The organism is Vibrio pelagius (assembly GCF_024347575.1).
Taxonomy (GTDB): Bacteria; Pseudomonadota; Gammaproteobacteria; order Enterobacterales; family Vibrionaceae; genus Vibrio; species Vibrio pelagius.
Window position 1 is genome coordinate 1211101 of the sequence record NZ_AP025504.1, and the last position, 57671, is coordinate 1268771.

Here is a 57671-nt window from a genome sequence, read left to right on the forward strand (position 1 = left end):
GGGTTAAGTTACGTTATTTTTGTGCATTGAGGTTCTTATGAAGGTCATTGATTTATTTAAACACCGTAGTGAAAGTGTTTCGCCACAACACTCAGAGTTTATGCAATGGATGTCTCCAACTCTAAGAGAGTACTGGGGCGATTTTCTGAACCGCACGCAAAATAGCCACTTTTTTGCATGGGTACGCGACCACCATAAACCAGCCGTCAATGAAGACGCGCCAATCCAGCCAGCTGCACCGGTTGAGAAACCGATCGAGCTAAAACCTGAAGCACAAGCGGTTTACGATGAGCTGTCTGCTCAGATCGGTGAAGTGATCCATACAGGTGATTGGATTCATGTAGGCCAAGATCGTATTAACCAGTTTGGTGAAGTAACGGAAGATATGCAATGGATTCACACAAATCCTGAAAAAGCAGAATCTGACTCGCCATTCAAAACAACTATCGCCCACGGCTTTCTCACGCTGTCTCTATTACCACGTCTGACAGACAGTGTTGATCCAGATAAGTCGCAATTTCCGACGGCGAAAATGGTGGTGAACATTGGTTTGAACCAAGTACGTTTCCCTTATCCTGTAAAATCAGGTAATAACGTACGTGCTAAGAGTACTCTGACGAAAGTGACGCCAATTCGTAAAGGTCTTGAGATTGAACGTGAAATTCGCGTTGAGATTGAAGGCGTACGCCGACCAGGTGCGGTTGTCGTGTCAGTAATTCAGCTTCACTTCTAATCGTATATAAGATTCAAAAAAAAGAGAGAGCCTTAGCTCTCTCTTTCTCGTTGTGCGCCGAGCATGGCGTTGATCTAGGAGGTGAAAGTCCTCTACGGGCTCAGTCGAGCGAGAACCGTTAGTCTATGCAAGGGTGTTCACCGTGAGGTGAAATCTGAAGGAAGCAAATGACAAAACTTGGTGGTGACGAACAGAAATCTGATAGTAGGCCTATATAACTTGGGTAACCTAGCGATAGATAGAATGGCCCAATGCCTCGACGGGAAGTGTATATAGGTAAATCAGGCACGACCAAGGGAAAGAGCAACGTCTTACCTCGGGAGATCTTATGATCTGTCTCAGTCGAGACTAATACAGCAGCGATGTTGTGTGATGGATTATAAGAAGTCAGCAGAAGGCATAGTACTTTGAGGAAGTACAACTCAAAGGAAGGCCTGAACTGAATATATCAAGAAGCAGTCACTATTTACTCAATCATGTGGGGTCATAGCAAGATGAATAACATCTCTACGTTCCAATGGGCGATACCGCAAGTAAAGCTCATGGTCACGAAGAATGACAAGCATGGTCGGCGTAGAAAGGAGGACGAGTCTTGGTGAGCCCAACTGCGCTGATGGAGCAAATCTGCTCTTCAGCGAACTTGAACCATGCTCTAAGAAGAGTGAAGAAGAATAAGGGATGTGCAGGTGTCGATAAGCTCGAAATCACAGCAACCATCTCAAAACTTCGTCAAGCTTCAAATGGGCAAGAGCTCCGCCAGAGTCTTCTGGTTGGGAGCTATCAACCTCACCCCGTTCTCGGTGTAGAAATCCCCAAACCTAATGGCGGCGTAAGGCAATTAGGTATCCCAACGGTGCTTGATAGGATAGTCCAACAGGCGATCACATCGGTGCTGTCAGATATCTATGAGCCCAAGTTCTCCAATAGTAGTTATGGGTTCAGACCCAACCGTAGCGCACATCATGCACTAGCGGCAGCAAGTCACTACATCAGAGAGGGTCGAGGCTATGTAGTGGATATTGATCTAGCAAAATACTTCGACACGGTGAACCACGATAGACTGATGCACAGACTATCGCAGGACGTCAGTGACAAACGAGTCCTAAAGCTAATCAGGTTATATCTACAGGCAGGCATAATGCGAAATGGGTTAGTTGAACAGAGACAAAGAGGCACGCCACAGGGCGGGCCATTATCTCCGTTGCTCTCCAATATCGTATTAGATGAACTGGATAAAGAGTTAGAACGTAGAGGGCATAAGTTCTGCCGATATGCAGACGATTGCCAAATCTATGTTGGTAGTAAGGAAGCCGCAAATCGAGTCAAAGAGTCGATAACGGAGTTCTTGGAGCAGAAGTTAAAGCTGACGGTAAACCGTGAGAAAAGCGCAGCAACAAGAGTGACGGAGCGAACTTACCTAGGGCATAGCTTCAAGATAGATGGAGCAATCCTGATATCGAAATCGGCACAAGTTCAAATGAAGAAGCGAGTGCGGAAAATAACGAAGCGAAATCGAGGTCGAGAGTTACAAGTGACAATCACGGAATTAACTCAGTACCTACGAGGCTGGCAACACTACTTCAAACTTGCCATACGAAAAAGTGCAATGCAGCACTTAGATAAATGGATAAGGCGACGGTTAAGGTGTTACCGCCTAAGGCAACGCAAACGCAGATATAGCATAGCGAGTTGGTTACAACGACAAGGGGTAACAGAACGCAATGCGTGGAAGCTAGCGATGTCAGACAAGGGTTGGTGGCACTTAGCTAGAACGCCTCAGGTGAATCACGCCATGCCAATAAAATGGTTCGATGAGTTGGGGTTATACTCGTTGCGAGATGGGTATGAGTCACTGAAAGTATATTCGGAACCGCCGTATGCGACCCACGCTTGTACGGTGGTGTGAGAGGACGGAGGCCGTGAGGCCTCCTCCTACTCGATTGGGCTCGAATTATTTCACTCGAGTGTATCCGTACTCTTCAATAAGATCTTGGCCCTGCTCTGAAGTTATAAACTTAACAAAGTCTTTGCTCTCATCTGAAACCGACTCTTTCTTGTAAAGAATCAAAAATGGACGAGCCAATTCATAACTGTGATTAGCGATATTTTTGGAGCTCGCTTCTACACCGTTAAAGGATATCGCCTTAATTGAGCGGTCGATTGAGCCTACCGATATAAACCCAATTGCGTGTGGGTTGTGATTTACAATGGTTTTAACCATGCTGTTGCTGTTTACAACCAAGTTGTTTGGGTTGATGTCTGAAACCAGACGATCGTTGATGATTTTGGTAAGCCCCATTAGGTTTTCGAAACTATAACGAGAGCCAGAAGATGCCTCACGAGTCACTACCGCGATAGGCTGATCTGCGCCACCAACCTCTTTCCAGTTCGTTATCTTACCCTTGTAGATATTAAACAGCTGCTTACGAGTAATATTCGCGATAGCGTTTGAGCGGTTAACCACAACAGCTAAGCCGTCGTAGGCAATAGGTTTAACCGTTAAATCATCTGTTTGCTCTTGAACGGTTAAGTTACGTGAGCTCATACCAATGTCCGAAACGCCTTTGTTCACCATAGTGATACCAGCGGTTGAACCTATACCTTGAACCGCGATGTAGTTGTCGGTGTGTGTTTTATTGTACTCCTCGGCTAAGACGTCCATAACACGAGCGACAGAGGTCGAGCCTGAAATTGTGGTTTCTTGCGCCAGAACGGTCTGAGAAGACAAAGCTAGGGATAAAAGAGAGGCAAGAGCGACTCGTAACATATACAACTCCTATTGGATTACAGTTGCCGCCTATCATAGGTAGCTAATATGACATTTTTGTGAAATTCGATGCTGTTAAGTCATGGTAGCTTGGTTCACACATTCATAAATGTGCGCTCACATTTGATAAACTCTTGTTCGCTAAACCAAGAGTTCAGTTCTAAGCTTTATTTAGGACGGTTCGCCAAATGAAGGGTGTCAAGGAGGGAGTGGATGTCGGTAGTACAAATAGAGCTTAGTCGACTTCTACATGGTGCTGAAAAATTATGCACATCACGCAACCAAAGTTTGCCCGTTGAGCTTGGAAAGTCTCACTTTGAAGAGTGCGAAGGCGGTGTCGTTTTTTCGAAAGCTCACTACCTACTAGATTCATCCCATAGCGACTACACAGATGATGTCGCGCGTGTCGTATTCGACACCACTGACTCGATTTGGCTGGTGGAAGTGCCGTTAGATGAGGGAGTGCAGGGTGATTCGGTTCTCTGGGGGCCTTATCCGTATCTATCGCGTTCCAAGGATTTGGAATTGATTCTCCATGAAATAGAAAAAGACCCAAAAACTTACTTTTGGGTCTAATCATTAACATTGATGCTTAAGACCTTTCTAAATTGACTTATGTCCCTTAAGTCTCAACGCATGTGCTCTTTAAGCGACTTTGTGCAATGAGTGCACGGAAATCCTTGGGTGTTTTCCCATGATACGTTTTAAATGCGGTACTGAAGTGTGCGGCACTCTTAAATCCCGACTCATAGGCAATCTGTGTGATCGATTTGGTCGATGTTCTCAGTTGCGTCGCGGCGTGCGTAATTCGTTTAATTTTCAGCAGGTTTGAAAATGAGAGATTTTCTGCAGACAAACGTCGCTTCAAGGTTGCAGGTGACATTCCCATGTTGCTTGCCACGGTATCGAGAGAGATATTGTTTTCGATATTCTGCTCAATATAAGTGATGACCTTTTGCGTCACTGTTAGCTTCGAAGCTCTGCTAATCACTGCGAGTAGGGGCGGATGTAACTCAACCATTAACGAGAGTAAAGTCAAGCCTAGTTGAGTGACTGCGTAATCATTTTTACTCGGCGCACTCGCTAGCGTTAAGAGTGTCTCTTTGAGCTGGTCTAATTCGCGCTCTTCGCTGTTGAACTTGATGTATTTCTCAGGTGCTTTTACTGATTCAAGATCATCAAATTGATTGATGAATTTTTGGAAGATAGAAAGGTCGAAATCTAAACAGGTAGCGTTGAACTCGCCATGTTCGGTATGGACTGAAACGTTTTGTATTTCACCCGAACTGTAGAGTGCGAATTCACCAGTTTGGAGAGAAGCTTGATTGCCATTGGGGGAGGTAAACGAGATACTGCCTTGGCGAACGATAAAAATACCATTTCTTGAAGCGGGGTACCTTTCCCTTTTCCTAGGCGTAAAGTTTCTAAATTGAGTGACATTGATCGATGGCATATACACTTCTTTGGCGTTCCAATAGCTTAAATGCTCTTTATGCAACAGCATGCAAAAAGTGGCTTATTATTATGTGCAAAACTAGCTTGCTCTTTTCGTTATTTTTGAGAAACGGCGATAAAAAAGGCGCTAATCATTAGCGCCTTTAGAAGAGTTGTTCAATGAGGATTAGCTTTCTTGTTCGCTCAATTCTTCTTTATTTGGTAGATCTGCGAAGATTTGAGTTGGTTTAGCGACTAAGCTGCGGTTTTCTTGGTTAACCTCAGAGAGAACGACTTCTAATACGTCTCCCAGTCTGTATACCATTTCTTTATCGATAGATACAGTGCCCATATCACCGTTGCACTCAATTCTTTCTTTGTTATCGAGAATGAGCGAGCCAGGGATAAACGCAGCAGCGCCATTCTCAAGCAGACGTACACGCATACCGGCACGGTTGATATCGAAGATCTCCGCTTGGAAACGGGTCTCTTCTGCTGGGGCATTAGCAAGTGTGCGCGCATATAGCCAATCGCCAACGTTACGTTCTGCCATACCGTGATGACGGCGATGCAGTGCTAGTTCCTCACCGACCGTTTCATCAGGTGTTTGAATAGGCGCTTTACCTAGAATGTGTGCTTTCAGCATACGGTGGTTAATCATGTCGCCGTACTTACGGATTGGAGAAGTCCAGGTTGCGTAAATATCTAGGCCCATCGCATAGTGTGGCGCTGGCTCATTGCTGATTTCACTGTACGCTTGGAATTTACGAATACGGTTGTCGTAGTAGTTACTCTCAAGTGAACCTAACCAGCGGCGCAGAGCTGCAAAACCTTCCAGAGAAGCGATTTGTTCTTCTGTGTACGGTGTTTCCGCTTGTGGGTTTACTAGCTCAAGCACGTCTGCCAGTTTGTCTGTTTTAAATCCTGCGTGGCAGTTAAACACACCTTGATTGAAGCTCTCTTTTAGCACTCGGCCAGCACAGATATTCGCGCTGATCATTGCTTCTTCAACCAACTTGTTCGCACTACGACGCATGTCTGCGTGAATGGCTACTACGTCATTGTCTTCGCTTAGTTCAAAGCGGTAGTCAGGGCGGTCTGGGAATACGACAGCATTCGCTTCACGCCATGCTGAGCGAGCTTTAGCAAACTCATGTAAGTCAGCAACAATGGTTGCGATCTCTTCGCTTGGTTGCCACTTCTCTGACGAGCCGGTTTCTAGCCAATCGGACACGTTGTCGTAAGCTAGGCGAGCATGAGACTTGATGTTGGCAGCGAAGAATTTAATGTCGTCACCAATCACACCGTCTTTAGAGACAGTCACTGTACAGCAAAGTGCAGGACGCTCTTCGTTCTCGATCAGTGAACATAGGTTGTCTGCTAAATCGCGTGGCAACATCGGGATGTTGCGTCCCGGTAGGTAAATCGTGAAGCCGCGATCGCGTGCCACCTTATCCATCTCATCATCTGGTGAGATGTAAGCCGTTGGGTCAGCAATAGCAATCGTTAGTTCGAAATCGCCGTTCTCTTTTTTCTTCGCGTACAGAGCATCATCCATATCTTTGGTGCTTTCACCATCGATAGTCACGAAAGGTACGTGCGTCATGTCGATACGCTCTAAATCCGCATCGTCATTGATCTGCCAGTTATCGATGCCTTCAGGTTCGCTGTTTGGTAGATCGTTTTGAGCAAGCGTTACCCACCAAGGTGCGATTTTGTCGTCGGCATCGGTGATCTTTTCAGAGATCTGTGCAAGGAAGCCGTTATCACCTTTTAATGGATGCTGAACGATGTGAGCAACAACCCAGTCGCCTTCTTTTAGCGTTTCAGGGTTTAGACCTTTCTTCGCCTTGGCTTTTAGTTGCAACTTTTTAAGCTGAGGGTGATCAGGCACAACGTTTAGACGGCCTTTGAAAAGCTTAACGCGGGCGATAAATCGAGTAAGACCTTGTTCTACTAGCTCTTCTGGTTCTGCGACTTCACGTTCTTTCTCTGTACGGATGATCGCGACCACTTTGTCACCATGAACACACTTCTTCATATACGGTGGCGGGATAAAGTAGCTAGTCTTGCTATCTACTTCTAGAAAACCAAAGCCTTTTTCTGTTGCTTTGATTGTGCCTTCCTTTTTAGGAAGTGTTTCTTGGATTTGTTGTTTAAGCTGAGCGAGTAGAGGGTTATCTTGAAACATCTTACTTTTATCTTACGAGAACAATTGAGCACACTATAATCATTGCGAGGCCTGATTACTACTTAAAGCACGTGACAGCGCAAATTAAATGGTGACAACGAATGTGGGTGACTTTGCACGATAGCCCCACATTTGAATGGGTTAACGTCAAATTTTGATGACAAGATAGCCAAAAATTCAGTAAATCAGAAAAATATGTGATGTATTTCAATTTTTTCTGGCTTTTTTTATGCATTTAAGGAATAATCCGCCTCCCTTAGACGTCCCTAATGGCTTGATGCGTTTTATTACTGCTTCGCAACTGAACGGAATCAGTATCTGATAGGATCAGTATTGGAATTGGTAGAGCTCCCGGGACCTTTTGTTTACTTAATATAGTGGGATCCCAATGTCCGAATCTGTAATTCAATTTAATGAATTAGCACTTAACGAAAACATCCTTTCAGCTCTTGATAGCATGGGTTTCGTATCTCCAACTCCAATCCAAGCGGCAGCAATTCCTCTTCTTCTTGAAGGTAAAGACGCACTAGGTAAAGCACAGACAGGTACTGGTAAAACAGCAGCATTCTCTCTGCCTCTACTGAACAAAATCAACCTAAACCAACACAAACCACAAGCAATCATCATGGCTCCTACTCGTGAGCTAGCGATTCAAGTTGCTGCGGAAATCAAAAACCTTGGTCGTGACATTAAAGGCCTTAAGGTTATTGAAATCTACGGTGGTGCTTCAATCGTTGATCAAATGCGTGCTCTAAGCCGCGGTGCTCACATTGTTGTTGGTACTCCGGGTCGTGTTAAAGACTTACTAACTCGTGACCGTCTACACCTAGATGAAGCACACACATTTGTTCTTGATGAAGCAGATGAAATGCTAAAAATGGGCTTCGTAGATGACGTTACTTGGATCCTTGAGCAAGCTCCAGAATCTGCACAACGTGTACTATTCTCTGCAACTATGCCTCCAATGGTTAAGACTATCGTTGATCGTTACCTACGTAACCCAGCGAAAGTTGACGTTGCTGGTACTAACCACACAGTTGACAAAGTAGCGCAGAACTTCTGGGTTGTGAAAGGTGTAGAGAAAGACGAAGCGATGTCTCGTCTTCTTGAAACTGAAGAGACCGACGCGTCAATCGTGTTCGTACGTACTCGTCAAGACACTGAGCGTCTAGCTGATTGGCTATCTGCACGTGGCTTCAAAGCTGCTGCACTGCACGGTGACATTCCTCAGTCGCTACGTGAGCGTACTGTTGATCACATCAAAGAAGGTGTTATCGATATCCTAGTAGCAACTGACGTTGTTGCACGTGGTCTAGACGTTCCACGTATTACTCACGTATTCAACTACGACATCCCATTCGATGTTGAATCTTACATCCACCGTATTGGTCGTACTGGCCGTGCTGGACGTAAAGGTAAAGCGATCCTTCTAGTTCGCACTAACCAAATCCGTATGCTTCGCACTATTGAGCGCGTAACTAAGTCATCAATGGAAGAAATCCAACTTCCTCTACGTGACAAAGTCGCTGAAGCTCGTCTAGCTAAGCTAGGTGCAGAACTTGAAGCTGAGAAAGAGCATAAGTCTCTAGAAAACTTCGCTGAGCTAGTTGCTAAGCTACAAGAAAACCTAGAGATCGACCCAACGACTCTTGCTGCAATGCTTCTTAAGCGTCAACAAGGTAAGCGTCCACTGTTCTACATTGGCGAAGACCCAATGATCGCTGCAATCGAGCGCGATAAGAACCGTCGTAAAGAGCGTCGTGAAAACCGTGATCGTGACGGTGGCCGTGACTTCAACAGCCAAGATTGGGATACATACCAACTGCAAGTTGGTCGCGAGCAAGGCGTTCAAGTTAAAGACATCGTTGGTGCACTAGCAAACGAACTAGGCCTAACTAAAGGCTCTATCGGTGCGATCAAACTAGACCAAGCAGCAACTTACGTTCAGCTTCCAAAAGCGATGAACTCTGAAACTGCTGGTAAGCTAAACAAACTACGCATCCGTCAAAAAGAAGCGGGCGCAGTGGTTGTAGACTTCAACGATTTCCGTGAGCCACGTCGTGGTAACGGCGGCCGTGGTGGTCGTGATGGCGGTCGCGGTGGTTACCGTGGCAATCGCGATGGTAACCGCGAAGGCGGACGTGGCGGCTACCGTGGTAACCGTGACGGCAACCGCGAAGGCGGCCGTGATGGCGAGCGTCGTTTCGACCGTAACCGTGGTGGCGATCACCGTGGTAACTACCGTGGCGAACGTGGCCATGGTAACGGCAATGGCGGCCGTGGTCGTCGCAATGACCGTGGCGAAGGTTAATCTTAGAGATTAACCCGTATAAATAAGAGGAAGCCGAGCATCTAGCTCGGCTTTTTTGTACCTGTTACTTTGTCGGTTTGAGTTTTATCCCTTTCAAAGACTGAAAAACAATCGGACATATATAGAAAAAATCTCGAATGGAGCGGCGATCTACGTTGATCTAGCCTACCATTTACTCACGCTACATTGTCTAATCTATTGTTGGTATGTGACCGATTTAGCTTGGGAATATTAATAATAGGCAGAATGTTTTTGAGCGCAAGGCGTATAATTTATAAATATATACACTTGGTTGTATTCAACTATATTTTAATTTTTAGGCCTAAAAAAAAACAGTTAATGACTCGGATCAACTAATTTGTGTTAATTTAGTTAAATATCCAAAACAAAAGTTGATAAATTCAAAAATTATTGAATAATGGACTTAAATAAAATTGAAGTAAAATCTTCATCAAACTCGTACTGAAACAGGATCCATATCCAATGTCTAATTCGTTTGTTCTGGTTATTAACTCAGGTAGTTCTTCTCTTAAATTCGCTGTTATCAACTCCGTAACAGGTGATGCAGTTGTTAGTGGCTTAGGCGAGTGTTTTGGCCTTCCAGAAGCGGTAATTAGTTGGAAACACAATGGTGAGAAAGTTGAAGAAGCGATTACTGCTCCTGACAACCACCATCAACATGCAATTACTCGTATCGTTGCACTGATGGAAACACTTGGTTTCTCTAGCGATCTTGTTGCTGTTGGTCACCGCATCGTTCACGGTGGTGAGAAATTTACTTCTACAGTTCGTATTAACGATGAAGTATTGGCAGAAATCGAAAGCCTGTCTGACCTAGCACCTCTGCACAACCCAGCAGGTGCAAAAGGTATTGAAGCTTCTATGCAAGCGTTCCCTCATCTTCCTCAATTTGCTGTATTTGACACAGCGTTCCACCAAACGATGCCTCAAAAAGCATTTACAGGTGCGATTTCTGGTGAGCTTTACAAAGAGTACGGTATCCGTCGTTACGGTTTCCACGGTACGAGCCACTACTTTGTAAGCCGTGAAGCAGCAAAAATGCTGAACAAGCCAGTTGAAGAGGCGAGCTTTATCTCTGTTCATCTAGGTAATGGTGCATCAGTGTGTGCAATTGAAAATGGCAAATCAGTCGATACATCTATGGGCTTTACGCCACTAGCGGGCCTAATGATGGGTACACGTTCTGGTGACCTAGACCCAGGTGTTATCGAGTTCCTAATCAAGAAAGGTTGGACGACTGAAAAAGTATTCGAAACGCTAAACAAGAAGTCTGGTTTCCTTGGCGTATCTGGCCTAACTTCTGATGCACGTGGCATCCTAGAGGCGATGGAGAACGGTCACGAAGGTGCGAAGCTAGCATTTGAAGTATTTACTTACCGTGTTGCAAAATACATCGGTTCTTACATGATTCCACTAAGCAGCTTAGACGCTGTTATCTTCACAGGTGGTATTGGTGAGAACTCCCTACCGATTCGTCGCGAAATCCTAGCTAACCTAAAACTTCTAGGTTTTGTTGAAGATGAGAAAGGCAACGAAGATGCGCGCTTTGGCGCTGCAGGTATCATCGCTAAGTCAGAGATGTTGAACGCAGTAGCGATGGTTATCCCAACCAACGAAGAATTTGTGATTGCTAAGCAGTCGGTTGAATTGCTGTAATAAACAATAAAATCATAGATTTAAAAGCGAGCCTAGTGCTCGCTTTTTGTTTTTGTGAGTACAAGAAGACGTCAACCCTGACTAAAGTTCTATTGTTTACCATGAGTAAATTATTTAGTTACTGATATGCAGTTTATTCGTCAGTACTGGTTCATTAGTATTGCGTGTCGCCCTCACACTGCGGGGGTGATCTTAAATATCTCACAGGATCTGACTCATGAAAAAGATACTCGCGCTCTCAAGCAGTAATCACGGCCAGTTTATCGCTACGGGTTTGACGCACTTATGAAAGCGCTAAAAGCCTATTTTGTCTATCTCATTATGAAAGGGTCGACAGGGCTGTTCTTCTCACTCATTGTCACCGTGAACTTGGTTTACCATGCGACAGTGGTGGGTCTAACTCCGTTACAACTGGTCTTGGTTGGTACAGTGCTTGAAGCCAGTGTGTTGTTGTTTGAAATTCCAACCGGCGTTATTGCAGATGTTTATAGTCGACGCTTATCCGTCATTATTGGGACTGTATTACTTGGTGTCGGATTTATTATTGAAGGGGCTTTTCCTCAATTTGAAATGATATTGTTGGCACAGGTGATTTGGGGGATCGGTTCGACTTTCCTCAGCGGAGCGACGGAAGCTTGGATTGCAGACGAGACAAAACTACTGCCAGATGGGAAGAGACCTAGTTTAAGCCACGTGTTTTTGCGTGGAAATCAAATGGCTCAAGTAGGGGGATTGGTTGGGATTGGTCTAAGTATACTTTTAGCGAGTTTCAATATTACTTGGCCGATTATCCTTGGTGGGACTCTGTACCTACTGCTTGCTGTCTTTCTTTGTTTCTTTATGCCAGAAAACGGATTTTGTCCTGCGCCAAAAGCAGAACGCGACTCCTGGCAAGCGACAATACGAACCACAAGAGAGGGAGCAAAACTTGTTCGCGGAAAACCTACATTACTTGCGATTTTAGCGATTGCTTTGATTATGGGGTTAGCTGGTGAAGGTTGGGATAGGCTTTGGACACCGCACTTGCTTGAAAATATCACACTACCGCCGATTGGACCTTTGGATCCTATCGTTTGGTTTGGTTTAATCAGTGCTGTCTCTATGCTGCTAGCGATAGGTGTCACGGAGGTCATTCGGCGTTATATCAACACTGATAGCCAATCATCGCTTGTTAAAACCTTTATGGGTCTCTACGGCATTCTTATTGTAGGAATCGTCCTTTACGGGATGACGACGAGTTTAGCCACAGGGCTGGTTGCATTTTGGATTGTAGGCATGGTTTATGGGCTTCTTACCCCGTTGCTACAGACTTGGATCAACCAACAAGCGGAGTCTAACGTCAGAGCGACTGTTTTGTCGATACAAGGGCAAACTAATGCTTTAGGGCAAATGGTTGGCGGGCCAGCCGTTGGTGCGATAGGAACGTATTTCACGCTACGAGCTGCGATCGTGACGACAGGCTTTATCTTGCTACCTGTGCTGGTTGTGCTACACCAGACATTGCGACAATCCAAGTCTGCTTGTGAAGCATAAAAAGTAGAGCCACGAATGGTTTAATCGTGGCTCTACTCAACGAATATATTCGATGTTACTGCTTACTATCTGGGTAATGGATAATGTTGTGGAACACAGCGTTGTCTTGACCGGTATTTTTATAGCCATGTATTTGATTGGCATTGAAGCGAACGGCTTGACCCGCTTGCAATGAATGCCACTCTCCATCAAAAAAGACAGCCATCTCTCCAGAAATACATAGAATATGTTCGGTAACACCCAAGTTATGTGGGTCAGACTTATGTTGGTACTCAGGTGCCAAAGTGAGTTCGAAGACCTCAAAGCCTAAGGCTGGCTCGAACGGGAACAATAGACTGACGAAAAAGCCGATATTGTACTCTTCACGTCTCAGTTCGTTGGCATCTCTAAAGAGACTCGTCAGTTCATTGTTCGAGCTAGTGGTAATAAAGCTGGAAAATGAAACTTCGAAACCCGACGCGATTTGCCACAGTTTTGCCACGGTTGGGCTCGATTCTCCACGCTCGATCTGTCCGAGCATGGCCTTGCTCACCCCAGTCGCTTGCGCGGTTTTATCTAGGCTCCAACCTTTCTCTTTGCGAAGGCGCCTTAGGTTGTCACCCACCTTTATTTCTGATTGCATACTTTCTCAACAAATTTTTTCGATAAATAAGTTGTGCGTTATAGCGCACAAGTGCTAGATTGATCCTATGGACGTTATAACGCACGTAGGGAATAAATAACATGACTAAGCTAAAACTTTCGCATGTCACGACCGGTTTTATTGCGGTTTTCATTGGCTATGCGAGCGCCGCGGCAATCATTTATCAGGCCGCGATGAGCGCAGGCGCAACGGATGAGCAAGTCGCATCATGGTTCTGGGCATTAGGGATCGGAATGGGAGCCACGACGATTTTACTCTCATTTTACTATAAGAAGCCGGTCGTCACGGCTTGGTCGACACCCGGTGCCGCGTTACTTATCACGTCCCTTGAAGGGCTGAGTATGAATCAAGCCGTCGCAGTGTTTCTTTTTAGCTCACTGTTAATCACCTTAGTGGGAATGGCGGGTTTATTCGAGAAGATCCTTAAGCAGATACCAACATCGATCGCTTCGGCGATGCTCGCGGGTATTCTTCTGCAATTTGGTTTGGGCTTGTTTACCTCTCTCATGAAAGAAGTTGAGATTGTTTTGGTGATGCTCACCATGTTTATTTTGGCAAGATCTTGGTTAGGAAATTTGCTGATCCCAACAATTTTTGCCGTGGCTTTGGGCATGTGTGTTGTGATGGGGAATCTTGATTTGAGTGATGTTTCCATTGGTTTGACAGTCCCTGTGGTAATTGTTCCTGATTTCGAATTCTTTTCGTTGCTCAGTGTTGGTATCCCGTTGTTTATTGTCACTATGGCGTCGCAAAATTTGCCAGGCTTCGCGGTATTAAAAGCCAATGGCTATCAAGTGGATTCCTCAAAGGTCATTACCACGACGGGGGTGACCGGCCTTCTACTCGCGCCTTTGGGGGGATTTGCGTTTAATCTAGCGGCAATTACCGGGGCTATTTGTATGGGCCCTAATGCGGATGACAATCCTAAAACGCGCTATATGGCAGGCATTTCAATGGGCGTGTTTTATCTTCTGGCAGCAGTCCTAGGTATGTCCTTGGTGTCTTTGTTCAGTGCAGTACCTACAGCGATAGTGATTGCGATAGCTGGCTTGGCCGTGATGCCGACCTTACTAAATTGTTTGTCAGTATCAATGGCGGATGAAAACTATCGAGAACCCGCACTGTTTACCTTTTTGTTTACTGCCTCTGGTATCAACCTAATGGGAATCGGTAGCGCCTTTTGGGGGCTCTGTATTGGTCTACTTTGTTGCTGGTTGCATGACTATAAAACGCGCTCGTGTCGAACGAATAGTGCTTCATCAACACATACATAAAATGTTGAGGTTTAGATAAGTATGCGAGAGTGATAAAGCGGCTTAAGTTGGTTATTTAACAATAAAAAGGCTGATGTTCATTAGAATATCAGCCTTTAATCTATGTGATTCAACCTTAATGATTAAATTGATTCACTAGGCGTTTGAGACTTTGTAGGTGTGTCGCGAGAGATTCTGCGCGTCTTACTGAAGTTGAGGATAATTCACGAGTTTCGATGATCGCTTGCTTGACTCGCACTACGTGGTCATTGATACCGTGAGTGACTTGCACTTGCTCCTCAATCGCTTGAGAGGTTTGAGTGCTTTGCTCGTTGATCGATATAAGATCTTTCACAATTGCTTCAAAAGAGGTTTTGCTTTGCTGGGACTTTTCAACACAAACCTCAGACGAGTGGATACCTTCTTCGATAAAGCGACCTGTTTGATTGACCGTGTTTTGCAGAATTTCGATACGCGAGCGAATCTCTTCAACGGAAGAACTTGTCTTACCAGAAAGCGCTCGAACCTCGTCAGCCACCACGGCGAACCCGCGCCCTTGTTCACCCGCGCGTGCGGCTTCAATTGCAGCATTGAGTGCGAGAAGGTTCGTCTGTTCGGCAATACCTTGAATCATTGACAGAATCGCTTCAATGCCATCCACGTCATTGTAAAGTTGCTCAAGTGCGGATTTAGAGCCTGTTAAGTGCTCGCTAAGTTCATGCACGGTTTGTGCGGCTTCTTCTACAGTAGAAGCACCTTGTTGCGCTTGATCTTGTGCGTTGATCGCGAAATCAGCGCTCTGCTTGGCTTGATGAGCAACTTCATCGATCGATGCTAACATCTCTTCAGCTGAAACTGCCATCGCATCCGTTGCTAGATCTTGTTCACCCAACTCATTATCAATACTCCGGCGGTTCGCCAGCTCTTGTTTGGCTGAATCAATCAGATCGGTAGAGGTTTCCGAAGCGCGTGATGTCACGGCGCGTAGCTCTGCGCTTTTCATCTGCATTGCGAGTTCAATAGGAGAGAGATCATCACAGTAACCGGTATAGGGCTTTTCCATGATTGGGTTATCGTAATGCTCTTTGGCGAGCTTATGGATGGTTGATAGACGTTGTTTAAACATCGCTGCGCAACCTGCTTGAGCCAGGACTGCGCTTAGTAGTGCGATAGCAGCCACCGTTGTTGGGAGCACGTCAGCAATAAGTGCTACCCCCAGTAGTGCTTGTAGTCCCAAAAGAGCATATGAGCTTAGAAGCCAGCGCACTCTTCGAATTTTAACTTTTCCAGCGTGCATTTGAGCATAAAGCGCTTTGGCTCGCTCAATTTGGCTGTCAGTGGGTTGTGTTCTGACTGATTGGTATTCGTGAACCGATCCGTCTGAGTTACGAATGGGCGTAACAAACGCAGAGACCCAATAGTGGCCCTTGTCTTTGCATTTGTTCTTCACCAACCCCATCCAACTGTTCCCCGACTGGATGTACTCCCACAGTTGGGCAAAAGCCGCTTTGGGCATGTCTTGGTGGCGAATAAGGTTGTGAGGTTGCCCTAACAATTCTTGTTCGTTGTAGCCCGCAACGTGGTAGAAGTCTTCATTACAATAAGTAATATTACTTTCTGGCGTGGTGGTTGAAATAAGACTATCCGTATCTGAAAAGCGAACTCTTTCATCATGATTGTTCATTACGTACTGCCTAGTATTTGTTATAAGAATTTATTGTTTTATAAGGCGCGTATTATCTTACAAGTGTCAAAATGATGCCTTATCAATAAATTGACGGTAGTCATTTTTTAACCAATTGAAATTTAACATGGTTTGATATGGATCAATACGAATAGCATCTAAATAAGCTAGCTGTGAAGTTTATCGATTAAATATCATTTATTCGTCATAAAAATGGAATTAGCGTTCCAAATTTTGAGTTGTTTTTTTCTATAAATTTAGGGCGAACTTTTCCATCGATGCACCAGTTTGGTGATCGCGTTGCACTAAAATAGGGAGTTTAATTGCTTGATCTGTATGTAAATTAATCATACAAGTTAATCAAAGCCATCTTTTGCATATGGTCTATAAATTGCTTTGTTACATATAGATGTAAAACAAAACAAGGAATGTAGATGAACCTTACGGATCAGGAACGTCATTGGCTTAAATGGTTTGGCTCAACGGGTAAGATTGCGATGAGAAAGGCCTGTTTTTTAAATCGAACGCGCACTAGGGAGTTAGAGCAGACGTTCGAAAGTATTGCGGAGACACGGGTACAGTTACTAAACAATTGGGTAAAGAACCAATGGGACTTTCTCGAAGATGCTGCGTTGTATGTAGCCAGTAGAACGGAACAGCAAACGGCGGAAACTTTACAGCGACTCCTCAATCGTAGTCCAGACATATCAGAACTTGCGGTCGTGGACGAGAGAGGCATTGCCCAAGCATCGAGCTACAGTAATCATGTTGGTTACACGCTCACCGACCCCAAAGCGCTTAACCAAGGTTTAAAGCAGCGCTACCTTCATGGTCCCTATGTCGATGAACGAACGTTATCAGTTGGTGCTTCAAGTTCGTCGTTTCATGACCAGGTAACACTGATGTTTTATGTACCGTTCTCACGTGAAGATGGCAAGCGATTATGTTTGTGCGGGCGAGTACCAAACGATGTGATTGGCGATATTATCCAGCGTGAAGCGGGGCACATCTATAGTGAGTCTGGGGACAACTATATCTTTATGGTGGAATCGAATCACGATCCACGTATTGAGGCTGGTGTCGCACTATCCCGTTCTCGATTTGAAGACAACACTTTCTCACATGGTGAAAACCTCAAGCAGGGTATCAATACCGATTGGGGGGTGGTGAAAGTTCAGCATCATACCGAGTTTGAAATTCGTTTTACCGACCCTGCGACCAAGCAGTTGCACCCAGGAGTTAGAGAGACGATTAAGAAAGGTAATAATGTCTTTGTTGAGTACCCCGGTTATTCCGATTACCGACACATTCCTGTGATCGGTAAGGGCGTTACTTTTCAGCTAGATGGCTCACCAGATAAGTTCGGCATGATGTGTGAGTCAGATTTGGAAGAGGTGTACCGCGATAGAAGCCTTAGCTACACGTTATCGAAACACTTTATTGGCAGTATGCTTTTCACCCTTTTCCTACCTCTGTTGCTGACTCACCTTTTTGATTTATCTCCTTTTATACAGGCAAGCTTAATGGTTGTCTGTATGTTGTTGAGCCTTGGTCTGTTTCGAGCGTTTAGTGCTAAACCGCTGGTCAATAAAATGAGCAAGATGACGATGGTAATGCAGACACTGGCAGAAGGGGACGGCAATCTCAGTCGTCGACTTGATCCAAGTACTTTTAGCAGCGATGAATTAGGCAGTTTAGGACGTTGGACTAACAGTTTTATCGATAATCTTGATGGGATCATCAGCGAGCTGATCCATGCCAGCAGTGAGGTTCGCCAAGTATCAGAATCGATGTTTAGGCGCAGTGTGGTGATGAATCAGGCCAGTGATGATGCCTCACACTCGCTGAAAAATATGTTGGAGTTGAGCCATCACCAACAGAGTGAAATCACCAATGCGACAGTTTCAGCTACTCAAATGGATACGGTGATGAAACATGCTGTGGAAAGCGCTGAAGAGGAGTACAAGCAGGCGGCGCAAGGAATGGAGTCTGTGCGTCATATTGTCGAAAGCTCAGCGACCAGTGTTAACGAAGTGAATAACGAGATGAGTAAGGTCTCTGACATTATCAGCATCATTACTGATATCACCGCGCAAACTAACTTACTAGCTCTCAATGCGGCGATTGAATCTGCGCGAGCGGGTGAGCATGGCCGAGGCTTCTCCGTGGTGGCATCAGAGGTTAGAACTTTGGCCGATCGTACTTCACAGGCGGCCAACCACATAGGCGATCTGATGAAAGAGCTGCATGCTAAATCACGCAGTGCTGTAGCGTCTATGGAGCAAGGAGTAGAAAACGTCAGTCGAGGGAACTTGATGGTCGATTCCAGTGCTCGAAGTGAGCAGATGCGGGTCGCTGTTGCTGAGCTGTTTGCGACCATGTCAAAACTCGACGAAAACAGTCAACAGAACGGCCATACCGCAGACAAAGCTCAACGTTCAATCTCCGACCTGCAAACCTCGACTCAGCAATTGGCGCGTCGTGTGACTCTGATGGGTAATGCCTTAGGCCGTCTGGAGCAACTCATCGGTCGCTTTGAGGTGAGTAAGAAAGTGGCTTAACACTCTAAAATTGAGCGATTTATTCAAATAACTCTCGCCCACAAGTTACATCAACATTGATGACCGCTTGTGGGTGTTTTTGTTGCTACCTCACTATATCTCTACCTCTCTATCACACCATACCAATTATTCTTCTGAGCGAGATTTTCTAACTTGGTCAGCTCGTTTTCATTCTCTTCAATAAGCCACTCAATCAGATCATCAATGACCGCACTCTTGGTATTTTGATGCAGGTAATACGTCCACGCACTGTGCTGAACTTTCGCGTTTGGCGGGCAATATAAGAAACCACGTTCTAACTCAGGGATGATCAACAACAAGTCAGTGACGGTAACACCTTGTCCAGAAAGACAGGCGTTTAATGCCAAATCAAGGGAGAGGAAGCTGGTATTTCTGGCAGGCGTTGTCGGTGGATACGCCACGTCCGACAACCATGCTTTCCAGTCTGTATGATCAAGAGTCGGGTGTAACCTAGGCAAGGTTAGGATTGAGTCCAAATCAAGATCATCCGTCACTAAGCTTTGCGAGCAGACTGGTGCCATAAACTCTTCGCGCAATACACGGATGCCGGGTTTGTTGTCGTAGTGGTTCTTCAATTGAGTGTGGAAAATCAACAAATCGTAATCGGTGTAATTAAGCGCTTCATCCTCCTCGATAACAGGAATAATCACGATCTCGTAATCAGGGTATCTCTCATTAAGCTGTCTAACTTTAGAGATCAACACGCGCGTGGCATAGCTGAGCGCCGCTTTGATGACGATTCGTTTCTGCTTAGGCTCTTTCCAACTGGCAAGTACAGATTCAATATTGCTATAACCTTCACGTAGCGCAAGGTATAGCTCATTGCCTTGTGGTGTCAGCTCAATCGCGCGATGCTTGCGACGCACCAGCGATACTTCTAGCTCGTCTTCTAACTGTTTCACTTGTCGGCTTACTGCACTCTGGGTGACATTGAGCTCGTCTGCAGCCAGCGTAAAGCTCATAAGCCTAGCGACAGACTCAAAGGCGCGTAGTCCATTGTGAGAATAGGGCAGATTCGGATATGGGGTCATAAAATACTCGCATGAGTTTTTGGAATGTAAGAGTGGCAGATATATCAATTGAAGGCTAGTGATAAAAGCCTTAGGGTTTGTGGAAATCTTAAGAGGCTCTCATGAAAAAAATACTCGCACTTGCATTCCCGCTCATCATTTCACAATTGATATCAATGGCATTGGTTTTGACCGATGTATGGATGATGTCTCGAATTAGCGTATCTGCGCTGGCTGCAGGTGGTTTGGGCGCCTCGATCTACTTCTTTATTTTTCTTATTGCCAGCAGCACAGTCGGCTGCGTCGCAAACTTAATTGCTATCGCCTACGGACAGAGAGTCGCGCGTCCAGACTTTGGTAACCAACAAATCCGCCTGGCGGTAAAAGGCGCAGTCATGCTTTCGTTTGTCATGAGTGCTGCTTTGATGTCAGGCTTCTGGTTTGCGCCTCAAATCCTTGAAATGGCTAAGCAACCGCCAGAGGTGATTACTCTTGCGATGGAGTACGTTCATGCACTTAAGTGGGTGATGTTGCCATCATTGTTATTACTGGTTCTGCGCGGATTAACCAGCGCCTTTGGTAACGTACGCTCTATTTTGATCATGTCGATAGCCACTGTCATTCTTAATGTGCCTGTGAGCTACTTTATGACATTCGAGTTGGGTATGGGATTGACGGGGCTCGGTTTAGGTACCGCGATTGCAGCACTGGTTGTGATGATAGGCTATACGTTTTGGGTATTTCAGCGTGACGAATTCAAACCGTTTGCCCCTTGGCTGCACTTGGAGGAATACTCGGTCAAGTTGATGGCTCCGCTGCTATTGATGGGCTTGCCTATCGCGGTCGCGGCGATCTTGGAGCATGGTCTTATCTACGGCGGCACGCTCATGGCAGGGACCATCAGTATCGCCTCATTAGCATTACACCAAATTCTACTTCAGTGCCTGAGCTTTACTTGGAACTTCAACTTTGGTTTCTCTCAGGCAGCAGCAATATTAGTCGGTCGTGATTTTGGTGCAGGCAATATCGAAGGCATAAAGAAAACCTCGATTCAGAGCTTTATTCTTGTTTCTTTATTGAGCTTAGTGTTGTGCGGTGCCTTTATCGCGTGGCCGGAAACCATCGCGGCATTATTCCAACTTGATGACGGCACCGACACCATGTCGACGCTGCTAACTTCGGTGATTTGGGTGGTGGCTCTCTGCTTTATTGTTGATGCATGGCAGTTGCTGGCGATTAACCTGCTAAGAGGTATGAAAATCGTCTCTATGCCAACGGTGATGACAGCGATTGGCTACTGGGTGTTTGGTCTACCAGCGGCGTGGTATCTGATGCCGGACTATCAGCTTGCGGGTATCTGGGGCGGTATTGGTATCGGCCTTGGCGTGACAGGGATTTTATTACTTATCCTGCTGGTGGTTGAACTCAGAAAGCAGCGCATTTTAGATTGCTCGGCACAGTTGGCGCATTAATCCCGTTTGTACAACTTAGACCAACGTCGTACAGAAACCCTCGCATAAGCTGATTACACTGTGTGGAGGACTTAAGGAAAGAGGTTGTACAAATGGAAGTAGGGTTGTTTTGGGCCGAGAAAGGGATGTTGGTACTTGGGGCTCTTTTTGTACTGACGAGTGTAATGCAATATGGGAAGCGCAGTTCTGATTGGAAAGGTGTGATTACCATGTTCTATAAACGTATTCCTATGAGTGTCTCGGAATATAAGTGGTATCGCTTAGGTATTGCGCTTCTGGTTTTTGCTGTCATTTTACGTTTTGCCTTACTGATTCTATGGCCAACGTATCAACTTTAGTTGACCGATTTATCATCTACCTTGATAGCGGTTTGACTCTATTTATCAAATGCTATTGCTTAACTTTCCTGTTTAATTGACGCCGTTCGATTTGATAAGAAACCCTTTTATATTAAGGGTTTCTGACTGCATATCTTGATCTCACAAACATAGCAAAAACTTCTGGTTATCTGACTTGCAATCACCATATTAATAGGTTCAACCCGTACCTTATACTATAAGGATCTGTTACACTCGCTGTTATTCGCTTCAATCATTGGTGGTACATTAATGTCGTTTCCAGTTCTTATATGTGATGATTCTGCCTTAGCCCGCAAACAGATGGCTCGCTCTTTACCGCCATCTTTAAATGCTGACATAACCTTCGCAGTGCATGGGTTAAATGCACTCGAAGAATTAGCGAGTAATGAGTTTAAATTAATGTTCCTCGACCTGACCATGCCTGAGTTGGATGGTTATGGGACATTAGAAGAGATGCAGCGTTTGGGTAATACGACACCTGTCGTCGTTGTGTCTGGTGATATTCAGCCCAAAGCCAAACAGAAAGTTATGGATCTTGGGGCGAAAGCTTTCCTGCAAAAACCAATCGACCAAGAAGCGCTAAAAGCCATTCTTCGTGAGTTGGTTGAGCCAACTAAGCAACCACAATTGGTGACACCAGCTCCGCTAGAGCTTCCTATTCTGCGCAGACGCGATATCTACATGGAAGTGGCAAACGTTGCGATTGGTCGCGCGGCAGACGCGCTAGCCCGTCACTTCGATGTATTTGTTCATCTACCGCTGCCTAACGTAAATATCTTTGAAGTGAGTGAACTTCACATGGCACTGCGTGATCTTGCCGACAATGATCAGGTATCGGGTGTTTGCCAAGGTTTCAGCGGTGAGGGTATCGCCGGAGAAGCATTGGTTCTTTTGAGTGATTCGAGTGTAAATGATCTCAAGAAGCTGATGAAAGTGCCAACGGACAGTGAAGAGCTTGAAGAGTTAGAGCTGCTTATGGATGTATCCAACATTCTTGTCGGCTCTTTCTTAAATGGCCTAGGTGAACAGTCTGAAGTTCGCTTCTTCCAGAGCTCTCCAGTACTGCTAGGGCAACATATTCCTATTGACTCTGTGATTGCCAATACCAGTGGCTCGTTCAAAAAGACCATGACCTTTGAGGTGAGCTACAACATTGAAGGCACCTCAATTCGCTGCGACCTACTGTTTATGTTTGTAGATGAATCGTTACCGCTACTAGACAACAAGCTGTCTTACCTAATGGAGGAGTTCTAATATGCTTCAGTTACCTGCAGAATTCGAGCAGTTCCATTGGATGGTTGATATGGTTCAAAATGTCGACATGGGGCTTGTTGTGATCGACCGAGACTTCAACGTGCAAGTGTGGAATGGCTTTATGACGCACCACAGCGGTAAACAATCTCATGATGCGATTGGCAAATCGATCTTTGAGCTATTTCCTGAGATCCCAGAAGAGTGGTTCCGTCTCAAAACGAAACCCGTTTATGATCTTGGCTGTCGTAGTTTCATTACATGGCAACAACGCCCATATCTATTTAAGTGTCGCAACGTACGACCTGTTACGCAGCAAGCAGATTTCATGTACCAGAACGTGACACTGAACCCGATGCGTTCTCCGACTGGACAAGTCACGTCTCTGTTTCTTTCTATTCAAGATGCGACGGCAGAGGCTTTGGTTGCTCGTCAGTAACGACCTTCGGTTTATAGGGCTGTTCAGTTTAAAAGAGCATTTAGTTTCAATTTAAAAGAGCCATATACAAGACCTGTAAAGAAAGGCACGCGATCATGCGTGCCTTTGTCGTTGTTAGCTACGTTTATCATTTAACACCATTTACTACCTATTATGTATAGGTCGGTCGTGTCATTGGACTTATTCATACACTGAAATTTCACCATCTTCATTTAACAACGACTGATACAAACGATCGTGTAGCGAAAAGAACGACTGTACAGTGATGGTTTTTTCGACATTTAAACAAGAAAGTTAAGAAAAGTACTGCGTTTTGACATCTATTTTCTGGCTGGAAAATGACCTTGTTGACGTGTCTAGCTCACAGAAATGTAAATAAGATGACAATCTTGCAATGGGTGCTTAGGAAACGTTTGCGCAAAGAAGCATAAATTTGCGTCATGTTGTGCGCTTAAGTGGTTAATATCTAAGTAAATAACTGAAATATTGAGAAAGAGAGGGAGTTTCGGATATGGAATCTTTGAGAGGATAGCATAAAAAAAAATGAAATATCAGACTTGCTGTAAATAAATCACGACCTATAATGCTGAAAACCGGAGCGTCTGCCAACGCTCCGGTTTTTTTGTGTCCGAAGAAAAGTAAACTCGTCTGCCAACGACTTTACAACGCACCGTGCGAGTGACACATACATTTATGAATCAAGGAAAAACACCATGCGTATCGAACAAGAACTTAAGTTAGGCTTTAAAGATGTACTGTTTCGCCCGAAGCGTTCAACACTAAAAAGTCGTTCTCAAGTAAATTTAACCCGCGAGTTTACATTCAAGCACAGCGGTCGTCAATGGGCTGGTACTCCTGTTATTGCAGCAAATATGGATTCTGTTGCAAGTTTTGAAATGGCAGCGGCTCTTGCAGAGCACGAAGTAATGACAGCGGTACACAAGCACTACACAGTAGAGCAGTGGGCTGACTTCGTAAAATCAGCAGACAAGAAGACGCTAAACAATGTTTTCGTATCAACAGGGACTTCTGACGCTGATTTCGAGAAAACAAAAGAGATCATGGCGCTATCTGAAGAGTTGATCTTTATCTGTGTTGATATCGCAAACGGCTACTCAGAGCACCTAGTAGAGTACGTGCAAAAGGTACGTGCTGAATTCCCGAACAAAGTTATCTCTGCAGGTAACGTTGTAACAGGTGACATGTGTGAAGAGCTAATCCTAGCGGGTGCTGACATCGTTAAAGTGGGTATTGGCCCAGGCTCAGTATGTACTACACGTGTTAAAACCGGTGTTGGTTACCCTCAACTTTCTGCAATCATCGAGTGTGGTGACGCAGCACACGGCCTAGGCGGTATGATCATCGGTGACGGTGGCTGTTCATGTGCAGGTGATGTTGCAAAAGCATTCGGCGGCGGCGCAGACTTCGTAATGCTAGGCGGTATGCTAGCAGGCCACGAAGAGTCAGGCGGTGAAGTAGTAGAGCAAGACGGTAAAAAGTTCATGAAGTTCTACGGAATGTCTTCTCAGTCGGCTATGGACAAGCACTCAGGTGGTGTTGCTAAGTACCGCGCAGCTGAAGGTAAAACTGTTTTACTTCCGTTCCGTGGCTCTGTTCACGGCACTATCTCTGACATCCTTGGCGGTGTACGTTCAACGTGTACCTACGTAGGCGCAGCAAAGCTTAAAGAGCTAACTAAGCGTACGACTTTCATCCGTGTACAAGAGCAAGAGAACAACGTATTCGGTAAAGAGTAACGTTTAAAACGATTGTTTTAATGTAAAAACAACTAAACGTTGAATTTACGAAACTATACGTTGAAATAGAAACAACCATACCTTGAAATAGCTTATTTATTGTACAACACTTAGGTAAGTTTACTACAGGTATGGTTGTTTGTTATGAAAAAACGGATTCTTAGAAACTCGTCAGTTAAAAACATATCACGCTTTGTCAGCCTTAAAACTGACTCCATTCATACAGTCGAATCCGACTTAGAGTTTGATACCTGTTTTCACTTTGAATTTTCAGCAAAAATTTTGACTTTTGAAGCTCAACCCATTGGCTTCGAGTATCATCTCGATGGTAAGCGACGTAAGTATACTCCCGACTTTTTAGTAACTTACAATGACACATATCAACCATTTTATGAGATTAAACCAAAGCGCATTGCAGAAACCGAAGAATTCAAAGAGACTTTTTCCGTGAAAAGAGAGCAAGCCCTTAGCATGGGCAATGATTTAAAAGTTCTGACTGAGGATGATATTCAAATTTATCCGTTGCTCGATAACTTGAAGATCATTCACCGTTATGCTTGCGATGACCGTCTTAATTCGCTCCAGCACCAGATACTTAGCTTATTAAGGAAATATGGAGAGCTACGAATAGAGCAAATTGTTAAATACTCTTCAGTTCACTCTTCTAGATCATTACCAGCTCTTTACGACCTGATTGCTAGACAACTTTTGAAAATCGATATGCATCAGCCGATTGACTGGCAAACTCCGATTTGGAGCTCATAGATATGAGTGATGAAGACACTGAGCGATTTGGTGAGCTATTTCCAAGTTCTCGTTCTGGCATTGCATCTAAGCCGAAGGAAACGTTATCGCTTCCTCTTTGGAAAGACATAGATCTAGTTTTCAAGGATGTTTTTGGTGTAAATGAAGAGCGTAGAGATGAAGCCGTACATAGGTACAACGTTCTAGAATTTCTTATTGAGCGGTATGGAAAAAATTTCTCTAAAAAAGAAATCGATGACGCATTCCCATCTTTAAATGAAAAGTTCGGTTCAACTACGCCTTCGGCAAGCAGTATTTACCGATACTGGAGAACTTTTAAGAAATCAGATTTCCAGCTGTCATCACTTATACCTAAAGTGACAGCTGGCAACACGAGCAAAAACGTGCCGGAAGAACTTGAGCCATTAATTCAAGAAGCAATAAAAGATTATTTCTCAGCTGAAGAGCAAACAGCTGCTTCCGCATACCTCACACTTGAAACTGAAGTTTCTAGGTATAACGAAACTAATGATACTCAGCACAGTTTGTTTTCAATACAATCGTTTAGGAACAGGCTGAGAAAGCACTCTGAGTACGAAAAAATTGTGCTTAGGAAGGGAAAAAGTGCGGCTGATGCGACCTTTAGGAAAGTGGGGCAAAGACCCGCAACAACACGAGCTCTGGAACGAGTAGAGGCAGATCATACCAGACTTGATCTATTTGTTATTGATGAGCGCTATGGTATACCGTTAGGTCGGCCTTGGCTTACACTTTTATACGACACTCATACAAAGAGCCTAACAGGCTTCTACCTAGGATTCGAGCCACCGAGCTACCTTTCAGTCTCATTAGCCCTTGAAAACTCTATTTTACCGAAAGATTACGTTAAAGAATTATATCCCTCGGTAGAAGGGGTTTGGCCTTGTTATGGTCTCCCAGAGCATTTAATAGTCGACAATGGTGCGGAGTTTAACAGTGTCGACTTTAAAATCGCGTGCAAAGAGCTGAAAATTAAGGTGAAGAAAAACCCAACTAAAAAGCCTTGGCTCAAGGGGTCGGTAGAGCGTTATTTCCGTACAATCAATAATCGGCTACTGTCTAGGATACCTGGAAAGAGTTTTACTAACATATTCGAAAGGAAAGACTACGACCCGCTTAAAAATGCCGTAATCGACGGTTTACTTCTACAAGAAATGATTCATATTTGGATAGTTGATGTATATCAAAATGGGAAAAATGGGCTTGAAAACAATATCCCGAATCTGAGTTGGGTTGATGCTGTCAATTCTTCCATTCCCCCACGTCCTTTCAAAGGTTCCAGAGAGGAGTTGAAGTTTAACCTAGGGAAAAACCTTGAAGTAGCTCTCGATAAGAATGGGGTAAGGCTTGGTAAAACAGTACGCTACTCTAGTGCTCGTCTAGCAAGATATTTTGGAGAAGAAACTTGTAAAGACATGAAAAGCGTACGTGTGAGAATTAAGTATGATCCTAGCTGTCTTGGTAGGGTGTATGTACTGGATGAAAAACAAGAAGAGTTTTTTGCAGTTGAAGCCGTTGATGCAGACTATGCCTATTCGGTTTCAGAATGGTTACACAAAACCTGCTGTAACTACGCCAGGAGGCACATTAGGAAAAACTACAATCACAAAGATGTAGTTAACGCGTGGCGAAAAATCCTCGATATTATCGATGAGGCCATTGAAAAAACTGGTCAAAAACAGCAGCGAAATTCATTAGGTACCATAACAACATCTAGGGTGCAGCGCGTGAAAGAGCACACTAAAAGAGCATCTTCCATAGCGAAAACACAACAGCAAGATAAAAGTATTAAGCCGGAACTTGATGATGAGTTCGATTGGGATATTGAAGTCAATACTAAGGGTTGGTCAATAGAGTGAATTGTTATCGAGGTAATTGACATGGAATGTCAAAAAGTTGAAAAAACTGCTGATAAAGTCAAACAAATCTTTATTCAAAACCCCCAAATTACCGACATCATTGGTGATATTTCAGATTGTCGAGAGTTCAGTGACGGTATCCATGAGCCAGACTGCATGATTGTTGTAGGGGATACGGGCGCCGGTAAGACAACAATAATTGATAAATACTTAGACAAACACCCTCGAACGGAGACAAACGACGGCTCTATCATACCTATTTTGTCTACATCACTTCCCCCAAACGCCACCCCAATAACAGCTTCTGAACAATTGTTATCTGATCTTGGAGACCCCCTAGCTTTCTCAAGAGGGAATGATCCGGTCAAAATAGCAAAAGAAATGAGTGATTTAATGAAATTGTGTGGAGTGGAGTTAATCATTATTGATGAATTTCAACACATGATTGACAGGAAAAATAGACAAATCTTACATAGCGCTGCTGATTGGTTGAAAATGCTAATTGTTCGTTCGAAGATTCCAGTGGTGCTGTTTGGGATGCCTTACTCAGTGTTGATTTTGGAGGCAAATAACCAATTAGCAGGGCGCTTTGAGTTACAACATACACTAGAGCCTTTTCGATTGAACAATAAAGAGAATCGCACTCTTTATAAAACCTTTCTTACAATGCTTGATGAAGCACTTCCGTTTCATGAATCTTCAGCTCTTGCATCCCCTGAGATGATGAAACGTATATACGCCTTCTCTCAAGGCAATTTGCGACGCATAAGAAAGCTAATTAATAGGTCAAGCCGCCTCGCATTACGAGATAACTCAAATAAGATTTTACTCGAGCATTTTGCCAACGCGGCTCCAAAAGTTAGTAAGGCTGCATGCGACAAACAAAACCCATTTCGGGTAAGCGTGAACGAGCTAAAGATTAAACAGCCGCCTAAAGACATCGGGTGGGAGAACTATCTCAACCAGCAAGAAAAGGACATCTCCCCTAGAGAAATATTTTGAAAGGCTTTGTTTCCTTACTGACCGCTATCGTCCGCGTTAGTGAAAAGCAAGTGGTTACGAGACTCAATTTAGTAGCAACACTGCCGTGTACTTCCAGTATGGCTACACCCCCCGAAACGCTTCAATGACTCTTTGATTGAATTTTGCCAGTTGTATACTTGACTCAAATGGGTCAGTGCTTTTGCCATGAGGTGCCTCTGAAGCAGACCAGTTTTCACTCCAGTTAAATGAAATCTCTGCTATCGATTCTGGAAGAAGCTGAGCATCTGAAGCTTTCGTTTTGCTTGATTCATCCGCGCGAGACGGTTGTGAGTCTGGACATTCGTAGTTTAGGTATAAGCAGGTACCTGGAATGTCAGTCTCGATCTCTTCTGCACATCTAATCATGTTAGACTCGGCAAAGGTGTATAACCAAGAGTCCTGATTAGGCGAGTCTGTTACTCGAAGGATACGCCCGAGTACTTGTCGAAAATAGAGTTCTGTCTTGATTTTTGTTAAGTAACAGCAGACTTGTAACCTTGGAATGTCAGTTCCCTCGCTGACCATGCCAACACTAACAATCCAATTCTTGGTATGACCTTCTTTGAACGCAGCTATCTTTGCGTGCGCATTTGTATCTTTGTAGCTAACCACTTCGACTGATTGTTCGTAGCTATGAGTTAGAATATCCGCTATTTTGTTCGCGTCTTCGATTGAAGATGCCACCACTAGTCCACCGGCCTGTAGGTTTTCTAACTGGATAGTATTGAGTCGACCCACCGCTTCGCCGATTAGGTAAAGAAGTGCTTGTTGATCTTTAAGTATTAGACCATATGCTACATCACCTTCATTTAACACTTCATTTATGGTGTTATATGAACGTGAACCTGTGTTCTTGGTTACCTTTACTTCTTCACAATCGATCAGGGCTATTTTGGGTTTACGACAAACGTGATCTTCAACTGCTTGAGCTAGCGAATACTGGTAATCACAAACGATTTTTCCTTCGGGGTCTGTGTAGGATGCTAACGTAATTGGTGTTTTATCAGAACGCCATGGCGTGCCAGTTAGTGCGAGAGTGAAAGTTGCAGCATGTTGCACGTCTCTTAATAACTGGTAACCCCATGAGTTACTGTTGAGCTCACTATCTCCGCCACAATGATGGATTTCATCAAATATACAAAGCACTTTGTATTTTGATAAGGTATCCCAAAAGCGTTTAGGTACGAACTGTATTGCTTGGTAAGTCATAGAGCAGCCTTTTTCACCAAGCGCGCCATTGAATGAGCAATCCAATACTCTTGAAAACGTCGACTGTATTGCCCCTGCGACCGTCTTTGATGGTGAAAAACAGAGTACGAAGTCAATGTCCCGAGAATCGAGCATTTGTTTCGCTAACGTTGCAGCCATAATGGTTTTTCCCGCTCCAGGTGTAGCCTGAGCAAGAAAGTGTGCGTGGCCACTATTGTACTTGGATTTGGCTAATGCGATGCAGTCGGATTGCCATTTTCTTAACACGATTTAACCTCTTGTTGCTTTAATAGTTCTATCGCGTTTGTCCAGACATTCAGTTTCGCCACCAGTGCTGCAGCCTTTTTGACGGCCTCAGTATGGGATGAGTGCAAAAGGTTGTGTAGATCTTTTGAGCGATTCATCAGTATCTTGTACTCATCAACTTCAGCTAGGGCGATAGTGAGATTTGATTCAATGTCTTTTTTCTCATCAATCAACCTAGGTTGGTCTGTAGAGTCCCCAAGTGGCTTAGTAACGTCAACTCGGTTCGCCATAACACGTTTATCTTTTAGAATGAAATGTGCTTCGGCAAACATATTCGTTTTCTTGTATGTTCTGTTTTGACGTTCACCTTGGCTTTTAAGCAGTCCTTTCTTTTCTAAACGTTCTAGCTGACGCGACACATACAATCTTGCAGTATCTTTATTACTAAAGTGTGTAGAAGCTTGGGGCATCAAGTTTCTGATCTGAGTTGCACGAAATTCCTCCATAGATGGCAATGAAATGATTTCATAGATTTCTCGATTAACTCGAATTTTTTGGGTCATAATATTCTGTTGTAATTAAAAATGCGGATTATAGTCCGTGGTACTATAGGCATCAAGAGGCGATAGTTTTTCATTTTAAGAACAAATTAAAAATGAAAGACTTAGCAAAGCGCTTTGGTGCCAAATTACGTGGGAAACGCAAGGATAAGAAGGTTTCTCAAGACCAACTAGCTTTGTTGGCTGATATAGATCGAAGTTATATTGGCAGGATTGAGCGTGGAGAAGTAAACATCACACTCGAAAAAGCTTATCAGTTAGCGAGAGTGCTCGGGTGTGATGTTAGAGACCTTCTTCCTTAGTTAGCTACTTACTCAGCAGTAATTTGCTCTTGAACTCGAATGAAGGTGGTTCGTTTATTATCAGCTACTTTACAGTAGTTATGAGGATTATAATCCTCTTTGGAGGTTAAAACAAACAGCCGACTGGCTGTTTGGGAAGTAACAGTGCTGATGTTGTGAATGTACTCTACCTACTCGGCAGTTCACTCAATGACAGATAAAGCCCATTATGGCTCAACATTATCAGCTACATACTCGGCAGTTCACTGTTACTGTTCTAAGAATAGCCCATTATTTTCAATTAATTAGATGCTAATAAGTACTTTTACCCTTTTTGTTACGGTCGTGAAAAATATTCATAAAATCAGGAGGTTGTAACAGTCCTCAAAACAAGGGTCAGATTAAAGGTACAGGTTGTAAAGAGTGCTCTGAGTTTGATAAACCATAGCTACTGAAAACCGAGTCCCCCTCGTTGTGTTGTTCCGAGAACATTCTGACATTGAGTCGAAAGCTATTTTTTGTCTTACTGCTGAACTCTTCAAGTGAGTGATAGTGCGACAATACGGTATGCTCTTTTGGAGTAAATGATGATGGGTCAAACGGCTCGCCTCTGGATTTAGCACGTTTCTCTAGACGTCTGATTTTTCTCTCATGCCCAGCTGTTGTTACTTTATCTATAGATTGGCAGCGCTTAAACGAAACGTATCGACAACCTTCTGGCACAAGAACAGTCTTTGATATACTAAAATACTGCAGTTTTTCCATTTGGACGAAGTATTCCTGTTTAAGTAGCAAGTCGAGCTCCATTTTGTTTGTACTGACAAATGAAACTTTCTTTCCAACCGTTTCATCACACCAAAGTGGAAATGAAACGCCGGTATTTCGTGTCTCATATCGATAGTTGAAACCATGTAGAACGCGAAGGCACTTTGCTGCAAGTGATTCATTGTTGCATCGCTCTGGAAGAAACGTGACTGTTCGGTAATACCATTTCATGTTTAGTCTCCTTTATGCTGGAACAATCCACCCTTAATCAAGTTTGCCATTACGAAGTGCATATCATTGATAGCTTCTTGATCTGGAGCTTCGTTAGAGCTCAACACTTCAATGTAATGATCTGCTTTTTGCAGTAACGAAAACAAATCTTTTCCTGTAGAGGGATGACGATAGCAAGTGACATCTTCGCGATGAACGCCAAACCTTCCAACCCTCAGTGTCTCTGTTGCTTCAGGATACCAGTCGTCAATGGTTGCAATAGCTGCTCCAGTTTTAAAGGCTCCTAATATTGGACTACGTTCGCCATCAACAGTTGTATGCTGAAAAATTCGACTGTTTTGAGATTTAGATTTGTTTTTACTGCCGCTTTCTTTTTCTGTGAAAGCTTGGCTTGGTCGCACTATGGCATTGGTTGGCAGGTGCACGGTGGCTCTGACTTCAAATATCGTCAACCCATTAGGGCTAGAAAAAGCGGTTTTTATCATTTCTGTTATGGCCAACCAATCTTTATGATTTTCAAAGTCTTTTCGTGATATGTAGTTATTACGGATATCTTCAAATTTAACGTTTTCCCCGTTCCATGGCCAAGGTGCAAGTTCGATGTTCCAGCAATAAGCTTTACGGGTGTTTTTCCACAGCCACGTGCCGTCGCATATATTGATCAAGTATCGGGTAGCTAGCTCAGTCCAGCCGATTTTCTTTTCATACAGTTCTACAAGTTTCACTAACGTTTGTTTGACTGAGCTTGAATTACATTTATACGGTTTGCGTAGCTCAGAAGAAAAAGAGACGGAAAAGCAGCATTCGATATGACTAGCTCCATATGGAACGTGACAGAAATCAACCTGATGTGGGTTCCCCTGAGCCAAAGCCTCAGCGGTAGCATTTTTCTTGGGTTTGCCGGATGCATCATAGGCTAATGATGCCGTTTCCATTTGTCCGAGCAGACTACGAGATGTATAAGTTAAAGGTGTTTTTTTATCGTCGGGCCAAACGACAAAAAAGCAGACATCTGATGGGTCGATAGAGCGCTCATAGGCTAGACTCGAGGGTAGTTTCATTGCTGATACTCCTTGGCTGTACCACTATGTAATTTTGATGGCTGTTTAGCGACCATAAAATGGTGTTAGCATCGGTCGTGGAGCCAAAAGTGATTGACTTAACTAGTCCAATAATGCACTCAGCGAAAGCGTGTTTGTAACCTCTGAGAGAGTTCGGCTTATCTTTGGGTTCTTCTAACAAATGATAACCGACGCAGCTAGCTATAAGCTGAGAGTCGCCTTTGATGGCAGCTAATAGATCACCTAGGTTATTGTTTGGCTGTGTGTGAAGCGATATCCACCTTCCAACCTTTATTGGCAGAGATTGGATCGCCGTCTCTATCGTGGTGAATGAGTTTAGATATTTAAAATCGTCTATCGCAATCTTTGCTGAACCTCGAGCAAGTCGCTTTGGTAGTGCTGTAATTAACGTTTGTTGGTCAATACGTTGAGCAAAATTAGTGTTCAAAATAAGACTAAATACTGCATCACATTGCCAGTCATCATGGGTAGCGGGAGCTGATATAGTCCCATTGCCTTTTTCCACAAACTCGGCTGTTAACCCGCGCTTTTCGACATGGAGTTGGTGAATACATATCGCAAAGGATCCGACACGAAACGTGGTGTAGATGCTATTTAATCTGCGTTCGAATACGTGAACGAACCCAAAGAAAGCGGTAAGTGACGGAACCCCCACCGTTACCGGAGAGCTTAAAGCCGTTGCACCACAAACCCTGATATTCGGTAGGACAAGATATGACCCATTAGTATGCTGTGTACTATCATTGATTGAATTTGATAACGCTCGCTTCAAAAGCTCAGTAAAGAGCTTGGTCATCGATGGATCGTATGCAAAACGTTTGGTGGCTCCTAAGCAAGATAGGTCATGATTCAGATGCTGAACAAGTATGGTTGAATCCAGAGTGTGGTCTTGCATTGCCAACCAAACGCTGACCATATTCAGAATCTCGATTTTGTATTTTCGACGGAGCACCTTTCGCGCATTTTCAGGCATTAGGCGTTTATTAAGTCGTTTGTACTGTGTTAATGATTGAACATGCTCTGACGTCAACCAACTCCGTTTGCTGTTTAATCGATGATGAGGGGTGGTGGAAAACTTGGTATTAGACTTTAACATTCTAAATGCGCCGCCACATGTCATCGCAGTTACTCCCATGTTGGAGCTTCGGCTATACCGCGTAGTCGAGGCATGCAGATATTCATCTTGGAGTCCTTGATAAAAATGGCTTTGCATCGATAGTGATGCAACTGGCGAGAGCGAAATATAGGATGTATCACCATCAGGGAGCGATATTTGAGTCAAGTAATTCGGGGCGAGCGGCACACTGATGGTCATGTGAGCAATTGAAGCCAGCTGCTTTGCTATTGCTTTACGAGTTTTTTGATAGCAACCTAATGTTGTTAATGTTTTCCAAAGTGGATGATCAACATCTTTAAGAAGCTCAGCCAAGCATGATATCACCCCATTCCAACAAAACTCATTGGTAAGGAGTGCGCTTTTGTTGACGTATTTTGAATCATGGCTGTATGACCAATGGTATGGCGGGATTTTAGAAGAAGAGAGTAGAAAGCTTGGTAACTCACCTAGGGCTTCGGTTCGAATAATGCCTTCAGACCGTATATCCGGAAATTTTAGGTTATGGCTTTGTCGATAGTTCACACAATTTAAGCAGTTAGCCCACCATTTTTCATCTCGAAGTTTTTGCTTGCATTTGGCTCGGTCTAGCAGGTCTTTCTGATCATCAGTCTTATCAGTTAAATTGACTAATATCGTCAGTGCATCAAGTTCTTTGCCATCGATCGCAATATGCGCTGTGAGAGGGCGAAATGCGCGCTTCAATGCCGCTTTTAAGTCGTCCGGATTTGATTCGATTAGCTCTTTCAGAGTTTGCACTTACCACCTCGATACATAAAACGAACGATTAAACTCATCAGTCTGAAATTCAGCTAACCAAAGGCAGAAGATGTCGCCGAAGTAAAACAGGTAATCATTAACCTCTAGAGGTGCGTTTGGTTTAGTTTTACGATTTGGCTTTAAGATGCGTTGTTCAACCATTGAGGCTATCTCATCCAAACTGCAATTAAGGAACACAGTAGCCTCTAGAGCGTTCATACGAAGGTTAGCGATCAAGCCATCGTTATCCCATAAATTCGTCTCTACATGCCGTAGAAGCTCTCCTAGGATGATATTGTGATGGAGGTTGCGTTCTGGTAATCGAACAGAACTAAAAAATATCCGCCCTAGAAGATCTTTTATCCGTAATTCTCTTCTTACAACAATGGCGTGCTCTAGGTTGAATTCAATTTCACTATCAATCATAGAGTGGAACGAGATTGGCCAGTTCGAGAAAAATTGGACGAACGAAAAGTGCTCGAACGGATCATTGCTGATATGAATCCACCAATGTACTAAGCCCCAACGGTAACTTGGAGGTAGATCTGGCAGATCTTTAGATTTATTGCCCGCTAGCCAATTCGCAACAGAGAGTGTTGCGTTATGACTTTTTTCTCGACTTTTTACGGCGATAGGCGCTTCACAACTGCCGCACATTCCACTTAAACCAGACACTCGATAGTCGTGCTCAGCGCCACAGCTACAGCTGTTGACTAAGGGCACATCATGAATGTGGCAGTGATCGTAACCCTCAAAATGCCAAAGGTAAGAAGCGTAACCATTTTCTTGTAAGCATAATAGGCAGCAGGGTATGGACTTTGTCCTGAGTAAACTGCGAGGAAAAACTTCTGAGCCACGGATCACGGCACTAGTTGATGGAGAATATTTTAAGTTTGTTCTGTTAATTGCTAATCCAAGTAACTCGGTCGGTTCGTTAAACGTTAATTGAGCGAGTTTCAGGAGTGAGGCAGTTCGGGCACCAGAGCTATCTTTGGCCGTGCAGGGGTTAATCTTTGCGATATCGGTTGGAAAGGTTTGATAGCCGTGATGGTCAATGTCTTGCAGGAAGCGTTTGCTTGCCTCTAGGAAACGCTGAACATCATCATATCCATTGTTGTTGGCTACGCGAATAAAAAAGCTCTCAAGGCTTTCATCACGGTAAGGTTTAGGTCTTTGTAAAAACACAGAGGCTATCTATCCTTGTTGAGTAATGTCTATTGCTCTATATCAAAAAGATAGTATCAAAATGATTACTTGTGCAAGTTTATGGTATAGAATCTTACTATCAACATGCCATCTTTATTATTATGACGCACGAATCAATAGACAAATTAAATCACGCGCAGCGGGAACGTTTAGCGTTCATCGATTTCTGTCTCGAATACTATGGGGCTGTTGCTAGGGCGGACCTAGTTCAACAATTCCAAACAGGTTTGGCTTCTTGTTCTAGAGATCTCACCCTCTACAGAGAGTTGGCACCTGAGAATGCTGAGCTCGTTCACCAAACAAAGCAGTACGTTCGTACAGACAGTTTCACACCGCTGTTCGCGCATGATTCTGAGCAAGCCTTGAATCAATTGATGCAAGGGAAGGGTACTTCTTCCCAAGGTGATACTCCCCAAGTTTGCTTTGATGCCATTCGATTAACACAACCGAAGCAAAACATTGTCGCAGCGTTAATGCGTGCGATTCACAATAATCAAGCCATTCAATGCCGCTATCATTCACTTTCTTCTGGCGCTGGTAATCGAACCATTGTTCCCCACGCCATCATAAACAACGGTCATCGTTGGCATGTCCGAGCATTTGATCGAAAGACGAACAGTTTTCGTGATTTCGTTTGTAGTCGATTTACAAAAATAGAGAGCTCAGCAACACCACCAAAAACCGGTGAATCTGCAAGTTACGACGATGCTTGGAATACAATTCTTCAGCTTGAGATCGGTGTTCACCCTCAAATAAAGCATCCAAAGGCTATTGAGCTTGATTATGAGATGACTCAAGGGAAGTTGAATATTGAAGTTCGCTCTGCTCTGGTGGGATACCTACTCACACAGTGGAATGTGGATTGCTCAGAAGAGGGCTCCCTGAACGCTTCGCAATATCAGATGCACTTAAAGAATACAGATGTGTTATCAGGCTTAGAAAGTACCCAACTTTTGCCTGGTTTCAACCAATAAGATTAATGCCGCCTACACGATTAGGTGTGGGTAACAAAGAAATAGGATCCCAAATGGACCACTCAGTACATAACAAACTCGTTTCATTTATTTGGTCGATTGCCGACGACTGTCTTCGTGATGTCTATGTTCGTGGTAAATACCGCGACGTTATTTTGCCTATGGTGGTGCTACGCCGTCTCGATACGCTTTTAGAGCCATCAAAAGAAGCAGTATTGGAAGAAGTTAAATTCCAAGTAGAAGAAATGAATGAAACTGAGCTTGATGACGCACCATTGTGCGCTGCATCAGGTTATGTGTTCTACAACACATCTAAGTGGACGCTACAAACGCTATTCAGTACAGCGACCAACAACCAACAGATTCTGCTGGCTAACTTCGAAGATTACCTCAACGGTTTTAGCGACAACGTAAAAGAGATTGTTGAGTGCTTTAACCTGAAAGCTCAAATCCGCCACATGGCGGGGAAAGACGTTTTACTAGATGTGGTTGAGAAATTCGTCTCGCCTTACATCAACTTAACGCCTGAGGTGAAAGAAGATCCTGAGGGCAACAAACTACCAGCACTTAGCAACCTTGGTATGGGTTATGTTTTTGAAGAGTTGATCCGTAAATTTAACGAAGAGAACAACGAAGAGGCGGGTGAGCACTTTACTCCACGTGAAGTTATCGAACTAATGACACACCTTGTCTTCGATCCAATCAAAGATAACTTGCCACTTTCTATCACAGTGTATGACCCTGCATGTGGTAGTGGCGGTATGTTGACAGAAACACAGAACTTTGTTGAAGAGAAGTACCCAGCATCAAACCGTGATATCTACCTTTACGGTAAAGAGATCAACGATGAGACTTACGCCATTTGTAAGTCAGACATGATGATCAAAGGTAACAACCCAGAAAACATCCGTGTTGGTTCAACCCTATCTACCGATGAATTCTCATCAGAGCGTTTCGACTTCATGCTTTCGAACCCGCCTTACGGCAAGAGCTGGGCGAGTGAGCAAAAGCACATCAAAGACGGTAAAGATGTCGTAGATGGTCGCTTTATAGTGAAGTTAAAAGACTACTGGGGCGTTGAGTCAGAACAAGATGCGATTCCTCGCTCAAGTGACGGTCAGTTACTGTTCCTTATGGAAATGGTCACTAAAATGAAATCGCCGCAAGTGAGCCCATTAGGGGCTCGTATTGCATCAGTTCACAACGGTTCAAGTTTGTTTACCGGTGATGCCGGCAGTGGTGAAAGTAACATTCGTCGTTACATTATTGAAAATGACATGCTGGATGCGATAGTTCAGTTGCCAAACAACCTGTTTTACAACACGGGTATTACCACCTATATCTGGCTGCTTAATAACAACAAACCTGAAAGCCGCAAAGGGAAGGTTCAGTTGATTGATGCTAGCTTACTGTTCCGCAAACTGCGTAAGAACTTGGGTAACAAAAACTGCGAGTTCTCACCAGAGCACATTGCGGAAATTGTCTCGACCTATCTAGATAACCAATCCGTTGAGCGTGCTATCGACGAGAAAGGCGATTCGGTGGGTATTGCCGCCAAAGTTTTCAAGAACCAAGATTTTGGTTACTACAAAGTGAATATTGAGCGTCCAGACCGTCGAAGTGCCCAATTCCGTGTTGACCTGATTGAGCCATTACGTTTTGAAAAATCACTGCGCGAAGTGATGGAGTACTTGTACGCCGAACATGGCGAAAATGTCTATGAAGCAGGTTTTGTTAAAGGGATTGAAAAAGAGATCACCAAGTGGTGTGAAGAAAACGATATCAGCCTAAACAAAGCAGCGAAAACCAAATTGCTGGAAACGAAAAACTGGATGAAACAGCGCACACTGGTTAATGCAGCGAGTCAATTACATAGCAAGATTGGTGATGAAGTATACAACGACTTTAATCAGTTCAAACAATTAGTAGATGCAGAGCTTAAATCACTCGGTCTGAAACTCGCGGCAACTGAGAAAAAAGCCATTGTTGATGCGGTAAGCTGGTATGACGAAAACGCAGAAAAAGTCATCAAGAAAGTCGCCAAGCTAAAGCAAGATAAGTTAGACGAACTGCTAGAAAACTACGAATGTGAACTGCAAGATTTGCCAGATTTTGGTTACTACCCAACGGGCAATCACAACGAGTTCGTGACTTATGAGTCAAGTTCAGACTTGCGTGATAGCGAATCTGTGCCGCTTGAACAAAGCATCTATCAATATTTCCTTGATGAAGTGAAGCCGCATGTGGATGAAGCTTGGATAAATCTTGAATCAGTCAAGATTGGTTATGAGATCAGCTTTAACAAATATTTCTACCGCCACAAGCCGCTACGCTCAATGGATGAAGTCGCTAAAGACATTATTGCGCTTGAGCAAAAAGCGGAAGGTTTAATTGCTGACATTCTAGGTATATCTGTAGCTAAGGTTCAGGGGTGATAGCATGAAAGACAATTACCCTAAGAGTGCGTTACCAGAGGGATGGGTTTTAGCTCCCGTTGGTGCGTATTGCGATGTAATAGATCCTCAGCCAGATCATCGGGCTCCTGCCCTAGACCCTGATGGTCTGCCCTACATTGGGATTAGAGATGTAAACTATGACGGAACTGTAAATGAAAAAACAGCCAGAATGGTTGCTGAAAAAGCAGTAATAAAGCAAGAAAAGGCATTTAGAATAGAAAGTAACAACTTAGTTTTTTGCAAAGTCGGTACTTTAGGGCAGCCTCGTCACTTAAATCTAGAAGGTAAAAGAGTTGCTCTTTCTGCAACATTGGTGCTTATTAAACCAAAATCCAATTGTTGCGAGCGTTATCTTAAACACGTTTTGGAATCTGATTATTTAAGTTCACAGATTTACAGCGTAGTTACAGGAGCAACACGACCAGCATTAGGTATTCAACAAATTAGGAAGTTCAAATTACCTTTCCCTCCGTTGAACACACAAAAGGATGTTGGAAGGTTTCTCGACCAAAAAGTATCGCAAATTGATGAAGCGATTTCTTGTAAAAAAAAGCAAATTGAACTTCTAAAAGAACGTAAGCAAATCATCATTCAGCAAGCTGTAACGCAAGGCTTGAACCCTGATGCACCAATGAAAGATTCTGATGTGGATTGGATAGGAACAATTCCAGAGCATTGGGAAGTTCGTCGCAGTAAATTCTTGTTTACTCAACGTAAAGAGAAAGCCTGGAAAGATGATGTGCAACTTTCTGCGACTCAAAAATTTGGTGTTATTCCTCAAGATGAGTATGAAGCAAGGACGGGTGCAAGAGTTGTAAAAATACAGTTTCACCTTGATAAGCGTAAACATGTAGAAAAGGATGATTTTGTTATTAGTATGCGTAGCTTTCAAGGAGGACTTGAACGCGCATGGTCAAGGGGGTGTATCCGCTCATCCTATGTAATCTTGAGACCGTTAGAGCCAATTGACCCAAATTTCTATGGTTACTTACTTAAGCTACCTATGTATATAAAGGCGCTTCAAAGAACAGCAAGTTTTATTCGAGATGGTCAAGATTTGAATTTCGATAACTTCTCTCAGGTTGATTTGTTTATTCCTCCTTTAGATGAGCAGAAAGCAATAGCTGATTATGTTCGAGGTTTTATGGAAAGCTCTGACGACGGCATTTCTTTGATGGAAGAGCAAATTGTTAAGCTTAAAGAATATAAAACCACCCTCATTAACAGCGCCGTTACAGGTAAAATCAAAGTAACGGAGCTGGCATAAATGGCGGTTGTAGTTGCCAGTTGTACACTAGAAAAGCTGTTTTCTGGTGAACCGATTTTAGCTTCAGACGGTAAGTTTGAAAAAGACGTTCACGGGATGCTTGCCATCCCTGAATATCAGCGCCCATATCGCTGGAATGAAGAACAAATCACCCGTTTATTGAATGACTTTAAGCTTCATCAGCATGAGCTAGCTGGTAAGCCTGAAGCGGAGCATTGCCCATTTTACTTGGGCAGTGTCATTTTGCATCAACAAGATGACAAGCTGAATATTATCGATGGTCAGCAACGCCTGACCACAATGGCGTTGATTTCTCACTTAGCAAATAAACACTCCGACCTTGAGTTGGTTTATGAATCCCCAGAGAGCCAGCAGCAAATCAAACACAACCTCGGTTGGCTGTATAAGAATGATGCCTCATTGGATGATATAGATTTTGCGCAAATCAACATCACCTTGGTAGTGACAGATAGCGAAGATGAAGCTTACCGCTTTTTTGAAACCCAAAACACGGGTGGGGTGCGATTAGCAGGGCCCGATATCATCAAAGCTCACCATCTTCGAGCGGTTGATGAAAAGGATAAATCTGCGGTAAACACCTTTGCCACCCGTTGGGAGGCGCTGGGAGATTTAAACCCAGTAGTCGATATTTTGCTGCGTGGTCGCTATTGGCAATATCTGAACTTCCGAGACTACCCGTTGCACAACCAAACTCAGCAAGTGCGTAATAGCATTGTCACCGAACTGGCAGAGCAAACAGGCAAAGGCGACGATATTGCCTTTGGGCGAATTGCTCGTACTTATATGCCCAACGGTGGAGAGAGCTTGGCACAGCCTCAAGTTGGCTATGAGTTGCGCCAGCCGTTAAATAGTGGCGCTAATACCATTCACTATTTGCAATATTTTGAGCAACTGCGCCAAACCTATTTATTGAATAAAACAACGCAAGGTGAGCTTGCTGGCTTTTACGAGTTCTATCAAAAGCTGGTGTGTAAACTCGATGGCTGCGGTTATCTTAAACAGCTTTATGACGCTTGCTTGCTGCTTTACATCAGCCAACATGGGCAGCAAAGCTTAGAGGTAGCGGCGAAAAAGCTATTTCGTGTGGTTTATTCTCGCCGAGTAGAGAACCAGAAAGCAGTAAAAGAGAAATCGGTTCCTGCTTTTGTAAAAGAAACCCCAGTGCTGGATTGGATTGCGATGAGCTATACCCCAGAGCAGTGTTTTGCACAGCTAGATGGTTTTGAGCTTTCGGTAGACAAGAATGGCTTTGATAAAAACAGCGTTAAAAAACGTTTCGTCGAAAAAGTGTCTCAATACTTTGGCCTTGATATAGACAAGCAAGATTATGCTAATCAATTTGGCGCTGCATTTAGCCAACACATCTCTGCGTTAGGAGCAAAACATGGGTGATCATTTATCAGTACGAACTGAGCTTCTGACGCTTGAGAAAATCTACACCGATAACTACCAGTTTTCTATTCCTAGCTATCAGCGTCCTTATGTCTGGTCAGATGATGATGTCTTGCTGCTGTTCAGAGATATTAAAGAAGCGTGTCGATTAAAAGAACCAAGCTATTTTATCGGCACCATCCTTTCGTCTCGCATTGAACAAGATGGAGAGCGGATCTATGAGTTGCTCGATGGTCAGCAACGCACGACAACACTCATGCTGATGACTATTGCTTTTAAATACGCAGGCATTAAATCCGATCTTGCAGGGCTTGCTGTTTATACATCGAAGAACGGCGAAGATAAGCCGCGCCTCCAATTCTCAATTCGTGAGCAAGTTCAGCAGCTTTTAGGTGGTCTAGCGGGGCTTAAGAACTATCAAGTGCCGTCTAAGGAAACGATCGCCGACAATGCTTATTTGAAACAGATGGGCGTGGCGTTAGATGTATTGACCAAAGAAGTAGAGAAGCTCAAATCAGACGATGTGGTGAGCGCCGAAGCTATGGGGGATTACCTCTACCGCCAAGTTCAATGGGTGAACAACATTGTGCCAACACAAATGGACTTAAACCGATTGTTTGCCACCATGAATACCGCTGGCATTCAGTTGGAACAAGCGGACATTTTAAAGGCGAAGCTCTTCAAGCACATTCATACTGACAAAGCACAGTATGATGCAATGTGGGTGGCGTGTGAGCATCTGGAAAACTATTTTGAACGCAATGTACGCAAAGTATTTCCTAATGCGGATTGGTACCATATTGAACCCGAACACTTGGCGTCTTTTGATGCTGAACGGTTCGCTGCAAAAGATGAAACGTCAAAGGCGTTACCTGGCTTGTCGATTGCTCAGTTAGCGTTACAAGTTAAAGCAAGTTCAATTCCTGATAACACCGAGCAAGACAAGTTTGAAACCTACGATCTGGATGTAGAAACGGTTTACTGTCGCCCAATCATCAAGCTCCCACTGTTATTGATTCACGCTTACCGAGTCTACTTAGCGCTTAATGATCATAATGATATCGAGCCACGACTGCATAGTGATCGCTTGTTGGAAATATTCGACCCACTTATCAACAGTGATGAGCAATCGGTAAAGTTGTTTATCGAAACGCTATGGCAGGTTCGCTACCAGTTTGACCGTTGGGTTGTGAAATGGGTTGAACGTGACGATGCGACAGAGGAGCAACTGGCTTTAACTCGTCAGTATCCAAGTGAGTCAAAAGGTAAGCGCTATATAAACCGTGAGCAGAAAAACATAAGCGAGTTAGTTCTGTTACAGAGTGTGCGCAACTTTACCGGTGAGCGCAGCGCCCAGTATTGGTTAACACCATTTATTTCAGGTTTGATCCGTTCGAGTATCAAGCAAGACTCCGAGGCGCTAGAGCTGCTTGAAAACATCGACAACAAAATGTCTCTATCAATTGATACTCAGAAAGAGGCCAGCTTTGCACTGGCTGAAAGCTCAGAGCCTAACTGCCAGAGTTGGCAATCTCAATCGATATACTTTGAACAGTCGTTAGGGACGAGTTTCGAGCATTACTGGTTTCAGAAACTTGAATATTTGATTTGGAAGCAAATGAAAGCTTCAGAATCTTCACTGTCTTCTGAAGAATTGAATAAGTTCAAAAAGTACCGAATCACATCCAAAAACTCAGTAGAACATGTTCATCCTCAAAATGATGAATATAAGAGTGAGTTAGCATATGAAACTTTAAACTCATTTGGTAATTTAGTACTACTGAGTCCCGGTGAAAACTCTTCTTACAGCAATCAAGACGTTGACAAAAAGCGTATTGATTTCGATAGAAAGTCTCACTTTGACGCGCTCAAACTAAGAGAAATATTTGGTGCTAAAGGTCAGGGTTCATGGGGTAAACAGCAGATAGATGGCCATCTAGAGGACATGATGACTGTTTTTGAACAGCACTACGAACATTATTAAAGACTCTGAATAATCAAAACAAACAACGGGAATTTATGGTTAGTAAAACAAATGAACAGGCGCTAGAGGCCGCAATAGAAAAAGGTTTAGCCGGTATTTGTAAAGAAGAGCTAGCGCTGGGTGAAGCGCCTCTTAGTTACAATAATGATCTTTATCTTATTGGCTCTCCAGGTGACTTTGACAAACAATACGCTATAGATACCCGTTTGTTTTGGCAGTTCCTCGAAGATACTCAAGCAAGTGAGTTAGAAAAACTCAAGCGCACTAGCCCTCACGATTGGCAGAGAAAAGTCCTTGAGCGTTTTGATCGTATGATCAAGCGTCATGGTGTTTTGCGTTTGTTGAAAAAGGGGTTAGACGTTGATGATGCGTTCCTAACGTTAATGTATCCAGCACCTCTCGCCAGTAGTTCTGAGAAGGTAAAAAAAGATTTTTCTACCAACCTGTTCAGTGTGACTCGCCAAGTTTGTTATTCCAATGCAAATCCATTGGAAGAGATCGATATGGTGCTTTTCATCAATGGTATTCCGCTGATTACTCTTGAGTTAAAAAACCATTGGACGGGACAAAATGCGGCTTATCATGGTCAGAAACAGTATCGAGATGATAGAGACGCGAATCAACCTCTGTTGAACTTCGCACGTTGTTTGGTTCATATGGCGGTTGATACCGATGAAGTTTATATGACGACCAAACTGGCAGGTAAAAAGACATTCTTCCTACCGTTCAATAAAGGCTTCAATCTAGGTAAAGGAAACCCGACTAACCCATATGGCCACAAGACAGCTTACTTGTGGCAAGAGGTGTTCCGCAAAGAAAGCATCGCTAATATTATTCAGCACTTTGTTCGTCTTGATGGTAGCAGCAAAAAGCAGTTGGACAAACGAACTCTGTTCTTCCCTCGATACCACCAAATGGATGTCGTGCGTCGCTTGGTTGATCACTGTTCAGTTAATGGTGTTGGGCAAACCTATCTGATACAGCACTCAGCGGGTTCTGGTAAATCTAACTCAATTACATGGGCTGCGTATCAGCTCATCGAAACTTATCCTATCAGCGATGACCTACCAGGAAGTAGAGGGAAAGAAGTGCCTCTATTCGATTCGGTCATCGTCGTTACTGACCGCCGATTGCTCGATAAGCAGTTACGCGACAATATTAAAGAGTTCTCCGAAGTGAAGAACATTGTTGCACCAGCGTTCAAATCGTCTGAGCTAAAGTCTGCATTAGAGAATGGCAAGAAAATCATCATTACCACCACTCAGAAGTTTCCGTTCATTATTGATGGTATTGCAGATTTAAGTGATAAGCGCTTTGCAGTCATTATTGATGAGGCTCATAGCTCTCAATCAGGCTCCGCTCATGACAACATGAACCGTGCAATGGGCAAGAAGGAAGTGGAAGAGCTGGAAGATGCTCAGGACAAAATCCTACAGGCAATGCGCTCTCGTAAGATGCGTGGAAATGCCTCTTATTTTGCGTTCACGGCAACACCCAAGAACACCACTCTAGAAAAGTTTGGTCAGCGACAAGCGGACGGTACTTACGCTCCTTTCCATTTGTATTCGATGAAACAAGCCATCGAAGAGGGGTTCATTCTCGATGTTATTGCCAACTATACGACTTATAAGAGTTATTACGAGATTGAAAAATCAATCCAAGATAACCCTGAGTTCGATAGCAAAAAAGCGCAGAAGCGTTTGCGAGCGTATGTAGAGGCAAGCCAAGAAACCATAGATACCAAAGCCGAGATCATGCTTGAACATTTTATCAAACATGTGATTAACGGTAAGAAGCTAAAAGGTAAAGGCAAGGGCATGGTGGTGACTCAAAATATTGAGTCAGCTATCCGCTACTATCGAGCGTTAACGAGGCAACTCGATAAGATGGGTAACCCATTTAAAGTCGCGATTGCCTTCTCTGGTACCAAAGAAGTTGATGGTATTGAATACACTGAAGCAGACCTAAATGGCTTCCCTGAAGGTGATACCAAAGATTACTTTGATGTGAACTACAAGCGTAAGGAGTCGGACTCCCCAATCCCTAAGCATGTGGATCAGGATGCTTTCCGTTTGCTGGTCGTGGCCAACAAGTATTTGACAGGTTTTGACCAACCGAAGCTTTGTGCCATGTATGTAGATAAAAAACTGGCAAGTGTACTGTGTGTGCAAGCGTTGTCTCGCTTGAACCGTTCAGCGCCAAAGTACGGTAAGAAAACGGAAGATCTGTTTGTGTTGGATTTCTTCAACTCAGTGGATGATATCAAAACCGCCTTCGACCCTTTCTATACATCGACAACGCTTTCTGAAGCCACTGATGTCAATGTTCTTCATGAGCTAAAAGATGATATGGACGACACAGGTATTTATGAGTGGTTTGAAGTTGAGGAGTTCAATAAGCGTTTCTTTGAAGGAAGAGATGCTCAGGACCTGAGCCCAGTCATTGATATCGCAGCTGCGCGTTTTAACCACGAGTTAGAACTAGAGAACGAGTTTAAAGTCGATTTCAAAGTGAAGGCCAAGCAGTTTGTGAAAATTTACGGCCAGATGGCATCTATCATGCCTTATGAGGTCGTTCAGTGGGAAGAACTGTTCTGGTTCTTGAAGTTTTTGATTCCAAAACTTTCCGTCGAAGATCCAGATAAAGAAGCGCTAGACTCGTTACTTGATTCCATTGATTTGAGCTCCTATGGGTTACAAAGGGTTAAGCTTAACCATTCCATCGAGCTAGATGACTCTGAAACTGAGTTAGATCCTCAAAACCCGAACCCTCGCGGAGCTCATGGTGCAGAAACTGAGAAAGACCCGTTAGATGAGATCATCCAAATCTTTAACGAACGTTGGTTTCAAGGTTGGAGCGCGACATCAGAAGAACAGCGCGTTAAGTTTGTGAACATTGCTGAGAGCATCCGAAATCACCCAGACTTTGAAGCTAAATACCAAAACAACGCAGACCCTCATACTCGAGAGCTAGCGTTTGAGAAGATGTTGAAAGAAATCATGCTTCAACGTCGTAAAGACGAATTAGAGCTCTACAAGCTGTTTGCACAAGACCCTGCTTTTAAAGCGTCTTGGACGCAAAGCATGCAGCGTATGGTTGGGATGTAGTTTAGTTTATGTTTGGCGTGAGTTGGTAAGTACTTTTCACTTTCACATGTAACCTATTCTGTAGATCGAGAGGTACGTAGATGTTTACAAGTTTTAAAATCATGACTAGAGCTTTGCAAGACTTTCTGAGCTCCAATTTGCCCACCTTATCAGATGATTGGTGGGAGATTAATGTTATCGAAAGGCTATCATTCCAACAGCAAAAGATAGCTCAGGAGAAAGGTTTTACATCAATTTACGAACTCGACCTAGCAGCATTGCTCAGGGTTTTAGACCAAAACTGGTTTGAGTTAGTGGATGTATGTAAATTACCTAGAGAGGCGAGAAACTGGGTTAAAGAGCTTCAAACTATCAGGAATAAATGGGCTCATGCATCAACTGATTTGCCTATCAGCGAAGAATATCGTGATGTTGATACACTGATTAGATTGATTGAAGTGATTAGTTGTGATGAAAAGAGTCTGTCAGACTTGTATGGTGTTAGGGATAATTTACTCGACGCTTTAGCCCATAAGAATGATGGGACGAATGGTTCTGAGAATACTGTTCAAACATATCAAAGCAGGGATATACCCCATTTTCAGCCAGGACAGTTAGTTACTTTGAGATCTGACTCTAATGTAGTCTTACCGATCATGAACGTAAAGCTTGGCGGAGTCGAGCCAGCTTATGAGGTATTTGAGTCAGGTAAAGTATCGACATACTTCCAAAGCCAGTTGCAAGAGATGGGTTCTGATAGTGGCCAAGGCTTTGAAAGTTGCTCGAAAGAGGAGCTTTGGGCTTCGTTGAGTGCAACAAGCCTTAGTTTACCGTCTAATAATAGCCTCTATTCTCTAAATTCAGCGGATATTGACTTCGTCCCATATCAATACCGACCAGCGATTAAAATCATTCAAGCGGAACAGCCTAGACTTTTGGTAGCAGATGAAGTGGGTGTTGGTAAAACGATTGAAGCTGGGCTTATATTGAAGGAGCTTTCCGCTAGGACAACGATCAAGTCTGTACTCATTATCTGCCCAAAAGCACTTGTTGCAGAGAGAAAATGGGAACTAGAAATGAAGCGCTTTGGGGAAAGTTTTGTTCCCTTGGATGGAAAAACGTTAAGGTACTGCCTCAAAGAGACAGAGGTTGAGGGGCATTGGCCAGAAAGCCATACTAAGGCAATATTACCTTTTTCCTTGTTCGATTCAGCTCTCTTGCATGGAGAAGATACAAAGACAAAGCGTAATAATGGTCTTCTCGAGCTAAACACACCGCCAAAATTTGATCTAATAATCGTAGACGAAGCACACAATATCAGAAACAGAAACACTAACCTTCACCAAGGGGTTAAGTTTCTGTGTGATAACGCTAATGCGGTAGTTTTCCTATCGGCTACACCAGTCCAGTTGGGCAGCAGTGACTTGTACACATTGTTGAATGTACTTCGGCCAGAACTCATCATAGATGAGAATAGTTTTCACTCTATGGCTGTCCCTAACAAATATTCCAATGAAGCAATTCATATACTCCGCGAAGCAAATGACGGTTGGCAAGAAAATGCGATTGCTCAGCTAAAAGCTCTGTCTCAAACTGAGTGGGGACGCATGTTTATACGCGAGACTCCACTGTTTCAAGAGATCTATGACACATTATCCGAACCAAGTGTTCCAGATGAAGCAAGAGTGTCAGCGATAGGCAGGCTAGAAGAACTAAATACCTTTAGTCCTCTTATCAATAGAACAAGAAGGCGAGATATAGGAGAGTTTACTGTTCGTAAGCCAGAAACTGTGTCTGTCGAATTTACGCAGGAGCAACGAGCTGTTCATGACACTCTTCTTGACGTCGTCGCCGATATTTTGAAAGTGACACATGGACATCAAAACATTCGATTTATGATGACCACGATTAGGCGCCAAGCTGCGAGTTGTATACATGGGTTAGCGCCTTTGCTTAACGATCTCCTGAGTAACAAGCTTGCTCAGTTAGAAATAGATGAATCGTATGATGAAGACCTAACTAGTCAAGTCTCCGAGTCTGAAATTGAACTGATTGAAGATAAAGTTGGTGAATTATTGGCCTTGTGTGAAAACTTGCCCTCCTCAGATCCAAAAGCAGATGTTTTTATTCAACTTATTAGGGAAAAGCTTGCCTTAACAAATAGAAAGGTTCTTATTTTTACTACTTTTAGACATACCATTAATTACCTAGAGGCTAAGTTGAGAGCTTCTGGGCTACGGTTTGGGGTAATACATGGCGGTATTTCGGATCAGGAAAGAAGGGGTATCAGGAACAGGTTTTCCATGGAATCATCAGACTCAGAGAGCATCGATATTCTTTTATCCTCGGAAGTTGGTTGTGAAGGGTTAGATTTTCAGTTTTGTGACTGTTTGTTTAACTACGATCTTCCTTGGAACCCTATGAAGGTTGAACAACGAATTGGACGTATCGATAGGTATGGTCAGCAAAGTGAAGCGGTAGCTATAGTCAATTTTGTAACTCCCGGGACTGTAGATGCAGATATTTATGAGAGATGTCTAGTTAGGATTGGTGTGTTCAAGAATGCGATTGGGGGCTGTGAGGAAATATTAGGTGAGATAAGTAGCGGTATTCGGAGTTTAGCTGAGAACTTATCTTTAACGCGTGCAGAGGTTCAAAAGCAACTGAGTCAGTTAGCTGACAACAAAATCCGATTAATTGCTGAGAATGAGCGTTTAGCTTCGCAGCAGTCAGAGTTATTTGGTTTATCGATTCCAAGTGAAAGCGTTGGTTCAGAAGAGCTGAGTCGATTTAAGCAAGAGTTGTTATCACCACCTGCTTTGAAGAATCTGATTAATATCTACTTATCAAATGTGCTTGCAGAGAATAGAGCTTACATTAGTTCCAACAATGAAGCGATATTGAGTTTAAACGCTGAACAGAGGAAAACTCTGTTGAGAGAGCATCATGTAGATTCCTCAAAGCTTTCTGTTGGTCAAAGAGAGTGGCTATCATGGCTATCTGGATCTAGCGCAAGACTTTCAGTGGTCTTTGAGCCTAAGTATAAAAACGAAAGCAATATTCTTGTGACATTAGAGCATCCACTAATTCAGTATGCGACCCAGGCCTTGGCACCAAATGAAAAAATTGAAGCGTACATAAGTTTACCTTGCGAAAAGCTACCAACAGGTCGTTACCCATTTTCCATTTACCAGTGGAATAAAAAAGGTATTCGTTCAGACGATACGTTGGTGGTAGTTAGTGAAAGCAAAGTGCTGGCTGACAACTTGCTAGATTTAATCTCAGAAACTATGACGCAAGAGCAAGTCAAGAAAAGACTGAGTGAATCTGAAGCTAAAGCTTTAGCTGACCTTCATTATAAAAAGTGGAGTTATGCTCAAGTAAAACATATTGCCGATAATAGGCAGTTAGCTGAGGTGAAAGTGCAGAGTTTAACGACTAGCCATAAAGCTCGTTGCAAGACTATTTTTGAGCAAATGGAGAATGCTAATAACCCCAAAATTGCCAAGATGAAGCAAAGCGAACTGATACACGCTAACACTGATTTTCAGTTGCGATTAAATGAGCTGCAAAGATTGGGAGATAGTGGTGATGTTCATTTTTCAGAGTTGTGTGTAGGTGTGCTGGTTGTAGAAGACAATGAATAGATTTATCGAAGAGTTAATTAAAGATAGAGAAGAGTATGCGAATTGGTTGGAGAGGAAACCAGCATTACGAAGAATTGTTGAAGATCTATATCCTGACAAGGCTCACTTCATTTATGAACTGCTTCAAAATGCTGAAGATGCTAACGCTAAAACGGTATCGTTTTCTTTATCAAGAGAGCAGCTGACCTGTTCGCACGACGGCAGGCCTTTTAATGATCAAGACATCAGTGCTATCACAGACATTGGAGAAAGCAGCAAAAAGGATGATGACAACTCTATAGGGCGGTTTGGTATTGGGTTTAAAGCCGTTTTCGTATACACCGAATCTCCAAGAGTTATGTCTGGAAACCTTGATTTCACGATCGAGAGGTTCGTCGTACCCACATTCCGAAACCCTAGTAACCATGATGCTGTCACAGTCTTTGAATTCCCGTTTAATAGTAAGAAAAAAACACCTAAAGAATCGTACAAAGAAATAGGTCAAGCACTGAAGCAGCTCTCTGGAAGCGCCTTACTGTTTCTGAGAAATATTAGAAAGGTTGAATGGTTTGTCGATGGTGAGTTTCTAGGAAGTATTGAGCGAGAGGAGTATGCAGACAATCATATTTCGATAACTCAAAAGAGTGGCTTTGATAGTAAACCTGTCGTCGTTAACTGGTTGCGCTATATTACTTTGATTGGGGAGAAAGAAACTCTATTTTCCTCAATCGCATTTAAGTTAAGAGAAAAGCCGCAAAAGAAAAACAATACTGATTCAGAAAAAAAGGTGCTAGCCGAACGATTTGTCATTGAGGGGATTAAAAAAGGTACTGTGTCGGCTTTCTTCCCTGCTGAAAAAGAAACTTCTGGCCTAAGGTTTCATGTTCACGCGCCTTTTGTAACTGAGTTGAGTCGCGCTAGTGTTAAAGATACGCCCGAAAATGACAGATTGTATGAGTACTTAGCCGATACCATAGAAAGGGCTTTGCGTGAAGTTAAGTCAATCGGATTGTTAGATAGGAACTTCCTAGAAGCCATGCCTAATTCATCAGATCCAGTATCCAAGAAGTATCAAGTAATCAGAGACCGAGTAAAGAACTCTCTGATGAACGAGGAGCTTGTTCCTACTCTAGAGGGAACATTCAAAAAGGGCAGATTGCTGTATATGACCAAAAGTACGATTGCTCGTACCATCAACACCCTAGACTTCGCAAATCTCACTCGTAACAGCATAGATTCGGTAGGCTGGTCAATTACAAGTAACCAGAAAAATGATCGCTTATATAAACTGCTTATGGACGCTGGGGTTTCAGAGTGGACTAAGGATGACTTAATAGAGTGTTTCGAGTACTACGAGCCTAAAAGTTATTCATATGAAGAGAAAGCAAACACGCAGGAATTGGCTAATTTTGATGAATGGATACTGAGAAAAAGTTCACAATGGTTGCGCGGTTTGTATTCGTTATTTGCGTCAGAGTTGAGAGACGAGCTTGATTATTCGGTAAGTTCTTTAAGGATAATTCCAACCAATAATAGCCAGGTAAAAGCGCCTAGTGAGTGCTATTTTCCTTTAGAGGACTCAATTACTGACGATAGTATTTCCTGCTTACGTTCAGACCTGCTGGTGCCACTCGAAGGGGAGTCGAAGAAGGTTAATGATGGTGTTAATTCGTTTTTCAGCGGGACAGGTGTTAAGACATATGGTGAAAAAGAAAGCATTCTTGCAATCTTAAAAACATACTATTCTTCTGACAGAATATCGTTGGATTTTGAAACGCATGCATTGCATATGAAAAAGTTTTTTTCATGGTATAAACAAGCAAGGTTTGCAGCCAATGAACTCAAAAAACATTCAATAATCCTTGACGGTAATTTTGATTACGTTAAACCGAATCGTACCTATCTTGATGACCCATATAGGTCAACCGGAATGGCCTTAGCTTTAGGTGCTAAAGGGGTCTCTACTGTACATGCCATTAATAATATGTACCTACAGTTGGGAATTGAAATCAACGAGCTTAATGGTTTTTTCGAGTTTCTTGGGGTAATCAAGTCTTTAGACATCATTGAAACGTCATGCCTTAGTAATCCTAAGTGGAGCTACTTGAGAACGGCCCCAGGGAATGCAACTCACACCGGCGTCAATAGAGACTACACAATAGATGGGCTTGAGAGTTTGCTAAAAGCACATGATAAAGCTGTGTCAGAACTCATTTTGAAGACGGTAAGCAATCAAGCGCGTAGTAAGCAGATTGCAGTTTACAGTCAAAACCAAAGTAACCCAAGTCGTACTGCTGATTCTCAATGGATATGTTTACTTCGTGATAGAGCTTGGGTTCCTACTAAAAGTGGCACATTTGTCAAACCATGTGATGCTCAGAAGAAAGACTTATCAGGTAATTTTCTTCGCGCGTTAGGAACTGACTGGGCGGACAAGATAAGATTCTGTCAGAAGGAAGAAGAAAGCTCTAAAGAAAGTCTTGTTAAGAAAGAAGCCGCAAAACGGTTGGGAATTACTAGTCAGACTGATTTTCAGCTTTTAGACCTTATCTCAAGTGGTTCTATCTCTGAAGTACAAAAGCAACAACTAATTGCTTCTGTTACTTCAAGTGCTCACAACTTCTCCCAGCAATTACCGCAACAGAGCTCAAGTAATTCAGCAGCTCGTGCCTTGGCAGTTTCTAAAGCTGCGGAGCAAGCTCCAGAAAAGCGTAGGGAAGTAAGAGAAAGATCCGTTGCTGTAGGGAAGCCGTCTGTCAGACAGGAAGCGGAAGCTTATTTAAGAAGCCAGTATTCAATTAATGAAACGATGATCTGTCAATTATGCCAAGAAGAGTTGCCGTTTAGGAAGTTGAATGGAGATTATTATTTTGAAGTTGTAGACTTTATTGAAAGTGATTCTATGCACTTTCAAAATCACCTCTGTCTCTGTCCAAATCATTCAGCAATGTTTAAGCATAGTAACTCTGATAGGAGCATTTTGTTCGAAAAACTGTCGACCACTAAGAATAGAAGCATTTCATTGCAGCTAAATGGAGTTGAAACAGAGCTGTATTTCACTGAAAACCATATGAATGATGTTAAGGCCATTTTCGGAGTAACTCCTGTTGCAGTTGAAACCTCGACTGAGCCTAAACCATCAATGGTTGAAGAACTAAAGTGTGTTATTGATGGGGTTGCGGTTCCTAAACATCTTTCGCTCTGGAGGAATGCATTCATCACGACATCAAATAATTCGGGCTTGGTTAAAATTGGTACAAATAAAGAGGTTGTGGCAAGTTTTGAGTCTATTAGTGCGGCTGAGAACTGGTGGGATAACTACCTGACGAAGCGTGGCTTTGAAGGTAAGCTGAAGGTAAGGAGTGAAAATGATGTGCTACTGGCAAAGCAGACAAGTAAGCCTGTGTTGCCAACAAAGGCTTCAAGTTCAGCCAGAGCTACGCCTAAACCAAATATAGTCCGGAAATCAGCATCAGTTAAAGCTAGTAAAAAGGTAGTTAGTATTCCAGAAGGAAAGAAGTATTGTCCGAAGTGTAAAGGAGTAGAGAAACCAATACCATGCAGGGAATGCTACGGAACAGGCTGGGTTTGACCAAGATTATACTGAGCGAGCATTTCAGGTCCTACACCGATAGAAACATTAGAGGATGGGAAATCAATCTGGGCTGAAAAGAATCTAGCCCAGATATAATCTGACAGGCACCGAGTCGAAGAGTGGGTAACTGTCAGATCAGGTCTGAATTAGTACAAGTTATTTATACATTACTACTTACTTTAAGATGAAGAAATCAAGCAACGCCTCAGCTTCTGTAGAGGTCAATATTTGGTTGTGGCTTCCCGATATAGTATTAGCAGTTTGTATTACGTATGCCGGCAACCTCCAGGACTCAGAACAACTGATACCATTTCCATCGTTGTAGGTATTAATAAACCAAGAGCCTTCATTTATCACTTTATTACATTCAGGGTGGACTTGAGTCTTATCCTGAATCATCGCCAAGCATTCTGCATCATTTTTACTGCAGGCCCAAGATGTGTGAGTCAGAGTGTCGTTGGGACTAAATCCAACGGAGTCAGAACCAGTAAAAATAGGTAGCAACCATCTTACTGCAAAGTCTTCATTTGCTTGAAATACTATTATTGGCTGCTCATTTTCGTTGAGTCTGTAGTTTTCGACCCCGGTATAAGATTCTTTGAATTCTTCTTTACTAAATGCTGGGTTTAGCATTATGAAAGAGTACTGAGAACTAAAATTAAAAGACTGATCTTTGAGGTCTTCAGCAATAGCATTGTATACTGCGCTACCGCCCAAACTATGTCCTATAACAGCCAGTTTTACGTTGGATTTTTTCTCTATCTTTTCTTTAGTTTGTTCAATAATATCCCTTAGTCCATTTCTTCCCACAACTTCAGATATTTGTTTTCTATCTCCCAGAGTGTGAAGGTCAAACCCTTTCCTTGATTTGCCTCTCCAACCAACGTATAGCCCGACAAAGTCGTCTTCAGAATTTAACTCTAAATGACTCATGAAAGCACGGAATTCTTGAAGGTTTCTATCTCCAGGAGAAGCATTATGCCTCCACCCGTGGACGAATATAACGATATGAGTATTATCATTTAGGCTATCTATTTTATCTAGGTACAATTTAGCTTGTTCTTTGATGTGCACCTCACCCTCGTCATTTAACTCAATGATGTAGGGTTCAACTTCTGTCACAAGATTGGCCTCTGTATAATAAGACTTATCATCAACTGAAACACACCCATTTACGAAAAGTAACAACAGTGCAATAGCTATAAATTTCATATTAAAACTTCCTTGTACTAGTTATTTGTTGGTGCCGAACAATGAAGATAGCTTTGCTTCAGCTACCTTAGATGCTTCGTTAACTGAATCTGACTCGACTAAAAATGCTTTTATACTTAGAATGCGTAATTCGGCGAACGAGACCCCTGATTTCATTTTTATTCGACCACCTATTCAAGTCCGTCTCTTCTCTTCCTAAGCTTTACTCCGAGCTTCGATTTTCGCCATTTTTCTTATTGATTCACTTCACAGTTCTATTCGATAACTTTGATGAACAAGCTTATCTAAGATCGCATCTGCGATAGTGGAGTCGTCTATCACCTGATGCCACTCGTTCACGGGAAGTTGGTTGATAATGATTATGCGGCACTTTTGATATCGATCTTCAAGTACTCTTCGAAATTACAACGTACAGTTTGGTGAGACTTACGGCATGATTAAAGCATTTAACAAGCTAACAGGGATATGTATGCCCGAAACTCAGTGTGTAGTTTGAATTGTGAACGTTTTGGCTAGCATTCGTTCTAAAGATGAATTAGGCAACAAAGCCGAGGAATACTTGAGCATTATGTGAAAGAAATTTTCTTACTGCGTAAAAGAGTACACTGACATGCTTTCACAAAATTATCAGATTATGGTTGTTTTTGGCAATATCAAGTTATGTTTGTTTTTTATCTAACTCATTGAACTTATGCCAGTTAGTGTTATCAATTTATGGTTGTTTCAACATTTAACTTTATTAAAAAAACATAATTTGAGATGCCTCTTCATAGCCTAGACTTGCATAAGTGTACGGCATAAATATGACGAGGCATTATTGTATTGGTTCTACTTTTTCTTTTTGCCTCCATTCTGTCTGCACTTGCAATTGCGCTCTTGACACCAGTTCTAAACTTCTTCAAATACTTAAAGGATTCGATTCTTACCGGATTCTTAGAACTAATAAATATTGTTGAATTTATAAAGGAAAATAGCGACAAAATAATGAATGGTTGGGTATTTTGGAAAGCGTGGGGGAGCGTAGAAAATAAACGGTGTAACAAATGTCTGTAGGCTATACCAAAAACTTGAGGTGGGTTCTTTGGGCGCGTAATAACCCCTGTGTTTTAGCGAGCTCTTTGTTTATTGCATAAATAAAAAAATAGCCATCACCTTTTTAGGTGATGGCTATTGGGCTTATAGATTAGTTGATCGTATTTTTATAAATTTCGCCGTCTTTCATAATAAGCGCAAGATTTTCTTCAGGCTTAGTTAAGATAGAAATATCTTCCAGAGGGTTGCCGTTGATCAGTAGAATATCAGCGTAAGCACCTTCCTGGATAACACCTAGCTTGCCTGGATAAGGGTTACGTGGACCAGTCATTTCAAGTACACGGGTGTTAACTGAAGTCGCTTGCTGCATGATTTCAGCAGGAGTAAACCATTTCAAGCGGTTTGTGAACTCTTGGTTTTGTAGAGCCTTAGCTTCAAATCCGCCAATGAAGTCCGTACCAAAGCCAATGTCTACGTTGTACTTCTTAGCCATCTTCATCATGGTATCTAAGCCCTCAGCTGCTTCAATTTGGCGCGCAGCCTGTTGCTCATTGAAGTGAGGTGGTACAGGACCTAAGAAGAAACCGGTTTGAGCTGAAATGAATGCACCTTTTTCTGCTGCTAGTTTCATTGTTTCTTCAGTCAGCATATTAGCGTGTTCAATGGATAAGAAGCCCGCTTCTAAACTTTCGCGTACAGCGCGGTCAGTATATGCGTGCACTGCGACATATGTGTTCCAACGGTCCGCTTCACCTGCGGCGGCTTTGAGTTCTTCCATCGAGTACTCCATGATGTCTAGTGGATCACGAAGA

40 protein-coding genes and 1 pseudogene (1 of these 41 running past the window's edge) are annotated in these 57671 nt (G+C 43.2%); 26 read left to right on the forward strand and 15 right to left on the reverse strand.

All coding sequences use genetic code 11. The annotated features are described in order from the left end of the window. The first annotated feature begins 37 nt into the window (after positions 1 to 37). Positions 38 to 733: a MaoC family dehydratase gene (locus vsple_RS19520; protein WP_255232050.1), complete on the forward strand. Its 696-nt coding sequence runs from the start codon at positions 38 to 40 to the stop codon at positions 731 to 733. Between the two features lie 613 nt (positions 734 to 1346). Further along, on the forward strand, positions 1347 to 2639 hold the full coding sequence (gene ltrA / locus vsple_RS19525) for a group II intron reverse transcriptase/maturase (protein ID WP_338116316.1): 1293 nt from the start codon (positions 1347 to 1349) through the stop codon (positions 2637 to 2639). A gap of 45 nt (positions 2640 to 2684) precedes the next feature. Here the strand turns inward: ltrA and vsple_RS19530 are convergent, their stop codons facing one another. Further along, positions 2685 to 3500: a phosphate ABC transporter substrate-binding protein gene (locus vsple_RS19530; RefSeq protein ID WP_261883498.1), complete on the reverse strand. Its 816-nt coding sequence runs from the start codon at positions 3498 to 3500 to the stop codon at positions 2685 to 2687. A 213-nt stretch (positions 3501 to 3713) separates the two neighbouring features. Between vsple_RS19530 and vsple_RS19535 the strand changes: the two genes are divergently transcribed. Then, on the forward strand, positions 3714 to 4076 hold the full coding sequence (locus vsple_RS19535) for a DUF3024 domain-containing protein (RefSeq protein ID WP_261883499.1): 363 nt from the start codon (positions 3714 to 3716) through the stop codon (positions 4074 to 4076). A gap of 46 nt (positions 4077 to 4122) precedes the next feature. Here the strand turns inward: vsple_RS19535 and vsple_RS19540 are convergent, their stop codons facing one another. After that, complete coding sequence (locus vsple_RS19540; RefSeq protein ID WP_261883500.1) at positions 4123 to 4953, reverse strand: AraC family transcriptional regulator; 831 nt, start codon at positions 4951 to 4953, stop codon at positions 4123 to 4125. 168 nt (positions 4954 to 5121) lie between these two features. After that, on the reverse strand, positions 5122 to 7125 hold the full coding sequence (gene rnb / locus vsple_RS19545) for an exoribonuclease II (RefSeq protein ID WP_261883501.1): 2004 nt from the start codon (positions 7123 to 7125) through the stop codon (positions 5122 to 5124). Between the two features lie 388 nt (positions 7126 to 7513). Here rnb and vsple_RS19550 point away from each other — a divergent pair, with 388 nt between their 5' ends. The 3 genes from vsple_RS19550 (at position 7514) to vsple_RS19560 (ending at position 12646) form a co-directional block, all read left to right on the forward strand. Further along, positions 7514 to 9436, forward strand: a complete 1923-nt coding sequence (locus vsple_RS19550; protein WP_261883502.1) for a DEAD/DEAH box helicase — start codon at positions 7514 to 7516, stop codon at positions 9434 to 9436. 483 nt (positions 9437 to 9919) lie between these two features. Continuing rightward, positions 9920 to 11113: an acetate/propionate family kinase gene (locus vsple_RS19555; RefSeq protein ID WP_255232045.1), complete on the forward strand. Its 1194-nt coding sequence runs from the start codon at positions 9920 to 9922 to the stop codon at positions 11111 to 11113. A gap of 285 nt (positions 11114 to 11398) precedes the next feature. Further along, on the forward strand, positions 11399 to 12646 hold the full coding sequence (locus vsple_RS19560; RefSeq protein ID WP_261883503.1) for an MFS transporter: 1248 nt from the start codon (positions 11399 to 11401) through the stop codon (positions 12644 to 12646). A gap of 55 nt (positions 12647 to 12701) precedes the next feature. Here the strand turns inward: vsple_RS19560 and vsple_RS19565 are convergent, their stop codons facing one another. Further along, positions 12702 to 13268 carry a helix-turn-helix domain-containing protein gene (locus tag vsple_RS19565; RefSeq protein ID WP_261883504.1) on the reverse strand — a complete coding sequence of 189 codons (567 nt, stop codon included), beginning with the start codon at positions 13266 to 13268 and terminating at the stop codon, positions 12702 to 12704. Positions 13269 to 13369: 101 nt separating this feature from the next. On the opposite strand from vsple_RS19565, the gene vsple_RS19570 reads away from it, so the two are divergent. Continuing rightward, positions 13370 to 14563, forward strand: a complete 1194-nt coding sequence (locus vsple_RS19570; protein WP_261883505.1) for a benzoate/H(+) symporter BenE family transporter — start codon at positions 13370 to 13372, stop codon at positions 14561 to 14563. A 115-nt stretch (positions 14564 to 14678) separates the two neighbouring features. Here the strand turns inward: vsple_RS19570 and vsple_RS19575 are convergent, their stop codons facing one another. Continuing rightward, positions 14679 to 16226, reverse strand: a complete 1548-nt coding sequence (locus vsple_RS19575) for a methyl-accepting chemotaxis protein (protein ID WP_261883506.1) — start codon at positions 16224 to 16226, stop codon at positions 14679 to 14681. A 434-nt stretch (positions 16227 to 16660) separates the two neighbouring features. On the opposite strand from vsple_RS19575, the gene vsple_RS19580 reads away from it, so the two are divergent. Next, positions 16661 to 18787 (forward strand): methyl-accepting chemotaxis protein, encoded by a 2127-nt coding sequence (locus vsple_RS19580; protein WP_261883507.1) that lies wholly within the window; start codon positions 16661 to 16663, stop codon positions 18785 to 18787. 101 nt (positions 18788 to 18888) lie between these two features. On the opposite strand, the gene vsple_RS19585 is transcribed toward vsple_RS19580, so the two are convergent. Continuing rightward, positions 18889 to 19839: a LysR family transcriptional regulator gene (locus vsple_RS19585; RefSeq protein WP_261883508.1), complete on the reverse strand. Its 951-nt coding sequence runs from the start codon at positions 19837 to 19839 to the stop codon at positions 18889 to 18891. Positions 19840 to 19940: 101 nt separating this feature from the next. Between vsple_RS19585 and vsple_RS19590 the strand changes: the two genes are divergently transcribed. The 8 genes from vsple_RS19590 (at position 19941) to vsple_RS19625 (ending at position 28740) form a co-directional block, all read left to right on the forward strand. Continuing rightward, entirely contained in the window at positions 19941 to 21290 is a 1350-nt protein-coding gene (locus tag vsple_RS19590) for an MATE family efflux transporter (protein WP_261883509.1), read from the forward strand. Between the two features lie 92 nt (positions 21291 to 21382). Then, the gene (locus vsple_RS19595) at positions 21383 to 21628 is read left to right on the forward strand and encodes a hypothetical protein (protein ID WP_032552842.1); all 246 of its coding nucleotides are present in this window, start codon (positions 21383 to 21385) and stop codon (positions 21626 to 21628) included. A gap of 270 nt (positions 21629 to 21898) precedes the next feature. Next, on the forward strand, positions 21899 to 22903 hold the full coding sequence (locus vsple_RS19600; RefSeq protein ID WP_261883510.1) for a response regulator: 1005 nt from the start codon (positions 21899 to 21901) through the stop codon (positions 22901 to 22903). A 1-nt stretch (position 22904) separates the two neighbouring features. After that, positions 22905 to 23339 (forward strand): PAS domain-containing protein, encoded by a 435-nt coding sequence (locus vsple_RS19605; RefSeq protein ID WP_032552840.1) that lies wholly within the window; start codon positions 22905 to 22907, stop codon positions 23337 to 23339. 713 nt (positions 23340 to 24052) lie between these two features. Continuing rightward, positions 24053 to 25096: a GMP reductase gene (locus tag vsple_RS19610; RefSeq protein WP_255232035.1), complete on the forward strand. Its 1044-nt coding sequence runs from the start codon at positions 24053 to 24055 to the stop codon at positions 25094 to 25096. Positions 25097 to 25240: 144 nt separating this feature from the next. Continuing rightward, positions 25241 to 25861: a TnsA endonuclease N-terminal domain-containing protein gene (locus vsple_RS19615; RefSeq protein ID WP_261883511.1), complete on the forward strand. Its 621-nt coding sequence runs from the start codon at positions 25241 to 25243 to the stop codon at positions 25859 to 25861. Between the two features lie 2 nt (positions 25862 to 25863). Continuing rightward, positions 25864 to 27738, forward strand: a complete 1875-nt coding sequence (locus tag vsple_RS19620) for a Mu transposase C-terminal domain-containing protein (RefSeq protein WP_261883512.1) — start codon at positions 25864 to 25866, stop codon at positions 27736 to 27738. 21 nt (positions 27739 to 27759) lie between these two features. Next, entirely contained in the window at positions 27760 to 28740 is a 981-nt protein-coding gene (locus vsple_RS19625) for a TniB family NTP-binding protein (RefSeq protein ID WP_261883513.1), read from the forward strand. Positions 28741 to 28842: 102 nt separating this feature from the next. On the opposite strand, the gene vsple_RS19630 is transcribed toward vsple_RS19625, so the two are convergent. Together vsple_RS19630 and vsple_RS19635 are read right to left on the reverse strand one after the other, a co-directional pair. Further along, a complete protein-coding gene (locus vsple_RS19630; RefSeq protein WP_261883514.1) occupies positions 28843 to 30237 on the reverse strand; it encodes a DEAD/DEAH box helicase in 1395 nt (464 codons plus the stop codon). Continuing rightward, the gene (locus vsple_RS19635; RefSeq protein ID WP_261883515.1) at positions 30231 to 30779 is read right to left on the reverse strand and encodes a hypothetical protein; all 549 of its coding nucleotides are present in this window, start codon (positions 30777 to 30779) and stop codon (positions 30231 to 30233) included. The genes vsple_RS19630 and vsple_RS19635 overlap by 7 nt, the downstream gene beginning before the upstream one ends. A gap of 92 nt (positions 30780 to 30871) precedes the next feature. Between vsple_RS19635 and vsple_RS19640 the strand changes: the two genes are divergently transcribed. Further along, a complete protein-coding gene (locus vsple_RS19640; RefSeq protein WP_261883516.1) occupies positions 30872 to 31078 on the forward strand; it encodes a helix-turn-helix domain-containing protein in 207 nt (68 codons plus the stop codon). Positions 31079 to 31453: 375 nt separating this feature from the next. Here vsple_RS19640 and cas6f read toward each other — a convergent pair whose 3' ends face one another. Genes cas6f through vsple_RS19660 form a run of 4 tightly spaced genes read right to left on the reverse strand, consistent with a single transcriptional unit; the run spans position 31454 to position 36193 of the window. Next, positions 31454 to 32053, reverse strand: a complete 600-nt coding sequence (gene cas6f / locus vsple_RS19645; protein ID WP_261883517.1) for a type I-F CRISPR-associated endoribonuclease Cas6/Csy4 — start codon at positions 32051 to 32053, stop codon at positions 31454 to 31456. Positions 32054 to 32055: 2 nt separating this feature from the next. Continuing rightward, a complete protein-coding gene (csy3, locus tag vsple_RS19650) occupies positions 32056 to 33114 on the reverse strand; it encodes a type I-F CRISPR-associated protein Csy3 (RefSeq protein ID WP_261883518.1) in 1059 nt (352 codons plus the stop codon). After that, positions 33086 to 35008 carry a type I-F CRISPR-associated protein Csy2 gene (locus vsple_RS19655; protein WP_261883519.1) on the reverse strand — a complete coding sequence of 641 codons (1923 nt, stop codon included), beginning with the start codon at positions 35006 to 35008 and terminating at the stop codon, positions 33086 to 33088. Before vsple_RS19655 ends, csy3 begins: the two co-directional genes overlap by 29 nt. Further along, complete coding sequence (locus vsple_RS19660; RefSeq protein ID WP_261883520.1) at positions 35009 to 36193, reverse strand: TniQ family protein; 1185 nt, start codon at positions 36191 to 36193, stop codon at positions 35009 to 35011. It abuts the gene before it with no gap. A gap of 71 nt (positions 36194 to 36264) precedes the next feature. Between vsple_RS19660 and vsple_RS19665 the strand changes: the two genes are divergently transcribed. The 8 genes from vsple_RS19665 to vsple_RS19700 all read left to right on the forward strand — a co-directional run bounded on the left by vsple_RS19665 (position 36265) and on the right by vsple_RS19700 (position 54612). Further along, complete coding sequence (locus tag vsple_RS19665) at positions 36265 to 37188, forward strand: WYL domain-containing protein (RefSeq protein ID WP_261883521.1); 924 nt, start codon at positions 36265 to 36267, stop codon at positions 37186 to 37188. Between the two features lie 53 nt (positions 37189 to 37241). Beyond that, positions 37242 to 39623 carry a type I restriction-modification system subunit M gene (locus vsple_RS19670; protein WP_261883522.1) on the forward strand — a complete coding sequence of 794 codons (2382 nt, stop codon included), beginning with the start codon at positions 37242 to 37244 and terminating at the stop codon, positions 39621 to 39623. Positions 39624 to 39627: 4 nt separating this feature from the next. Then, positions 39628 to 40911, forward strand: a complete 1284-nt coding sequence (locus vsple_RS19675) for a restriction endonuclease subunit S (RefSeq protein ID WP_261883523.1) — start codon at positions 39628 to 39630, stop codon at positions 40909 to 40911. Continuing rightward, entirely contained in the window at positions 40912 to 42324 is a 1413-nt protein-coding gene (locus vsple_RS19680) for a DUF262 domain-containing protein (protein ID WP_261883524.1), read from the forward strand. Continuing rightward, on the forward strand, positions 42317 to 44308 hold the full coding sequence (locus vsple_RS19685; RefSeq protein WP_261883525.1) for a DUF262 domain-containing protein: 1992 nt from the start codon (positions 42317 to 42319) through the stop codon (positions 44306 to 44308). Before vsple_RS19680 ends, vsple_RS19685 begins: the two co-directional genes overlap by 8 nt. A gap of 35 nt (positions 44309 to 44343) precedes the next feature. Continuing rightward, on the forward strand, positions 44344 to 47415 hold the full coding sequence (locus vsple_RS19690) for a type I restriction endonuclease subunit R (RefSeq protein WP_261883526.1): 3072 nt from the start codon (positions 44344 to 44346) through the stop codon (positions 47413 to 47415). A gap of 80 nt (positions 47416 to 47495) precedes the next feature. After that, the gene (locus tag vsple_RS19695; protein ID WP_261883527.1) at positions 47496 to 51041 is read left to right on the forward strand and encodes a helicase-related protein; all 3546 of its coding nucleotides are present in this window, start codon (positions 47496 to 47498) and stop codon (positions 51039 to 51041) included. After that, positions 51034 to 54612 (forward strand): sacsin N-terminal ATP-binding-like domain-containing protein, encoded by a 3579-nt coding sequence (locus vsple_RS19700; protein WP_261883528.1) that lies wholly within the window; start codon positions 51034 to 51036, stop codon positions 54610 to 54612. Before vsple_RS19695 ends, vsple_RS19700 begins: the two co-directional genes overlap by 8 nt. Positions 54613 to 54789: 177 nt before the next feature. Here vsple_RS19700 and vsple_RS19705 read toward each other — a convergent pair whose 3' ends face one another. Beyond that, positions 54790 to 55827 carry a putative lipase gene (locus vsple_RS19705; RefSeq protein WP_261883529.1) on the reverse strand — a complete coding sequence of 346 codons (1038 nt, stop codon included), beginning with the start codon at positions 55825 to 55827 and terminating at the stop codon, positions 54790 to 54792. Positions 55828 to 56073: 246 nt separating this feature from the next. Beyond that, positions 56074 to 56166 (reverse strand): ATP-binding protein, encoded by a 93-nt coding sequence (locus tag vsple_RS22045; RefSeq protein ID WP_420833808.1) that lies wholly within the window; start codon positions 56164 to 56166, stop codon positions 56074 to 56076. Positions 56167 to 56218: 52 nt separating this feature from the next. Between vsple_RS22045 and vsple_RS19710 the strand changes: the two are divergent. Then, positions 56219 to 56323, forward strand: a pseudogene (locus vsple_RS19710) (IS5/IS1182 family transposase); the annotation flags it as partial. Positions 56324 to 57010: 687 nt separating this feature from the next. Here the strand turns inward: vsple_RS19710 and vsple_RS19715 are convergent. Next, positions 57011 to 57671, reverse strand: the end of a protein-coding gene (locus tag vsple_RS19715) for a metal-dependent hydrolase family protein (RefSeq protein WP_261883530.1). It continues 686 nt past the right edge of the window; the window shows 661 of its 1347 coding nt (coding positions 687-1347); its start codon lies off the right edge, out of view — the gene reads right to left on this strand; the stop codon is at positions 57011 to 57013.

Excerpts from the sequence above, each read along its gene's own strand:
- vsple_RS19610 (WP_255232035.1), top strand. The coding sequence starts at position 24,053 with ATGCGTATCGAACAAGAACTTAAGTTAGGCTTTAAAGATGTACTGTTT.
- vsple_RS19580 (WP_261883507.1), top strand. The coding sequence starts at position 16,661 with ATGAACCTTACGGATCAGGAACGTCATTGGCTTAAATGGTTTGGCTCA.
- vsple_RS19620 (WP_261883512.1), top strand. The coding sequence starts at position 25,864 with ATGAGTGATGAAGACACTGAGCGATTTGGTGAGCTATTTCCAAGTTCT.
- vsple_RS19625 (WP_261883513.1), top strand. The coding sequence starts at position 27,760 with ATGGAATGTCAAAAAGTTGAAAAAACTGCTGATAAAGTCAAACAAATC.
- ltrA (WP_338116316.1), top strand. The coding sequence starts at position 1,347 with ATGGAGCAAATCTGCTCTTCAGCGAACTTGAACCATGCTCTAAGAAGA.
- vsple_RS19690 (WP_261883526.1), top strand. The coding sequence starts at position 44,344 with ATGGTTAGTAAAACAAATGAACAGGCGCTAGAGGCCGCAATAGAAAAA.
- csy3 (WP_261883518.1), bottom strand. The coding sequence starts at position 33,114 with ATGAAACTACCCTCGAGTCTAGCCTATGAGCGCTCTATCGACCCATCA.
- vsple_RS19595 (WP_032552842.1), top strand. The coding sequence starts at position 21,383 with ATGGAAGTAGGGTTGTTTTGGGCCGAGAAAGGGATGTTGGTACTTGGG.
- vsple_RS19520 (WP_255232050.1), top strand. The coding sequence starts at position 38 with ATGAAGGTCATTGATTTATTTAAACACCGTAGTGAAAGTGTTTCGCCA.
- vsple_RS19605 (WP_032552840.1), top strand. The coding sequence starts at position 22,905 with ATGCTTCAGTTACCTGCAGAATTCGAGCAGTTCCATTGGATGGTTGAT.
- vsple_RS19560 (WP_261883503.1), top strand. The coding sequence starts at position 11,399 with ATGAAAGCGCTAAAAGCCTATTTTGTCTATCTCATTATGAAAGGGTCG.
- vsple_RS19565 (WP_261883504.1), bottom strand. The coding sequence starts at position 13,268 with ATGCAATCAGAAATAAAGGTGGGTGACAACCTAAGGCGCCTTCGCAAA.
- vsple_RS19695 (WP_261883527.1), top strand. The coding sequence starts at position 47,496 with ATGTTTACAAGTTTTAAAATCATGACTAGAGCTTTGCAAGACTTTCTG.
- vsple_RS19685 (WP_261883525.1), top strand. The coding sequence starts at position 42,317 with ATGGGTGATCATTTATCAGTACGAACTGAGCTTCTGACGCTTGAGAAA.
- vsple_RS19680 (WP_261883524.1), top strand. The coding sequence starts at position 40,912 with ATGGCGGTTGTAGTTGCCAGTTGTACACTAGAAAAGCTGTTTTCTGGT.
- vsple_RS19530 (WP_261883498.1), bottom strand. The coding sequence starts at position 3,500 with ATGTTACGAGTCGCTCTTGCCTCTCTTTTATCCCTAGCTTTGTCTTCT.
- vsple_RS19705 (WP_261883529.1), bottom strand. The coding sequence starts at position 55,827 with ATGAAATTTATAGCTATTGCACTGTTGTTACTTTTCGTAAATGGGTGT.
- vsple_RS19640 (WP_261883516.1), top strand. The coding sequence starts at position 30,872 with ATGAAAGACTTAGCAAAGCGCTTTGGTGCCAAATTACGTGGGAAACGC.
- vsple_RS19590 (WP_261883509.1), top strand. The coding sequence starts at position 19,941 with ATGAAAAAAATACTCGCACTTGCATTCCCGCTCATCATTTCACAATTG.
- vsple_RS19670 (WP_261883522.1), top strand. The coding sequence starts at position 37,242 with ATGGACCACTCAGTACATAACAAACTCGTTTCATTTATTTGGTCGATT.
- vsple_RS19550 (WP_261883502.1), top strand. The coding sequence starts at position 7,514 with ATGTCCGAATCTGTAATTCAATTTAATGAATTAGCACTTAACGAAAAC.
- vsple_RS19615 (WP_261883511.1), top strand. The coding sequence starts at position 25,241 with ATGAAAAAACGGATTCTTAGAAACTCGTCAGTTAAAAACATATCACGC.
- vsple_RS19675 (WP_261883523.1), top strand. The coding sequence starts at position 39,628 with ATGAAAGACAATTACCCTAAGAGTGCGTTACCAGAGGGATGGGTTTTA.
- vsple_RS19575 (WP_261883506.1), bottom strand. The coding sequence starts at position 16,226 with ATGAACAATCATGATGAAAGAGTTCGCTTTTCAGATACGGATAGTCTT.
- vsple_RS19535 (WP_261883499.1), top strand. The coding sequence starts at position 3,714 with ATGTCGGTAGTACAAATAGAGCTTAGTCGACTTCTACATGGTGCTGAA.
- vsple_RS19585 (WP_261883508.1), bottom strand. The coding sequence starts at position 19,839 with ATGACCCCATATCCGAATCTGCCCTATTCTCACAATGGACTACGCGCC.
- vsple_RS19700 (WP_261883528.1), top strand. The coding sequence starts at position 51,034 with ATGAATAGATTTATCGAAGAGTTAATTAAAGATAGAGAAGAGTATGCG.
- cas6f (WP_261883517.1), bottom strand. The coding sequence starts at position 32,053 with ATGAAATGGTATTACCGAACAGTCACGTTTCTTCCAGAGCGATGCAAC.
- vsple_RS19600 (WP_261883510.1), top strand. The coding sequence starts at position 21,899 with ATGTCGTTTCCAGTTCTTATATGTGATGATTCTGCCTTAGCCCGCAAA.
- vsple_RS19635 (WP_261883515.1), bottom strand. The coding sequence starts at position 30,779 with ATGACCCAAAAAATTCGAGTTAATCGAGAAATCTATGAAATCATTTCA.
- rnb (WP_261883501.1), bottom strand. The coding sequence starts at position 7,125 with ATGTTTCAAGATAACCCTCTACTCGCTCAGCTTAAACAACAAATCCAA.
- vsple_RS19540 (WP_261883500.1), bottom strand. The coding sequence starts at position 4,953 with ATGCCATCGATCAATGTCACTCAATTTAGAAACTTTACGCCTAGGAAA.
- vsple_RS19570 (WP_261883505.1), top strand. The coding sequence starts at position 13,370 with ATGACTAAGCTAAAACTTTCGCATGTCACGACCGGTTTTATTGCGGTT.
- vsple_RS19555 (WP_255232045.1), top strand. The coding sequence starts at position 9,920 with ATGTCTAATTCGTTTGTTCTGGTTATTAACTCAGGTAGTTCTTCTCTT.